General features: G+C 60.1%; 42 protein-coding genes (2 of these 42 only partly in view). 21 read left to right on the forward strand and 21 right to left on the reverse strand.

The genetic code is table 11. The annotated features are described in order from the left end of the window. Nucleotides 1-5,449 carry the 5' portion of a hypothetical protein gene (locus ACFJIU_RS02940; RefSeq protein WP_379067348.1) on the reverse strand. The gene continues 4,727 nt to the left of window position 1, outside the view, so only the first 5,449 of its 10,176 coding nucleotides appear in the window; the start codon lies at nt 5,447-5,449; its stop codon lies off the left edge, out of view. Between the two features lie 719 nt (nt 5,450-6,168). Here ACFJIU_RS02940 and ACFJIU_RS02945 point away from each other — a divergent pair. The 8 genes from ACFJIU_RS02945 to ACFJIU_RS02980 all read left to right on the forward strand — a co-directional run bounded on the left by ACFJIU_RS02945 (nt 6,169) and on the right by ACFJIU_RS02980 (nt 15,173). After that, nucleotides 6,169-7,494, forward strand: coding sequence for an NAD(P)/FAD-dependent oxidoreductase (locus ACFJIU_RS02945; protein ID WP_379067349.1), 1,326 nt, complete (start codon nt 6,169-6,171; stop codon nt 7,492-7,494). A gap of 197 nt (nt 7,495-7,691) precedes the next feature. Continuing rightward, entirely contained in the window at nt 7,692-8,822 is a 1,131-nt protein-coding gene (locus tag ACFJIU_RS02950; RefSeq protein WP_379067351.1) for a transporter substrate-binding domain-containing protein, read from the forward strand. 4 nt (nt 8,823-8,826) lie between these two features. Further along, nucleotides 8,827-9,450 (forward strand): ANTAR domain-containing response regulator, encoded by a 624-nt coding sequence (locus tag ACFJIU_RS02955; RefSeq protein WP_379067353.1) that lies wholly within the window; start codon nt 8,827-8,829, stop codon nt 9,448-9,450. A gap of 205 nt (nt 9,451-9,655) precedes the next feature. Then, nucleotides 9,656-10,504 carry a nitrilase family protein gene (locus tag ACFJIU_RS02960; protein WP_379067355.1) on the forward strand — a complete coding sequence of 283 codons (849 nt, stop codon included), beginning with the start codon at nt 9,656-9,658 and terminating at the stop codon, nt 10,502-10,504. A 47-nt stretch (nt 10,505-10,551) separates the two neighbouring features. Continuing rightward, nucleotides 10,552-11,706: a substrate-binding protein gene (locus tag ACFJIU_RS02965; RefSeq protein ID WP_379067357.1), complete on the forward strand. Its 1,155-nt coding sequence runs from the start codon at nt 10,552-10,554 to the stop codon at nt 11,704-11,706. A gap of 156 nt (nt 11,707-11,862) precedes the next feature. After that, entirely contained in the window at nt 11,863-12,696 is an 834-nt protein-coding gene (locus ACFJIU_RS02970) for a branched-chain amino acid ABC transporter permease (protein ID WP_379067359.1), read from the forward strand. A 61-nt stretch (nt 12,697-12,757) separates the two neighbouring features. After that, on the forward strand, nt 12,758-14,461 hold the full coding sequence (locus ACFJIU_RS02975) for an ATP-binding cassette domain-containing protein (protein ID WP_379072937.1): 1,704 nt from the start codon (nt 12,758-12,760) through the stop codon (nt 14,459-14,461). Continuing rightward, nucleotides 14,454-15,173, forward strand: coding sequence for an ABC transporter ATP-binding protein (locus tag ACFJIU_RS02980; protein WP_379072939.1), 720 nt, complete (start codon nt 14,454-14,456; stop codon nt 15,171-15,173). The genes ACFJIU_RS02975 and ACFJIU_RS02980 overlap by 8 nt, the downstream gene beginning before the upstream one ends. 260 nt (nt 15,174-15,433) lie before the next feature. Here ACFJIU_RS02980 and ACFJIU_RS02985 read toward each other — a convergent pair whose 3' ends face one another. The 4 genes from ACFJIU_RS02985 to ACFJIU_RS03000 all read right to left on the reverse strand — a co-directional run bounded on the left by ACFJIU_RS02985 (nt 15,434) and on the right by ACFJIU_RS03000 (nt 19,413). Next, nucleotides 15,434-16,429 (reverse strand): NAD-dependent epimerase/dehydratase family protein, encoded by a 996-nt coding sequence (locus ACFJIU_RS02985; RefSeq protein ID WP_379067361.1) that lies wholly within the window; start codon nt 16,427-16,429, stop codon nt 15,434-15,436. A 34-nt stretch (nt 16,430-16,463) separates the two neighbouring features. Then, nucleotides 16,464-17,603, reverse strand: coding sequence for a DegT/DnrJ/EryC1/StrS family aminotransferase (locus tag ACFJIU_RS02990; protein WP_379067363.1), 1,140 nt, complete (start codon nt 17,601-17,603; stop codon nt 16,464-16,466). A gap of 1 nt (nt 17,604) precedes the next feature. Further along, nucleotides 17,605-18,630 (reverse strand): Gfo/Idh/MocA family protein, encoded by a 1,026-nt coding sequence (locus ACFJIU_RS02995; RefSeq protein WP_379072941.1) that lies wholly within the window; start codon nt 18,628-18,630, stop codon nt 17,605-17,607. Nucleotides 18,631-18,927: 297 nt separating this feature from the next. Further along, nucleotides 18,928-19,413, reverse strand: coding sequence for an acyltransferase (locus tag ACFJIU_RS03000; protein ID WP_379067365.1), 486 nt, complete (start codon nt 19,411-19,413; stop codon nt 18,928-18,930). 149 nt (nt 19,414-19,562) lie between these two features. Here ACFJIU_RS03000 and ACFJIU_RS03005 point away from each other — a divergent pair, with 149 nt between their 5' ends. The 4 genes from ACFJIU_RS03005 (at nt 19,563) to ACFJIU_RS03020 (ending at nt 24,195) form a co-directional block, all read left to right on the forward strand. After that, complete coding sequence (locus tag ACFJIU_RS03005) at nt 19,563-21,149, forward strand: glycosyl transferase family 1 (RefSeq protein WP_379067367.1); 1,587 nt, start codon at nt 19,563-19,565, stop codon at nt 21,147-21,149. 296 nt (nt 21,150-21,445) lie between these two features. Further along, nucleotides 21,446-22,264 (forward strand): polysaccharide deacetylase family protein, encoded by an 819-nt coding sequence (locus tag ACFJIU_RS03010; protein ID WP_379067369.1) that lies wholly within the window; start codon nt 21,446-21,448, stop codon nt 22,262-22,264. After that, complete coding sequence (locus tag ACFJIU_RS03015; RefSeq protein WP_379067371.1) at nt 22,261-23,232, forward strand: glycosyltransferase family 2 protein; 972 nt, start codon at nt 22,261-22,263, stop codon at nt 23,230-23,232. The genes ACFJIU_RS03010 and ACFJIU_RS03015 overlap by 4 nt, the downstream gene beginning before the upstream one ends. Before the next feature lie 21 nt (nt 23,233-23,253). Further along, on the forward strand, nt 23,254-24,195 hold the full coding sequence (locus ACFJIU_RS03020) for a glycosyltransferase family 2 protein (RefSeq protein WP_379067373.1): 942 nt from the start codon (nt 23,254-23,256) through the stop codon (nt 24,193-24,195). A 6-nt stretch (nt 24,196-24,201) separates the two neighbouring features. On the opposite strand, the gene ACFJIU_RS03025 is transcribed toward ACFJIU_RS03020, so the two are convergent. The 8 genes from ACFJIU_RS03025 to ACFJIU_RS03060 all read right to left on the reverse strand — a co-directional run bounded on the left by ACFJIU_RS03025 (nt 24,202) and on the right by ACFJIU_RS03060 (nt 35,831). Then, the gene (locus ACFJIU_RS03025; RefSeq protein ID WP_379067375.1) at nt 24,202-25,290 is read right to left on the reverse strand and encodes an acyltransferase family protein; all 1,089 of its coding nucleotides are present in this window, start codon (nt 25,288-25,290) and stop codon (nt 24,202-24,204) included. Between the two features lie 15 nt (nt 25,291-25,305). Then, on the reverse strand, nt 25,306-26,493 hold the full coding sequence (locus ACFJIU_RS03030) for an acyltransferase family protein (RefSeq protein ID WP_379067377.1): 1,188 nt from the start codon (nt 26,491-26,493) through the stop codon (nt 25,306-25,308). 53 nt (nt 26,494-26,546) lie between these two features. Further along, nucleotides 26,547-27,587 carry a GNAT family N-acetyltransferase gene (locus ACFJIU_RS03035; RefSeq protein WP_379067379.1) on the reverse strand — a complete coding sequence of 347 codons (1,041 nt, stop codon included), beginning with the start codon at nt 27,585-27,587 and terminating at the stop codon, nt 26,547-26,549. Beyond that, nucleotides 27,587-29,245, reverse strand: a complete 1,659-nt coding sequence (locus ACFJIU_RS03040) for a lipopolysaccharide biosynthesis protein (protein ID WP_379067381.1) — start codon at nt 29,243-29,245, stop codon at nt 27,587-27,589. The genes ACFJIU_RS03035 and ACFJIU_RS03040 overlap by 1 nt, the downstream gene beginning before the upstream one ends. Nucleotides 29,246-29,254: 9 nt before the next feature. Continuing rightward, the gene (locus tag ACFJIU_RS03045) at nt 29,255-30,478 is read right to left on the reverse strand and encodes a DegT/DnrJ/EryC1/StrS family aminotransferase (RefSeq protein WP_379067383.1); all 1,224 of its coding nucleotides are present in this window, start codon (nt 30,476-30,478) and stop codon (nt 29,255-29,257) included. A gap of 319 nt (nt 30,479-30,797) precedes the next feature. Then, on the reverse strand, nt 30,798-31,514 hold the full coding sequence (locus ACFJIU_RS03050; protein WP_379067384.1) for a Crp/Fnr family transcriptional regulator: 717 nt from the start codon (nt 31,512-31,514) through the stop codon (nt 30,798-30,800). A 483-nt stretch (nt 31,515-31,997) separates the two neighbouring features. Next, nucleotides 31,998-34,298, reverse strand: coding sequence for a mannose-1-phosphate guanylyltransferase/mannose-6-phosphate isomerase (locus ACFJIU_RS03055; RefSeq protein WP_379067386.1), 2,301 nt, complete (start codon nt 34,296-34,298; stop codon nt 31,998-32,000). Between the two features lie 12 nt (nt 34,299-34,310). Beyond that, entirely contained in the window at nt 34,311-35,831 is a 1,521-nt protein-coding gene (locus tag ACFJIU_RS03060; protein ID WP_379067388.1) for a phosphomannomutase/phosphoglucomutase, read from the reverse strand. A 527-nt stretch (nt 35,832-36,358) separates the two neighbouring features. On the opposite strand from ACFJIU_RS03060, the gene ACFJIU_RS03065 reads away from it, so the two are divergent. Together ACFJIU_RS03065 and ACFJIU_RS03070 are read left to right on the forward strand one after the other, a co-directional pair. Continuing rightward, nucleotides 36,359-38,203: a polysaccharide biosynthesis tyrosine autokinase gene (locus tag ACFJIU_RS03065; protein ID WP_379067390.1), complete on the forward strand. Its 1,845-nt coding sequence runs from the start codon at nt 36,359-36,361 to the stop codon at nt 38,201-38,203. 105 nt (nt 38,204-38,308) lie between these two features. Then, on the forward strand, nt 38,309-39,103 hold the full coding sequence (locus ACFJIU_RS03070) for a sugar transferase (protein WP_379067391.1): 795 nt from the start codon (nt 38,309-38,311) through the stop codon (nt 39,101-39,103). A 7-nt stretch (nt 39,104-39,110) separates the two neighbouring features. Here ACFJIU_RS03070 and ACFJIU_RS03075 read toward each other — a convergent pair whose 3' ends face one another. The 3 genes from ACFJIU_RS03075 to ACFJIU_RS03085 all read right to left on the reverse strand — a co-directional run bounded on the left by ACFJIU_RS03075 (nt 39,111) and on the right by ACFJIU_RS03085 (nt 41,786). After that, a complete protein-coding gene (locus tag ACFJIU_RS03075) occupies nt 39,111-39,422 on the reverse strand; it encodes a hypothetical protein (RefSeq protein WP_379067393.1) in 312 nt (103 codons plus the stop codon). Between the two features lie 165 nt (nt 39,423-39,587). Next, nucleotides 39,588-40,865 carry a polysaccharide biosynthesis/export family protein gene (locus ACFJIU_RS03080; protein ID WP_379067395.1) on the reverse strand — a complete coding sequence of 426 codons (1,278 nt, stop codon included), beginning with the start codon at nt 40,863-40,865 and terminating at the stop codon, nt 39,588-39,590. Nucleotides 40,866-40,913: 48 nt separating this feature from the next. Then, nucleotides 40,914-41,786 (reverse strand): glycosyltransferase family 2 protein, encoded by an 873-nt coding sequence (locus ACFJIU_RS03085; RefSeq protein WP_379067396.1) that lies wholly within the window; start codon nt 41,784-41,786, stop codon nt 40,914-40,916. Nucleotides 41,787-42,031: 245 nt separating this feature from the next. On the opposite strand from ACFJIU_RS03085, the gene ACFJIU_RS03090 reads away from it, so the two are divergent. Then, nucleotides 42,032-43,264 carry a glycosyltransferase gene (locus ACFJIU_RS03090; protein WP_379067397.1) on the forward strand — a complete coding sequence of 411 codons (1,233 nt, stop codon included), beginning with the start codon at nt 42,032-42,034 and terminating at the stop codon, nt 43,262-43,264. 123 nt (nt 43,265-43,387) lie between these two features. On the opposite strand, the gene ACFJIU_RS03095 is transcribed toward ACFJIU_RS03090, so the two are convergent. Beyond that, a complete protein-coding gene (locus tag ACFJIU_RS03095; protein ID WP_379067398.1) occupies nt 43,388-44,386 on the reverse strand; it encodes a glycosyltransferase family 4 protein in 999 nt (332 codons plus the stop codon). A gap of 190 nt (nt 44,387-44,576) precedes the next feature. Here ACFJIU_RS03095 and ACFJIU_RS03100 point away from each other — a divergent pair, with 190 nt between their 5' ends. The 3 genes from ACFJIU_RS03100 (at nt 44,577) to ACFJIU_RS03110 (ending at nt 49,182) form a co-directional block, all read left to right on the forward strand. Next, entirely contained in the window at nt 44,577-45,845 is a 1,269-nt protein-coding gene (locus tag ACFJIU_RS03100) for a glycosyltransferase family 4 protein (protein ID WP_379067400.1), read from the forward strand. Between the two features lie 237 nt (nt 45,846-46,082). After that, entirely contained in the window at nt 46,083-47,522 is a 1,440-nt protein-coding gene (locus tag ACFJIU_RS03105) for a DUF4214 domain-containing protein (protein ID WP_379067402.1), read from the forward strand. Nucleotides 47,523-47,886: 364 nt separating this feature from the next. Then, nucleotides 47,887-49,182: a methyltransferase domain-containing protein gene (locus ACFJIU_RS03110; protein WP_379067403.1), complete on the forward strand. Its 1,296-nt coding sequence runs from the start codon at nt 47,887-47,889 to the stop codon at nt 49,180-49,182. Nucleotides 49,183-49,439: 257 nt separating this feature from the next. Here ACFJIU_RS03110 and ACFJIU_RS03115 read toward each other — a convergent pair whose 3' ends face one another. Together ACFJIU_RS03115 and ACFJIU_RS03120 are read right to left on the reverse strand one after the other, a co-directional pair. Further along, on the reverse strand, nt 49,440-50,189 hold the full coding sequence (locus tag ACFJIU_RS03115; RefSeq protein WP_379072942.1) for a LuxR C-terminal-related transcriptional regulator: 750 nt from the start codon (nt 50,187-50,189) through the stop codon (nt 49,440-49,442). Nucleotides 50,190-50,765: 576 nt separating this feature from the next. Beyond that, the gene (locus ACFJIU_RS03120) at nt 50,766-50,984 is read right to left on the reverse strand and encodes a hypothetical protein (RefSeq protein WP_379067405.1); all 219 of its coding nucleotides are present in this window, start codon (nt 50,982-50,984) and stop codon (nt 50,766-50,768) included. A 497-nt stretch (nt 50,985-51,481) separates the two neighbouring features. Here ACFJIU_RS03120 and ACFJIU_RS03125 point away from each other — a divergent pair, with 497 nt between their 5' ends. After that, nucleotides 51,482-52,921, forward strand: a complete 1,440-nt coding sequence (locus tag ACFJIU_RS03125) for a hypothetical protein (RefSeq protein ID WP_379067407.1) — start codon at nt 51,482-51,484, stop codon at nt 52,919-52,921. A 208-nt stretch (nt 52,922-53,129) separates the two neighbouring features. On the opposite strand, the gene ACFJIU_RS03130 is transcribed toward ACFJIU_RS03125, so the two are convergent. Continuing rightward, nucleotides 53,130-54,059 carry a glycosyltransferase gene (locus ACFJIU_RS03130; RefSeq protein WP_379067409.1) on the reverse strand — a complete coding sequence of 310 codons (930 nt, stop codon included), beginning with the start codon at nt 54,057-54,059 and terminating at the stop codon, nt 53,130-53,132. Between the two features lie 539 nt (nt 54,060-54,598). Then, the gene (locus ACFJIU_RS03135; RefSeq protein WP_379067411.1) at nt 54,599-54,814 is read right to left on the reverse strand and encodes a hypothetical protein; all 216 of its coding nucleotides are present in this window, start codon (nt 54,812-54,814) and stop codon (nt 54,599-54,601) included. A 760-nt stretch (nt 54,815-55,574) separates the two neighbouring features. On the opposite strand from ACFJIU_RS03135, the gene ACFJIU_RS03140 reads away from it, so the two are divergent. Further along, nucleotides 55,575-57,626: a hydantoinase/oxoprolinase family protein gene (locus tag ACFJIU_RS03140; protein ID WP_379067413.1), complete on the forward strand. Its 2,052-nt coding sequence runs from the start codon at nt 55,575-55,577 to the stop codon at nt 57,624-57,626. 12 nt (nt 57,627-57,638) lie between these two features. Further along, on the forward strand, nt 57,639-57,671 hold the beginning of the coding sequence (locus tag ACFJIU_RS03145) for a hydantoinase B/oxoprolinase family protein (protein ID WP_379067415.1). Its footprint extends 1,863 nt past the window's final position; the window shows 33 of its 1,896 coding nt (coding positions 1-33); the start codon lies at nt 57,639-57,641; the stop codon falls past the right edge of the window.

Genomic DNA, 57,671 nt, shown 5'->3' on the forward strand with positions numbered 1-57,671 from the left:
CAGTGAGGCCGGCGGTGTAGGGCAGGCGCACGCCGCCGCGCAGCGCGCTCGACATCTGTCCCGCCAGGCCTTGGAAACGCGTCTGCGCGCCCGGCGTGGGCGCGGCAACCGCTGCGATGAAAAGCTTGTCGAGCGGCGACGAAGTCAGCCCGGCATTCTGCATCGTCACCAGAAGCTCGTGGACCGCGCCGCGGATCAGGCCCTTGAAATAATCGAGGAATATCTCCTGCGACAGCGGCGTCGTGCCGCTGTCCGCATCGGCTTGAGGCGGATTTGATGTCTGGTTGACGAAGAGCTGGCTGAAATAGGCATCGACCGTCTGCAGATAGCTCTGCGAGACCGGGTTCTGCGACTGGAACTGGTAGGAGAGGTCCTGCGCGTTGCCGTTGCCGTCCGTACGCCCGCTGGTGGCGATGTTGAGGAATGGCGGCATCGGAAACACCGTTGCCTTGGCGCCGGCGGTCGGGGTGGCGATCGTGGCGTTGAAATTGGCCAGCTGGCCAAGCAATGTCGGATAGTCGATCCAGCCGGTCAGCGCAGCCGGGTCGCTGTCGATATCCTTCAACCCGAGCGTGCCGCTGGCCGGATCGAATTCGAGCAGGACTTCGGAGTTATAGGCGGCGAGATTCAGTGCGTGCATGACGGCGAAGGTGGCGAGCTGCGTCGTCACGGCCTCGAACGGCTTGAAGTCGGCATAGGTCGGGTTCTGCGGCGGGTTGTCGTCATACTGCACGCCGAGCGAGGTGACGAGCCAAGGCGCGCCGTTGCTCGTTGCGTCAGGGAACACCACCGTCAATTCCGGCAGGAGCAGGATCGGCAGAATCTTCGGCAGATTGGGCAGCAGCCCGACGTTTGGCGCGGCACTGGCAAGAAGTCTCTGTCTCAGTCCTGCGAAAGTCTCGATCCTGGCCTGCGGTGACGAGCCGGCCAACTGCCACTCGAAACGGAAAGAGGCATTGAAGCTGAAGCTGATCGAAATGGAGAACAGGAAGAGATTGATCTTGACCGTCACGCTGACGCTGACACTGGCCTCGATGTAGAGCAGGATCGAGCCACTGCCGCCGCCAGGCACACTGGGCGGTTCGAGCGCCAGGATGATGCCGATCGAAGCCTGCAGGCGGACATTGACGCTGGCCTTGATGATGACGAAATCGATCGAGCCGTAAAGCTCGCCGATGATGCCGAACTGGCCCTGCAACGAAAGCGCGTCGGGTTTCTTGGCGAGGTCACCGCCGCCGCTGGTAAGATAACCGGCGGCACCTTGGATGATGCCGAAGAAGGTGACGCTCACGCCGGCCTTCAGTGGTCCGGCGGTGAAGTCCTTTCCGACGCCAAGCCGTGCGGCGAAGCCGAAGGCAAGGATGCTCTGGTAGGTGCCCCTGAAGACGTCGGGGTCGGTGGCCGAGCTCAGGCTGGCGATGTAGAAGCCACCCGATCCGGTGACCGGAATTGGGCCTGCCTGCGCCTGCACCTGGAAGCACACACTCCAGTTGTCGCCGTCCGGGAAGCCAAGGTCGACCTTCCAGTCGCCATTGGTGTAGACATCGACGCTTAACGTCGGCAGCGTCAATGAGGCTGCACCGATCTGGAAGGTGCGCAGGCTGTCGGGCAGACTGAAGACCGTTGCGAACTTGCCGATCGTGTCGGATATCTTGGTGTAGACGACCTCGATCTCCGCGCCTTTGCCGGCGCCGCCGGTCAGCCGCAGCAGCAAGGCGTAGAATGGCGTCACGTCGTAGAAGACGAAGCCGATCTGGATCACTTTCAGCAGGTTGAAGTCGGTGACGATGATCCACTTGCCGTCGGGATGGTAGATGTCGGAGTATTTCTTGTTCTGCAGGGCATCCCAGAAATCGTCCTGCATGAATTTCAGGAAAGCGTCGAAATTCGCAGGCGGATTGGTCGGATCGGGACCGACCCGCTGGCCGACCCCGAGATAGACCAGATCCAGGACATCGCTCGCCGCCTCGGCCCTGACGAGCGCTCGTCCTGGCGCAAGCAGCTCCTGTGTGTCGCCGCCACCACCGCCGTCCTTGCCCTGGTTGTAGGCGCCGATCCAGCCGATCTGGTCAGCGCCCTCGGTCGGTGCGAACAGGCCGATGCTGATCGTGCCGTCCGGTGGCAGCCGGTTGCCCAGAACCTCGATGAAACAGTTGTGCATGCCGAGCACCAGCATCTTGGGATCGGCGTTGGCGGCGTATTCGAGGTTGAACTGCTCGATCGAGATGGTCAGCACGCCCTCGATCTTGATTTCGAGCTTGCCGTCGACCTGCGGCAGCTGGATGCCGAAGGCAAGTCCGCCGCCGTCCTCCGGGCTCAGCCAGCCGATCAGCACGCTGAACTTGAAGGCCGACAGCGAGCCGACCAACCCGCCCATCGAACCGAGATCGAGGTCGAAGATCAGCGCGTAGTTGAAATTGTCCTGCAGTGTGATGCCGTTTTCGGCGAGCCCGGGCAGCGAACCGAGCGAATAATAGTTCAGGCTCTCGATCGTCTCGTCGGCATCGCCCGAATAGAGGAATGACTGCAGCTTGAACGGGATCATATCGAGCAGGCTGTCGGCGCCGCTGCGCTTTTCAGTGGAGCCAAGATCCAGTCGCAAGTCGCCTGGTGCGAAGGAAAGCGACAGGTTGTCGGTCGACGGCTGCTGCTGCACCGAAGGATTGTAGATGGTCAGGTCGAAGCCGACGTCGATGCCGAGATTGGAGAAAACCAGTTTTTCGAACGAGAACAGGTCCAGCACCTGCAGTTCGTTGAATTCGATGTCGCCCCATATGCCGAAATGCGCCTTGATATGGGTGGTGGTGCCGTTGCTCGGCGAAGCTGCCGGCGTCTCCTCGTCGAACGAGAACTGCAGCTTGTTCAGCGTGATCTGCTTGAGGAACTTGTTGTCGGCAAAGTCGAAGACGAAATCGCCCTGGGCGACAAAGGAGTAGACCCCTTGTCCGGAGCTGCTGTCGTCGCCGCTGGTCGCGTGCGCCTGGTAGGAGCCCATGATGGCGATGACATTGGTTTCGTCCCCGGCAGCCGTGTTCTGGCTGGGGGGCAGGCTCACGCCGACCTTGAACAGCTTGTTGATGGTGAGATTGATCTCGCAGGCGAAACTGCGCAGCTCGGAATTGGTGAACAGCGCGCGCAGATATTCGACCTCGAAGCCGAAATCGATGTCGACCGCCGGCACGGCGCTGCTCGCCGCCTTTTCATAGTCGACCAGTGCGAAGGTTGCGCTCTGGGCCAGCGTCGGCAGGGATTGCGATGGATCGGTGTTGTTGATTTCGATGCCGACATGGTGGACGCGAAAGCCGGCAATGCCCGGATCCTGCATGCCGCCGAGCACAGCGCGCACCGCGGTCGGCAGTTCATCAAGCTGCATGTTGCAGTTGACGGCGAGGATGCCGTTGAAAGCAGGATTGGTAACGGTCTGATAGAAATTCCAGTAGAGCGAGGTCGTGTCCGGCTGGCCGCCCCCTTCGGGGAATACGCTGGCCTTGGCATCAGCGATCAGCTTCTGCAGATAGGCCTGTGTGGCGGCCGCGGTGAAGGTCTTGTTGAAGGTGTCGGGTTGCGACCACAGCCGCGTGTCGGCGACGAGCTGCTCGATCGTTTCGCCCGGATAGAACTTCATCATGAAGATCGGCGGCGTACCATCCGGCGCGGCCAACCCACCCGATGAGAGATCGAAGGTCCAGTCGCCGATTTCGAGCTTGTCGGCGGAGAAATCGAACAGGGCCTGTCCCTTGCCGAGGGGGTCGGCGCTGGCCGGATTCTCGCTGATCACCGTGAAGATCTGGTTCTGCTGGACTGCCTTGCAGATCGAAGGGCCCATGTCGGCGAATTCGAGGATGCCGGCGGCGCTGGTCGCCATCTGCAATCCCGTCCATGCCAGCGGCATGCCGGCGAGCTCGGCCAGCATGCCTTGCGGCGTCATGGCGAGCGTCGCGGCAGCTGTGTATGCCGCCTTTGTCGCCGCTTTTGGTGCTGGCGCGGGGATGAAACCGCCCGCCCGTCTCGGATTGAGTGCGCGCGACTCCATATCCAGGTATTTGGCCGCGTCCAGGTTTGGATCGGTCGAGAAATCGAGCCCCGCATAAGGCACCAGAGGCACCAAAGGGGCATTTCCCTGCGCGCTCCAGGACTCGACCGGGAAGTAGTCGAGCACATAGACCTCCAGGCCGGAGGCGGGCGCCGCATCTCCGAGCAGGGCAACTGAGTCGGTCGCCTGTTTATACAGCGGTGCGCGTTCGGGCTGAGAGACGTAGCTGCCTTGCTGGACGATCAACTGCACCCACGAGGTCGTGGCGGTGGCATCGAGAAAAGCCGGGCTGGTTGACGAATCCTGCGCTGGCGGGATGCGGTAGGCCGGCTGTGCCGGCACGAACTGCAATTTGTCGGGCGTTGCGCCCACGGTAACGCTCAGGAATTCCGTGCCGGTGACACCGCACAGCATCTGTACGGTTTCAGTGGCTGTAGGCGCGGCCTGGTTGCTGCCGGTTTCGAGCGCCAGCCCGAATTGGCCCGCCGGCGTCAGATAATAATAGCGCTCTTCACCGGGTGATTGCTGCGGCCGGCCGGCAAAGACGAGCCGGCTCGCCGTGCTGATATCGCCTGTATTGACGGTGCTGAGGGTAAACGCCTTGCCGTTGGCGGTGACGAAAGTCGAGCCAAGCAGCGGATCGGTGAACTGGAAGAAGCTGCGCGATGCGTCGAGTGGCCCAAGCACGTCCAGTGTGACGTTGAAGCCGAACGGCGTCGTCGCTCCACCGGCGCCGCGGAAGACTGGATAATTCAATGCGCCGACCAGCCCGCCGCCAGTTGGCGGGCTGAAATACATCAGGCCGGCCTCGAACTGAACAAGGTCCGTCGCAGCCAGTTCGAATGCCGCATTCACCGTGCCGGCATAGGGCCCTGTGAGTGCCAGGCTGGCATGCGGCGCCTGCGAGTAGAAGGTTACCGTGGCACCGGCAGGCGGCGTCGCCGTCAAAAGCAAAGCGGCCGGTGGCTGACTGTTGGCGATCTGCAGGCTGTTGGAGGCGTCGTCGAACAGGACCGTCGTCGACAACCCGAACAGATCCGGCTGTACCTGGAACGTCACGCTTTGCCTGAACGCCAGCGAGAAGGATTGCGAGACCGTGGGCGAGGAAGTGCCTTGTCCCATCACCGCGACCAGGATCGGCGCGACGGTCAACGGTTCCGGGAACCAGCCGATCTGTGTTCCGGTATTGGAAGCAAAGGCATCGCGGACGCCAGCTTCGAAAGCCTTCCAGTCGCGTGTGGCCGAAGGCGTGAAAAAGGCAACGTACCCAAGCTGCGCCGGATCGGTCCAGCTCTCCGCCGTCAGATCGAATGTCGGGTCAGTGCGTGTCGCATCCTGAAACAGGAAAGCTACTCGGGCATTCGCGGGGGTATCGGCTAGGTAAACGCCACTTGCGTCGCGTTTGAAAGCGATCATACCCATCCCCCAGAGGCCAGAGCAAACCACTCCATGCCCTGCATCCGGCGGATGAGAACTTGGGTATGGCTTCAATTCTACATAGACACGAAGTATAACGATAAGACGAATAAGTAGGCTTGTAAAAGACTTTATTTGGTGGATTCTCAAGCAGACATAAATTTTATCGAACGACCTTGCCGGCGAACTTTCCCTTTGGCATCTGACCTTGTTCTAAGTTTGGGAAAATGGCATACGAACTTGAATAGAATCAATGATTTAGATTGTTCTAATATTCCGACTTCGTTCCTCCGGGATTGATTTGCCGGGCATGCATCGGGCGTTCGTTTGCCTCGGGCGAATGCGATCACAACTGGCGATGGCTGATCAGGTGACAACCATCAGATCCTACCTGGTCAACAATGCCAGCGACGTCTATCTTCGTGCTCGCCAGGACATCAACCGCATACTCGTGCAACTTGGCTTGCCGAGTTAGCGGCGTTGACCGTCAGAGGCGGCTTCCTCAATTCGCGCGCTGGTCGATGTCTCCGGAGCGGACCGACATTCCAAGGCGGCTGAAGACGATGATGGTGTCGGGCAGGTGGGTGCGCCTGGTCCAACAAGAAAAATGACGGCGATCATTGCCGCGGGCATAATTAGCGTCCCTTTCTACAGCGGCTTACCGCAATCGTGCGGCACGCAGCCGCGAATGCGCAGCAGGACAAAGGGCATCGGCAGGGATGCAACCCCCGACAGAAACAGTCACTTCCAACGAGATCGTTCCGCGCCAGGCAGAAGTCGTGGTCATCGGCGGTGGCATCATCGGTGTCAGTACGGCCCTGTTTCTGGCGATGGCAGGGGTTCCGGTCGTCCTGTGTGAAAAGGGCGAAATCGCTGGCGAACAATCCAGCCGCAACTGGGGCTGGGTCCGCAGAATGGGACGTGACCCGCGTGAACTTCCGCTGATCGTTGAAGCGATCAAGATCTGGGAAGGCCTTTCCCAGATGCTTGGTGAGGACGTTGGCTTCCGGCAAACCGGTATCCTGTACGCCTGTGAAAATGCCGGAGATGAGGCGCAACGGGAGGCCTGGCTGAAGGCGGCAGGATCCTACAGCCTGGACACACACATGATGCGGGGGCCGGCGGTCGCTGAGCTGATGCCGGGTGCGGCGAAGCCGTGGCGAAGTGGTCTTTACACGCCAAGTGATGGACGCGCCGAACCACAGAAGGCGGCTCCCGCGATCGCGCGCGCAGCACAGCGACATGGTGCCATTATCCTGCAGCAATGTGCCGTGCGTGGCGTCGAAACCACAGCCGGCCAGGTGACGTCCGTGGTGACCGAGCGCGGTCCGATCGCATGCAAGACAGTGGTTCTCGCCGGTGGGATCTGGAGCACGCTTTTCTGCCGCTCCCTGGGTATTCGTCTGCCGCAGCTTGGCGTAAGGGCCTCCGTTCTGCGGACCAGCCCCCTTGACGGACCTCCCGGAGCTGCCTGGTCATCGCAGTTCGCTTATCGAAAGCGTCTCGACGGCGGCTACACAATCGCAAATGGTTCTGAAAACCGCGCCGAAATAACCCCGGACAGCTTTCGCTATTTCATGGATTTCCTGCCCCTTCTCAAAATCGAGGGGCGACACCTCCAATTGAGATTCGGTCGCGCCTTTTTCGACCGATGGCGATTGGAGCGCCCATGGGCTCTCGATGATGTTTCGCCATTCGAGCACATTCGTACCCTGGACCCTGACCCTGTCGAAACGACACTCGACAAGGCTTATCGAGCCTTGACGCGCGTCTTTCCCCGGTTCAGCGAGGCCGGGATCGTGCAGAAATGGGGTGGTATGATAGACGCCATGCCAGACACGATCCCGGTCATCTCGCCCGTCGATGCGGTTCCCGGCCTGATCGTCGGCACCGGCTTTTCCGGTCATGGCTTTGGAATTGGGCCGGGGGCAGGGCGCCTTCTTGCGGATCTGGCGCTCGGCCAGGAGCCGATTGTCGATCCGTCTCCATTCAGGCACTCAAGGTTCGAGGATGGTTCTCCGATCCGACCCTTCGGAGGCGTTTGATAGCCGGTTCGGGCGCTTTTCCGGCCGCCGCGAACGGGTTGAGCCCGGAAATCTGCGGGAGAAGGTCAGCGCTGGCGCGCCGGCGCAAGATGTCGCCTGCGAAACGCGCTGATCGTTCTCGCCGAGGGTGCCTGGCTCGGCTGATTGCATCAATCGGCGAAGTAAACTACGCCATGGTTGGATAAAGGGCTCGGAAGATGTCAGCGACGTGGCGTATTGGCATTCTGTTTTCTCGCAGTGGCATCACTGCGGTCACGGAATCCGAGCATTTCTTCGGAACGGCACTGGCCATCGAGGAGATCAACGCCGGCGGTGGCGTCCTGGGACGCCAGATCGAGCCGATAGCCTATGATCCGGCCGGTGACCCCGAGGGGTATCGTTCCCTGGCCCGCAAACTGCTCACCGAAGACGACGTCAACGTGATCTTCGGATGTTCGATGTCGGGAAGCCGAAAGGCTGCTTTGCCGATCGTTGAACGACATAACGGCCTGCTCTGGTACCCGTCGATCTATGAAGGTTTCGAATATTCCGAAAACGTCCTTTATACGGGCGCCACCCTCAACCAGAATACGTTCGCGCTCGCCGACTTCATCATGCAGAACTATGGGCCGCGCATCTTCATGGCCGGTTCCGACTACATCTATCCGCACGAGTCCAATCGGGTCATGCGCGATCTGCTGGAGTGCAAAGGCGGCGAGATCGTCGGCGAACAGTATGTGCCTCTGGATGCTGACGAGCGCACGATGCGCCGGCTCATGAAGGAGATCGAGAAAGCCGAGGCGGATGCAGTGTTTTCGACCGTCATCGGGCGCAGCGCCCAGAAACTCTACGGCATGTATGCCGATGCCGGTATCGATCGGGAAAAGCGTCCAATCGCGAGCCTGACACTCGCCGAAAGTGAAATCCGCGTCATCGGTCCCGAGCGATGCACCGGCCACGTCCTGTCTGCTCCTTATCTTGCCACGGTCGAAAATGACGAAAACCACCGCTTCATCCGAGCCCTGACGGCCCGGTTCGATGGCAATGCCATGGCGACGATGTGGTCACAGACCGCCTATGCCCAGATTCACCTGTTTGCGCGAGCTTTGGAACTTGCGGAAACCCTCGATACCCACCGGCTGGGGCAGGCGGCGCTGGCGGTCGACTACATGTCGCCGGAGGGTCGCTTGCACTTTGATCCGGAAAACCGGCATGTCTGGTCCACACCCCGCATCGGGGTGGCGAATGCGAGGGGGCAATTCGATATCGCCTGGAAATCCCAGGTACAGATACGACCCGACCCCTATCTCGCCTCCATTCGTTTCGAGGAGCCTTTGCTGCAGAGTTGATACGGTGTCGACATTGAAACGGATCCTCGACGATCTACGCCAGGCGCGGGTTCTGGTTTTGCACCCGCGGGACGAGGACGGATCGGCATTGGTCGATCATCTCAAGCGGTTGGGTTGCGACGTCAAGGCGATGTGGCCGCCACCGGCCACGCTGTCGGCCGATCTCGACGCCGTTTTCCTGCAAGTCGGCGATACGGCGATCGATCCCCTGGTCGCGCTGCTTGAGGGCAGCAAGGCCGCGGTCATAGCAATTGTCACCTACGAGAGCCCGACGTCGCTGAAAGCGATTGTCGATCTCAATGCGCATGGCGTCCTGACGAAGCCGCTCCGTCAGCTTGGCGTGCTGACCCAGTTTGCCCTGGCGCGCTATCGTGTCGGTTACGAAAGTCGGCTGGCCAACAAGGTTCGCAAGCTGGAGGATACGCTGAAAGGCCGCCGGGCGATCGAGAAGGCCGTCAAGATCCTCACCGAGCTGAATGGCATCGAGGAAGATGCTGCCTACAAGCTCATCCGAGATCAGGCGACCTCCAAGCGGATTGCGATCGTCGCCGTCGCCGATAGCATTATCTCGGCAAGCGAGGCGATGCGGGCTTTTGGCCTCACCGTATCGGGGCCGTTGAAAGTCTGACGGCTGTTGGCTTCGAATACGCATGCCTACGCTGATCCTGCGGTGCCTGCTTTTTTTGCCGCTTGACGACTTCCGCCAAACTGTGTTTGCTTCAGCGAGAGAGCAGGTTTGCTCGGCGGCTGGATAGCCGCGAAAATTTGGCTGTGCAGCCCTTGGCTAGCGGATTGAGTTCCGCGCCAGGGGTTTTTTGCGTTTGGAGATAGACTTGAGCATACCGACGGAAGCGCTTCGCCCCGATTTCAACATCGCCTGCATCCAGTACGAGCCGGTCATCGGCAGGGTCGACGCCAATCTGGCCGCCATGGAGGCCCGCATCCGGGAGGCCCACGCCAATGGTGCCAGCCTGGCTGTGCTGCCCGAACTGGCCGATACGGGCTACGTCTTTGAAAGCCGCGAGGAACTTGCGCGCCTGGCCGCGCCAATTCCGGACGGGTTGTCCGCGCAGCGTCTGATCGCATTGGCTCAAGAACTCGGCGTCCACATCGTCTGCGGACTCGCTGAGAGAGATGGCGACCTGTTCTACAACTCTGCCATCCTTTGCGGCCCATCCGGCTATATCGGCAAGTTTCGCAAGCTCCACCTGTGGAACCGCGAGAAGCTGTTCTTCGAGCCCGGCGACCTCGGTCTGCCGGTGTTTGATACGGCTCTAGGACCGATTGGACTGGCAATCTGTTACGACGGCTGGTTCCCGGAGACATTCCGCCAACTCGGGCTGAAGGGGGTCGAACTCGTCTGCGTGCCGACCAACTGGGTTCCCATCACCGGTCATGACGGGGGAGACATGCCGATGGCCAATATCCTTCATCAGGCAGCGGCTCATTCGAACGCCATATATATCGCCTGCGCCGACCGCATCGGAACGGAGCGCGGACAGCCGTTTATCGGCAGCAGCATCATCGTGGGGCCGAATGGCAGGCTGTTGGCAGGCCCCGCCAGCCGAACCGGCGACGCCATTCTCATGGCTACCGTTTCGCCTGGCATCGCAGTGCAAAGCCGCATCGTCAGCGAGCGCAACGATGTGATCAATGATCGACGGCCGGATGTCTACGGCTGACCGACGCGAGTCCAACAACGACAACCATGAAAAAAAGGGGAACCAACATGGATAGAACAACAGGAAAGCTGCTTTTCGCGATGGCCGGCGCGTTGCTGGCAACGGTGGCATGGGCCGAGGAGCCGATCAAGATCGGCATACCGGTTGGTCTGTCAGGCGCCAACAGCGTTGTCGCGCCGTCGGTGGTGCAATCGGCCGAGCTGGCGGTCGAAGAGATCAATGCGGCGGGCGGCGTGCTGGGGCGCAAGCTCCAGCTTGAGATCGCCGACGATGCCTCGGGCGCGGCAGGCGCGCAGAAGGCGTTCGACTCGCTCGTTTTCCAGAAGGAAGTCAACGCCATCATCTCGATGGAGACCAGCGCGGCCCGAAATGCCGGCCTGCCCATCGTCGCAAAGGGCGAGGTTCCCTTTATCTACACGTCCTTCTACGAAGGGCGTTCCTGCAGCCCTAACCTCTATGTGAACGGCTGGGTGCCCGAACAGCAGGTGCCACCTGTCGTCGACTATTTCGTCAAGAAGGAAGGCGCCAAGAAATTCTTCCTGGTGGGCAGCGACTATGCCTTCGGCCGGGGCATGCTTGAATTCGCCCGGACATATCTTGAGAAGGCTGGCGCGCAGGTCGTGGGCGAGGAGTATCTGCCTATCGAAGGCACCGACTGGACGGCCATCATTTCCAAGCTCAAAAGTTCCGGTGCCGATGCCCTGATCACATCGACTGCGGGAGGCGCTCCGAACGTCACGCTCACCAAACAGCTGCGAGGCGCGGGCGTGAAGCTGGCTTATGGCAATCTCGCCGTCGACGAGGGAACGGCCAAGAGCATGGGGCCTGACGCTGCAGGCATCTACATCGCGGCCTCCTACGTGACTTCCATCGACAGCCCGGCGAACAAGAAGTTCCTCGAGGCCATGCAGAAGAAGTTCAGCGGTGAACTGCGTACACCCAACGACCTTTCCGTACCGCAATACGAAGGCGTTTATCTCTACAAGGCAGCTGTCGAAAAGGCGGGCTCAACCGATACGTCCGCCGTGCTTTCGGCCCTGGGCGAAGTTTCCTTTGCCGGCCCCCGTGGTACGGTTTCGATGAACAAGCAGCATCATGCACCGCTGACGATGTATCTTGGTCAGGTTCAGGAAGACGGCTCGGTAAAAGTGGTCGAGACATTCCCGAACGTCGATCCTGGTACCCAGTGTCCCAACCTCTGACATCGAGCTGATCGAAAGGGGGGCGAGAGCAATTCCAGGAAAAGTGTGGAACGGTTTTCCGTCCGGAATTGCACAAAAACAAAGGGTTAGAGCGTTTCCGCGTTTCCGTAAAACGGAAACGCTCTGGCTCCGCTCCTTTCGACACTGGGAGAGATCATGACCATTCTGCTCGACGTTATCACGACCGCAGCCATCCTGTTTGTCGTCGCGGCCGGACTTCTGGCCATCTTTGGCGTGCTCAAGATCATCAATTTCGCCCACGGCGCCTGGCTGACGGTTGGCGGCTACTGCGCGGTCGCCACTGCCGGGATGGGTCTCAATCCATGGCTGGCGCTTCCGGTCGCGTTCGCCGTCGGCTCCGCTCTCGGTGGCATCACCGAAGTGCTCGTGGTGCGGCCACTCTACCGGCGGCCGCTCGATGCCATCCTCGCCACCTGGGGGCTCGGTATCGTGATCGGTCAATTGATCACACTCTGGTTTGGCCGTGACGTGCAATTCACGCCGAACCTGCTCTCGGGAACGATCAATGTGTTTGGTATCGATTACTCGTTCTATCGGCTCTTCATGGTCCTGGCGGCCCTGGTGGTCGGCCTTGGTTTCGCAATCCTGCTCGAGGGAACCCGTCTTGGCCTCTCCGCCCGCGCCGTCATCATGAACGAAACGCTGGCACGCGCCCTGGGCATCGACACGGCGAAAGTGCGTTTGACCACCTTCATGATCGGCACGGGACTGACAGCGCTGGCTGGAGTGCTCCTGACGCCGCTAACCAGCGTGGATCCCGACATGGGCCTGGCCTGGCTCATCGGCGCCTTCATGCTGGTCATGGTGGCCGGTTCCTCATTTGGTGCCCTGGCCGTGGCGTGTCTGGTTTTTGGCGGAGCGCAGACGCTGGTCAGCACATTCGTCAGCCCGGTTCTTGGCGGCATCACAGTCGCCGTCCTTTGCGCGCTCGTGCTGCGTATCAGCCCGAAAGGATTCGCACGTGCCTGAATCCAGATTGCCCAATATCCGGGTTTGGCTGCTCGGAGCGCTCGTCGTCGCTTCGCTGCTCATGATTGCATTCGGCCCGGCATTTCTCGACCGCTTTGCCCTCAACGTGCTCAGCCGTTCGATGATCTACGCCATGCTGGCGGTGACCGTCGATCTGCTGTGGGGGTACACGGGTGTCCTGACCTTCGGCCAAGCCGCTTTCTTCGGCATCGGCGCTTACGCAACCGCCATGGTTCTGACCCATCTGGGCAACAGTCCCGAACTGATGCTGCTGGCTTTCGTGCTCGCCATACTGGTTCCGCTTGCCCTGGGTGTCGTGGTCGGCTGGCTTTCATTCGGCTATGGCACCACGCCACTCTACGCCACCGTGATCTCGCTCGTTCTGCCGATCGTCGTCACGCAGGTCGCGTTCTCCGGAGGGCAGTGGACGGGATCCAGCAGTGGACTGGTGGGGTACGCCACCCTGCCGCTAAGCCTGGCGGGGTACTTCCGGCTTACAGGCTTCTGTCTTCTCGCCGTTGCCGCTGCAGCCTGGATTTTTGTGCGTTCAGACGCAGGCAAGGTGCTTGTCGCGATCCGCGACAACGAGGCGCGCTGCGCCTATCTTGGTCTCAACGCCGGCCGCATCAAGATCGCTCTTACCGCCATTCTGGCTGGCGTGACGGGTTTGGCGGGCTTTCTCTTTGCCAACGCGTCCGGTGTCGTTGCTCCCGAAAACACCGGTTTCGTGTTTGGCACCGAACTGGTCATCTGGACGGCACTCGGTGGTCGAGGCACCATTTTGGGCCCGGTGCTCGGCACCATCGGCATCGACTATCTTTCGGCGAGCCTTTCGGGCCAGTTGCCATTCCTGTGGAAGCTTGTCGTCGGCGCCCTCTTCGTGGCGATGATCATCCTGTTGCCGAACGGCCTGGCCGGCTTGATCGGGAAAATTCTGCCGCGCAGCAAAGCCCTTCGGAAAGGGAGCAATCCGTTGCGCCTGGCGCAAGCCATGCAGGTACGGCAGGACGTCGTCGACAAGCCATCGCTTTTGACGATCCGCGATCTGGGGAAATCCTACGGCAGTCTGAACGTCCTGCGAGGCATCAACCTGACGGTGCAGCCAGGCGAACTGGTCAGCCTCGTCGGACCCAACGGGGCAGGCAAGACGACGCTGATGCGTTGCCTCTCCGATGGCACTGAAACGATCGGCGGGTCGGTGTCAGTGCGTGGCGCCAACATTGCGGGTCTGGCTCCAGACGCCATCGTAGCCTTGGGTGTCGGTCGCAAATTCCAGGTCGCCAGCGTGTTCGACAGCCTGACTGTTGCCGAATGCCTGCGCATGGCTCGCGCGGCACGACACGCTCCCAGCCTTGTACACGGCTCGCAGGAACTGGATTTGCCTCCGGCCGCGGTGGAGATACTGAAACTGACGGCACTCGACGGAATGCTTGATCGACCGGTTTCCGCTCTGTCGCATGGCCTGAAACAAAGCCTTGAACTGACGATGGTCGTAGCGCTGGAGCCACAACTGATCCTGCTCGACGAGCCGACGGCAGGCTTGACCAAGACGGAGCGGATGACCATCGGGACGATCCTCAAGAAATTGACAGGTGAATTGGGATTGGCGGCCATTCTGGTCGAACACGACCTCGACTTTGTCCGGGACATATCGAGCCGCATCGTGGTGCTGCATCAGGGCCAGCTGGTGCTCGATGGAACCGTGCAGGATGTCGTCAATTCCGAACTCGTCAAGGCAATCTATTCAGGAGGCGCACATGACTGAGGCAGCCGCGCCCGTTCCAAAACTGTCTGTCACCGCGGTCTCCAGCGGATACGGCGCCATCAACATCATCGACACGTTGTCGATGACTGTCCCGCACGGTCAGATATTTGCCTTGATGGGCAAGAACGGCATGGGCAAGACGACGCTGCTGAAGACGATCCTCGGCTTTGTGGTGATGCGATCGGGCAGCATCGATCTCGATGGGCAACCCATAGCCGGCGCATCGCCTGCGTCGCTGATTGCTTCCGGCGTCGCCTATGCTCCGCAGGAACACGCGCTGTTCCAGGACCTGACGATCCGCGACAATCTTCGTCTGGCCCTGCACACGGACAAGGAGTTGAAGCAGGGGATCGAACGGGTCTGTCAGCACTTTCCTTTTCTCCGGGAGAGAGTGAACCAGAAGGCGGGAACGCTCTCGGGTGGGGAGCAGAAGATGCTGATCCTCGGCCGCGCCTTGATGCTTCAGCCGAAGCTCCTGCTGATCGACGAGATTTCGGAGGGTCTCCAGCCCTCTGTGGTCGAGCGGATTGGACGGGTGCTTGTCGAGGAATGTCGAGCTAGCAACACCACCGTGTTGATGGTCGAACAAAATCTCGACCTGGTGCTTGGCATCGCCAATCGCTGGGCCGTGTTGAAACTCGGCCGTATCGATGACTCCGGCGAAATGGACAGTGAGGCGCGTGCACGTATTCTTGCGCACCTCAAAATCTAGGATGCGTGCGCGAAAGGGCTCAGCGAAAACGCTGGCGGTTCGATCACTAGCCCAGATGAGGAATGCAGTGTCTGAGACTACGCTGGTAGCGGGAGACCGCTGCCGCCGATCCAGCCGATGCGCTTCGCAATCATTCGTTCGAGTGGCTTATACCGGTGTGCAAAGCTGCGCGAAATGCACAGCATCGTCGGCGCATCGGTATCCGATCGATCTTACGCGCCAACCCGCGTTCAGACTGCGCGCGAGGCCTGGCAGGAGTGCTACGCCGCCGCCCGGGCGGGTCCTGCGGTCACCTGCTCACGATTGGCACGCCACCATTCGACCAGGCGGGCGAGACCCTCGTCGAGGTCGATGGTTGCTTTGAAGCCCAGCATCTTCTCTGCCTTGGACGTGTCCGCGAGGCGCCGCGAGACGGGGTTCACCTTGCGCTCTGGCCCGTATTCCGGCTGGAGACTGGAGCCCATCACGCGCAGCAGCGAGGCGGCCAGGTCGTTCAGGCTGGTCTCCACGCCGCTGGCGACGTTGAACACGTCGTCCTCCACGTCCGACAGGAGCGACAGGATGTTGGCTCTGGCGATATCCTCGATATAGACGAAGTCCATGGTGGTCGACCCGTCGCCGAGGATCAGCGGCGGCTGGCCGGCGGCGATACGTTCCATCCAGCGGATCAAGACCTCGGTATACTTGCCATGCACGTCCATGCGCGGGCCGTACACGTTGAAATAGCGCAGGGCCACGTAAGGTAGGCCGTACATGTCGTTGAATGAGCGCAACAGACCTTCCAGCATGACCTTGCTGGCGCCGTACCAGGTGCGGTTGTTATACGGGTGGTGGCCCTCGTCGGTCGGGAAGTGCTCGGCCAGGCCGTAGACCGAGGCTGAGGAAGCCGCGCAGATCTTCCTCACGCCCTTGGCCTGGGCGGCCTCAAGGACGTTGTAGCTCCCGTCGCACATTACGCCGAGGGCTTCGCGAGGCTCAGCGGCGCAGGCGATGACCCTCAGGGTTGCCATGTGGATCACGGCGTCCATGCCGTCTGTGGCTTTGTGGACAGCCTCCACGTCGCGAATATCGCCTTCGACAAGTTCGACACGCGGATCCTGCAGGGCGTCCTTGACGTTGTGCAGGCTGCCGCGGACCAGGTTGTCGAGGATCACGATCTTTTCCGGCGCGTGATCCTTCAGCAGAAGGTCGATGGTGGTCGAGCCGATCAGACCGCAGCCACCGGTCACCAGGATGCGAGAGCCCTCAAGTTTCATCGTCTTTTCCTGTCATCGGTTGGAGGTGGCCACGTCAGGCCCATTTTCGGATCGAATGGGTGTCCGCCCGTCGAACGCCTGCTTGCAATTCCTTGATCGCGGCCACCACCACGTCCTGCTGCCGTTCCGTGAACTCCGGGAACATGGGTAGAGACAGGACCTCGTCGGCGGCTTTTTCAGCATGCGGGAACTGGCCTCGCCTGTAGCCGAGGTCTGCATAGGCGGGCAGCAGGTGCACCGGGATGGGATAGTGGATGCCCGATTGGATCCCCTGTGCGGTCAGTGCCTCCTGCCAACGGGCGCGGTCGGGCGTGCGCACGGCGTAGATATGGTAGACGTGGCGCACGTCGTCGCGGACGAAGGGGGTCGGCAGGTCGCTGTCAGCGAACATGGCATCATAGCGGGCAGCTATGGCGCGGCGTTGCTCGGTCCACCGGTCCAGGTACCTGAGCTTCACGCGCAGGACGGAGCCCTGAAGGCCTTCCAGGCGGTAGTTATAGCCCTTGAGTTCGTGATGGTATCTGCGCTCGGCGCCCCAGTCGCGCAGCATGCGGACCGTGCGGTTGTGGCCGGCATTGTCTGTGATCAGCATCCCGCCTTCGCCATAGGCGCCGAGGTTCTTGCCGGGATAGAAGCTGAAAGCAGCCATGTCGCCGATGGCGCCGACGCGCTTGCCCTTGTATTCCGCACCGTGCGCCTGGCAGGCATCTTCCAGCACCACGAGGCCGTACTTCCTGGCGATGGCCATGATCGGGTCCATGTCGGCAGGCTGGCCGTAGAGGTGGATCGGGATGATCGCCCTGGTAGCCGGCGTGACCGCGGCTTCGATCTGGGCTGGGTCGATGGTGTAGGTCGCAGGATCTATGTCGACGAGCACCGGGGTCGCGCCCGTGTAGTAGATGGCCGCCACCGTCGCCACGAAGGTGAAGGGGGAGGTGATCACCTCGTCGCCCGGCCCAATTCCCGCGGCCAGCAGACCCAGGTGCAGGGCGCTGGTGCCGGTGTTGACGCCGACGCCGAAGGTCGCTTGCGAATACGCGGCGAACTCCTTTTCGAATTCGGCGACTTCTGTACCCAGCGTAAACAGACAGGTCTCCAGGGTGCGCTGAATGGCTGCGTCTATTTCGGGTTTGATCGAGGCGTACTGGGTTTTCAGGTCAACGAACGGGATCATGTCACGCAGCCCCTTTTCGTCGCAGATGAATGGTTTCGCCACGCCCGCGCATGGAGCTTGTGGCGGCTTCGATGATCTCCACCACCCGCAGGCCGAGCTGGCCGTCGGCGGTCGGAACCTTCTTTTCGATGATGCAGTCGATCCACTCCTGGCCGGCGATACGCAGGGCCTCGGTAGAGTCGAGCTTGGGTGCCCACATGTCGCCCGTCCGGTAGCCAACGCGCATCTCGTGGATCTTGGCCGGGTCGTCGGTGAACGAGACGCCCTTGTCGTAGACCTTGACCTTCTCGGAGGGCTCCAGATCGTCGTAGGTGATCATCTTGTTGGAGCCACCGACCAGGATGTTGCGCACCTTCACCGGTGCCAGCCAGCTCACGTTGATGTGCGCAATCATGCCGGAGTCGTAAAACAGCGAGATGTAGGCCAGATTTTCCGGTGTGCCGGGGAAATGGTTGATACCGCTGGCCGAGACCGCGTTCGGATGCTCTTCGAACAGACGGTCGATGATCGCAAAGTCGTGGACCGCCAGGTCGGAGATGACGTTCACGTCTTTCTGGAAGAGACCCAGGTTTACCCGGGTGGCGTCGTAATAATAAATCTGGCCGAGGTCGCCGGCAGCGACGATCTCGCGCATCTTCCGGACTGCGCCGGTATAGATGAAGGTATGATCGACAATCAGGGTCAATCCGCGCTTGTCGGCCTCATTGACCAGCATCCTGGCCTGTAACGAGGTTTCGGTCATCGGCTTTTCGAGCCAGAGATGCTTGCCGGCCTTCAGCGCCGACATGCCGAGTTCGAAGTGGCTATTGACCGGCGTCGCAACGGCAATGGCGTCGATCTCGGGATCCTGGAACACGGCCTGAACGTCGCCAGTGGTCTGGACACCCGGATAGCGGCGCTCCACCAACTCGCGCTTCTTGGAGTCCAGGTCCGCGACTATGCGGACCCGGGCATGGGGAAGCTCCACGAAGTTGCGCAGGAGGTTCGGTCCCCAGTAGCCGTAACCGATGATGCCGATATTGATGATTTTGGCCTGCCCCTCATCCGCTCCCCGCTCGCTGGAGTCCTGGAGGTCTCGCTGGATGCCTGTCGTCGGCTGAGAGGGGAAGTGCCCGTGGATCGTCCAATGTCGTGCCATCTCGACCTCTTCAAGCCATCTCGACCTCTTCAAATTGTTGGTTTGAAGCCGCGAAGTCATCATGGCCGTTGGGTCATCGGGACCCAACAAGGGTCATCCAGGCAGACGAGGGCAGGGGTTGGAACTACCTCAAACGATCTACCCCAAGGATTGCAATTCGGCGTAGGAAACCATGCCGGCAGGGATTCAGCCAGCCTTTACGGTCCTTGCGTCTGCGACCACGCGGGCCGGTACGCCGGTAGCGATTGCGAAGTCGGGGATGTCACGGGTGACGACAGCGCCGGCGCCGATCAATGCTCGCTCGCCGATGGTCACACCCGGGGTGATCGTCACGTTGGAGCCGATGGAGGCGCCCTTCTTGACCAGAGTCGGCTCGACCTTCCAGTCGGCTTCACTTTGAGCGCTCCCGTCCAGGTTGGTGGCTCGAGGAAGGCGGTCATTGGTGAACATCACGCCGTGGCCGATGAAGACCTCGTCTTCGATGGTAACACCCTCGCAGATGAAAGTGTGCGACGAGATCTTGCAGCGCTCGCCGATATAGGAATTCTTCTGAATCTCAACGAAGGCGCCAATGCGCGAGCCGTCACCGACCTCGCAGCCGTAGAGGTTCACCAGATCAGGATGGTGGATGACGACCTCGCCACGCAACACCACACTATCCGAAATAGGCATCGCTTCCCCCTGGAGCTGTCTGGCGGTCGATGATGGTTTTTATGTAACCTGCCTTGTCGCTTGGCAAGTTGGGGCCATCCAAGATGGCAAATTCTAGGGCAGACTGCGAACCGTGGGGGCCAGAGACGATGCGATCTGAGGTGGCGCGGTTGCGTCACAACTACCAGGAATTTCGAAGCCTTCGAAGTGAGGCCGAGCGCTGCCTGAGGGCTGGCGACCTCAACTCCGCTGCGGCATATGTTGAGGCGGCAGTCACGCTTGCGCGCAAGCGGCACTGCGGCTTCTATCGGTCCGAACCTCTTGAGCAGATACTGACCGAGATCGCGCGACGGACGCTTGCCGCGAAGGTCGAAGCCGCGCGACCGGCGCGGACGAAGATCGACCGCGTGCTGCATGTAGCCACCGTTCTGAACGAGGTTGGTGGCCTGACACGGATGATGCGCCGCTGGATCGCCGCCGACGAGGGGCGCCATCACTCGCTGGCCCTGTTGCGGCATCCCGGGGCGCCGCCATCGTCGGTGCGCCAGGCTGTGGCGGCTCGCGGCGGCCAGATCCACATGATTGGCGCGACGCGCGGCGGACCGGTGGAATGGGCCAGTGCGCTCCGGAAGTTGTCGCTTGATTTCGACCTGGTCGTCTTGCACGTCAGCAACGAGGATCCGACGCCGAGCATGGCCTTCGCCGACGAGCGCAACCGGCCGCCCGTGGTGCTGGTCAACCACGCCGACCATGCCTTCTGGATCGGGCTCTCCGTATGCGACCTGATCGCCAGCTCGCGTGTGTCGGGCGAGCGGCTGGTGGTGGAGCGGCGGGGGATCCCGGCGCAGCGTCACGTCACCCTGCCGATCCAGATCGATCCGCCGATGCGCAGACACAGCCGGGCCGAGGCGCGAGCGAAACTCGGCCTCCCGGCTGGCGGGCCGCTTCTGGTCTCGGTAGCCCGTGGCGTGAAATACCGCTCGATGGGCGGGGTCTCGTTCGCCGACATGCATGTCGAGGCGCTCCTGGCCCACCCCGATGCTCGATTGCTGGTCGTAGGACCGGGAGAGCCGGCCGACTGGCAAGAGGCCATAGCGGCGACCGGCGGGCGGATCCTGGGGCGGCCGGAGACGCCCGATCCCTCACTCGCCTTCGAGGCGGCGGACGTCTATCTCGATTCCTACCCGTTCGTATCGATTACCTCGATGCTGGAAGCCGGCGGCCTGGGCACGCCCTGCCTAACGCTGTTTCCCTATCCGTCGGATGCGAACGTCATGAGCACCGATATGCCCGGCTTGGCACCGACCATTGGCTTCGCCACCTCGATGGGGGACTACAACCGCATTCTGGCGGATTGGCTGTCCGATCCTGAGGCCATGCGTCGCCGGGGCGATGAGACGGCGGCCAACGTCAGGCGGCTGCACACCACTCCGAATTGGCTGGAAAGCCTGGAAGCGCTCTATACCAAGGCGCTGGTGATCGCGCCGGTCACGCCGCTGCGCGAGACAGGAGCACCCGCAGACGAGGCGTTCTACGACGGCTATCCCGACATTCTGCTCAACGACGTGTTCGGCGAGTTCGACAATGTAGAGACCATCCTGAAGCGTTCCCTGCGCCTGATGTCGTTGCCGGAACGGCTTCGGGTTTGGCAAAACCTGGCACGGACCGGGACTTTCGACGGACCGCGCGATGCGGTCCGCAACCTGCTGCCCGAGTGGCTGCCCCGGTTCGTGAGCCGGCTGAGGGACGGCGGCTAGATATCAGGTTCCGTGGATGGTTTTCCCGGCTGGCACATCGTCAGCCGCGTCCGCGGTCGATTGATCTCAAGTACGACGCCACCTCTTCGGCTACCCCTATAGCCTGAAGCGGCTGCCTGCTCCCGCAGTCATCGCGATTTATACTTTTGATCTGGAGCCTTACTCCCGACGAGCGACCGTGTTCGAAAGGATAAGGCTACGGGACCGTCAGGTTCGATATGGTGGCGTTGGTGCCGGATGTCACAGCTGGTATGAGCTTACTTGTTCGATACCGGGAAAAAGATCAGAGGGCGAAAGTGGGTACGCTTGGGCGAGCACCGCAGCTTCTGAAACGAGCTGTCCGCGCGTTCGGTGTCGAAAGGCATCATCTGATCAGCCCACGCATGGTCGTCGAACGTGAAAGCATGTCCGTCCTTGGCAGACGCGCGCGCCGTTCGGGAGGTCGGATCCTGGCCTATCACTCGGTCGGCCAGCCGCTGATGGATCACAATGACGTGCCGCCAAAGCTGTTCCGTCGCCAGATGGAGTGGGCCGCGAGGCAAGGCTACCGGTTCGTCCCGGCGTCGGAGATTGCGCGGACGGGAGGCGACCCGATGGACCTCGCCATTACCTTCGACGACGGCCTGCGCAGCGTGATGAGCGAGGCCGCGCCGATCCTGAAGGACTTCGCGGCGCCGTGGAGCCTTTTCGTAGTCACTGACTGGAGCGAAGGCGCCTCGCCCTGGACGACCGACGAGGTCCTGGGCTGGCGCGATCTGGAGCGCCTTGCCGCCGACGGCGTCGAAATCGGCAGCCACTCAGCGACCCATCCTGATTTTGGACGGCTGGACGGCCCCGCTGCCCGCGAAGAACTGGACCGCTCGCGCGCTATGATCGAGGCCCGGCTCGGCTTCGCGCCGACGTCGTTCGCGATCCCGCTCGGTCAGTCGGCCAACTGGACGCCAGTCGCCATGCGGGAGGCCAAGGCGGCGGGCTATGATCTGGTCTACGCCCAGGCCGAAGAGACGCGTTCGGCTGGAACGGTCGCTCGCACCTTCATCACGCGCTTCGACAACAAGCGGGTGTTCTCAGCAGCCCTGTCGGGCGTCTTCGATCGGTGGGAGGAGTGGGGATGAGACAGGCGCGCATCGTTTCGGTCATCGTCCCGACACGCGACCGTCCGCAGTACCTGGACCAGGCGCTGGCGAGCATCCGCGCGCTGGAAGGCCCAGACCTGAGCTTCGAGATCCTGGTTGGCGACAATGGCTCTGACCACGATGCCACCGGCGTGGTGACGCAGGCTCACGGCGCACGACACCTGATCGTGACGACTGCGGGCGCCGGCGCCGCGCGCAACGCGTCGATGCGGGCGGCCACGGGGGAGTTCCTTGCCTTCCTGGACGACGATGACGTCTGGACTGGGCAACATGTCCGGCCGCACCTGTTGCTCTTCGATCGTCATCCGGAGGTCGAGGCAGTCTTCGGTCAGGTGGTAATGACCGACCCCGATCTGCGGCCGATCGCTCTTCCCATTCCTGACGACGTTCGTTCCGACGGCGACCATCTGAAGATGATGCTGGACGGGTATTTCCCACAGATCGGCGCAACGATTGCGCGTATCGCGGTACGCGACGCCTACGGTTATTTTGACGAGACCCTGCTGGCCGACCAGGACTGGGACTGGCAGTTGCGTGTCGCCGGCGGGGGGCACATGGAGCATTCGGCCGTACCCTGCGTCTTGTTTCGCCAGCGTCCGTCGGGATCCTATGATGCCTTGGTCTTGAGCCGGATTCCTTACACGCGCAAGGTGTTCATGCGGCATGCCATGCCCGCCTGGCGCAAATGGCACTCTCCGAAAGAGTGGCTGCACTCCTATTTCGCTGCGCTCTTGGGATTCTACATCTATTTCGCCGATGCGGCGGTGGAGCGGGCGGCCAAGGGAGATGCGAAGGGTGTCCGGTTCGCGGTGTGGCATGCGCTGCTGGTGTTTCCGTTTCGGGCACTAAGGCAGCTCGTGACGCCGACGCCCTTGCGCGCCGCCTTCTTCTGGTCGATCGGCCTGGGCGCCCGTCCGCCGGCCACCGAGAACGCGGCGCTGGACTGAATGGGCCTGGATCAAATGGGCATGCAGGATGCCAGGTTTGTGTTGAAGACCAACAGCGATGCTCCGGTTATCAGCGTCGTCATCGCCACGCACAACCGCAGCCGCGACGTTCTGGAAAATGTCGATGCCCTGCTGCCGCAATGCGCCGGCCAACCTGTGGAGGTCATCGTCATCGACAGCGCCTCGGTGCCTGCGCATGCCGCGGTGCTGGAGACCCTGAGCGCGCGCGGGGGGCTTGGCTTCATCCGGCTCGATGAGCCTGGCGTTGCCCTGGCCCGCAATGCGGGTTTCAAGTCCGGCAGGGGCGAGTGGATTGCACTGTTGGACGATGATGCCGTGCCGCGCCCCGGTTGGGTCGAGGCGGCGATTGCCCATGCGAGCCGCTGTGACGCCCGGACCGCCATCCTGGCCGGACGGGTGATCCCCCGCTGGCCAGATGCCGCCGGCAGCCTTGAAATACCCCCGAGCCAGCTCGGCCCGCGCGCGCGCCTGTTGTTGTCGGTGGTCGATGAGGACGGCTTCCGGGACACGACCGATCATCCCATCGGGGTCGGCGCCAACATGTTGTTCCGCCGCAGCGTGCTCGAGGAACATGGTGGGTTCGACGTCACGACCGGTCGGGTCGGCTCGAACCTGGCCAGCGGGGAAGAGGCCCAGATGATGGCCGACCTGATTGGGGCCGGCTATCGCTGCTGGTACTCGGACGCCTTCGTTGTAGACCACAAGGTCCATGCTGGCCGCCTGACGCGCGCATGGCTCACGGAACGTGCCCGCAAGGAAGGCGAGGTGGAGCTGAGGGGCATGAAGACGCGAGGCCAGAAGATCGCGCGCGCGATCAAGATGCTCGTCGCCATCCCGATGCTGGCCGCGTTCCAGATGCTCGACCGGCCCGAACACGAATATTACCTGCGCCTCAACCACAATCTTGGCCTGCTGCGAAAGTTGTTCGCCTCCGCAGGCTGAGTGGTCTCAGGCGACGGCCGGCGCGGCTTTCTGCGTCATCTGGTGAGCCCAGGCCATGATCGGTCGTTCGAAGAACCGCCAGGACACGGTCGCGAGGCCCACGGTCGCGACAAGCTCTATGGGGGCTGAGATCCAATCCGGCGGTGCGAGCGTGATGCCAAACTTCCGGACTGCCGCCTCGACGTCATAGAAGTGCACGAACTCGTGGAAGATGTAACAGCCATAGCTTATGCGCCCCAGGCTGCGCAGGGGCCACGTCTCCAGAAAGGCGACGAAGCGTGAGGCCTGGTTGCCCGCGATCTGAAGGACCAGGAGCGCGGCTGTCGCCGAGATTGCCGGCGCGTAGACGCGCCAGACGATCTCGTCCTTGAGGACGGTGAGGGGCACGATGAGAAGGGCGAGCGCGGCGATGGCCTGGGCCGGCGTGGAAACCAGCCATGCCGGCACCCGCCGGTCGAGGCTCAGTCCCGCCAGACCTCCCAAGGCGAGATAACCAAAGCCGGTCATGGGATTCAGGCCGACGACCTTGGCCGATACTCCGGCCCATTCGAGGCCCGCCTGAGTGACGAGACCCAGAACCACGAACGCAACGCAGATGTGTCTGGCGGCCTTGCTGGGGATGAACAGCAGCAAGGGGGCAAACAACAGATAGAATTGCTCTTCGATCGCCAGCGTCCAGAAGTGGTTGAAATGGCCCACCCAGTGGCCGGTCGTGAACACATAGATGTTTGTGGCGTAGAGCAGCATGGCCAGGGGCGCGCCGCCTTCGAAACCATCGAAGTGAACGAACAGCGAGGCAACCAGGAAGAAGCCTATCGTCGCGTAGTAGATGGGGAATATCCTGGCTGAGCGCCGAAGATAGAAGCGCCCCAGACCTGCGACCGTCGTCGTCTCGCCCGCCTCGATTGCCATCCGCGTGCGAGCCAGGATACGGGTGATCAACAGGCCGCTGAGTGCGAAGAAGAGCATTACCCCGTCGCCGCCGAGGGATGCGTATGTCCCCTGATGGAACTTGTGGCTGACGAATACGAAGATGAAGGCGATCGCACGCAGGCCGTCGAAACCCTTGATGCGGCGTTCGTCGTCGAGGCGCATCGTTCTTGCCCGCCTCTATCGCGGGGCCGTTTGCCAGCCCGGAGACAAGGCGGCGGTTGCGCTGCTGGCCTCGACGCCTTCCCGCGCGGTCAATCTGGCGCCAAGCCGCAGGAGTGGTCGCTCGAAGAAGCGCCAGGAGAGCGTCGCCAGCGCGACGGTGACGGAAAACTCGAAGGCCAATTGCACGATCACCGGCGGGTCGATGTCCATGTGCAGCCTATGGAACACCGCCTGGACGTCGTAGAAATGGACGAACTGATGCAGGACATAGAAGGCGTAGCTCACCCGGCCGAGCGAGCGCAGCGGCCACAGGTTGAGGAAAGCCACGACCGGCGTCTGCTGGTTCCGGGCGATCTGGAACAGGAAGAGGCCGGCGACCGTGCATGTCAGCGGTCCCCAGATGTTCCATGTGTCGCGGAAGTATCCGAAGACCAGCGGGATCGCGATCAGCGCCAGGCCAGCCGCCGCCTGGGCTTGCGCACTCACCAGCCACGCGGGCGACTTCAGGTTTTTCAATGAGGCGACGAAGCCGCCGACACTGAGCATGCCGAAGGCGATCAGCGGATCGACGTGGATGGCGTTCGGGTGGGCCTTCACCGACACCAGCCAAGCCAGCATGGCCGCGCCGGCGATCATGAAACAGATGCAGATCCAAGCCAGATATCTGCGCGGGATGAACAGCAGGACCGGTGCGAAGAGCAGGTAGAACTGTTCCTCCGCCGACAGAGACCAGAGGTGACCGAAATGGCCGTGGTCCGCGGTTGGCGTCATCCCGATATAGATGTTGGTGCCATAGAGGGCGTAGATCGTCGCTTCCATGCGCGAGAAGCCGACGAATGAGGTAAACAGCGAACCCAGCGCGAAAACGGCGAGACATGCGTAATAAAGCGGGAAGATACGCAGGCTGCGACGCAGATAGAAGTCCCCCATCGACCGCCAGCTCGACTGGCTTCCGGCTTCGACCTTTCCGCGCATCTCCGACAGGATCGAGGAAATGAGCATGCCGCTGAGCACGAAAAAGACCCAGACGCCGACAGAGCCATAGGAATCGTGATGCGGCAGGGTTGTCTTGTGGCTGATGAAGACCATCAGCACGGCGATAGCGCGCACGCCATCGAAGCCGGCTATACGATCCTCCGCCGGCCGGGCGACCGTCTTGGTGGGCTGGGCTACGAAGATGGCATTTTGATCAACCGTTGCCATGGATCAATACTCGAGCTGATGTTCCTCATGTCGGACAGTTTGATGCAGCGCAGTCATAGAAGTCCGAGCCGATAAAGCGCACTGACGGCGCGTGGGCGAAAGATCGCGCCATAACGCCCTGCCACGGGCTCACCCCAACTCTGCTTGTAGTCTTGCCCGGAGCCGAGATCGAATTGACGATGCCCAGCGCTTGCCGCCCATTTGATCGACGCCTCCATCATGCGGACACCAACCCAAAAGCGGTCGTACTCGGGATCGCGGACGATGCATTGGCCAAGCGCAATGTCGTCCTTTGACATTAGGACGAGCCCGGCCGCGCGACGACTACCATCGAGCAGGTGCAGGGTGTGGAATTGGATCGGGCTGTCGGCGCTCTGCTGTCTTAAGAAGGCAGGCCAAAACCGCAGTCGATCCTCAACGGCAACCGTCTCCCCAGCGTCTGCGCCTTCCCACATGCGTCCCCACTGGGCGCAGCACCATTCCAGATCGCCCACGTCGTCGATACGAAGTCGCATGAATTCATCGCAACGTTTGCGGGCCCTACGCACATTGCTGCGATGATTGCGGCTCCAGCGCGCCTCATAATCGCACCGCAGGTCGATGCGGTAGTTGTCCGGGGACCAATAGCATCGCGGATTGAGCTCCACGACGGCCTTGTCGAGCCCCGCCTCGACCCGCACCTCGACGCCCAAGGCATGCAGCGCCCGACCAAGGGCGGCTTGAGAGGACGCAGGCGCGATCACACCAGAAAGCGATTGATAGGCGACGGGCTCCCAATATCGGCGGCGGTGGCGCAGGGAGATGAGCGCGGTCGGCTGGCCGTTCTCCGTTGCAAGGGCGTGCCGCTTGCGGACGCTCGTGGGCTGGGTGAGTTCACGGTAGAGATCGCGGTCGCAACCGGGAATGGCAGGCAGGGCGTCCAGGGCCTGGTCGAGGGTCGTGTTCCAGGCATCGAACCAGGCAATATCGACACCCCGTGTCGTCAAGCGGGTAACGATGCGGGCAGTGGAGATCACGCTACGCGCGGTGACATGGCCCAGCGCATGCTTGAAGCTCGTGCCGGCGGCGTTGGGCGAACCTATCGCATGACTCATCACAGGTTCTCCCTGCCTTCCCCGCCCGTCGGCCAACCAGGCGATCGTTCGAAGAGGCGGCCGAACCGCCCTTTGACCACCGACCAAACGGGTTGCGTGCCATCCCGGCGACCCGTGATATTGATTTCGCTGTCCGCATCGCCTGGCACGGGCGCCAGTTCGGAGGCCTCGCCGAGGAAGCGTCGGATGGCGGCAAGGAGGGCATGCAGGCGCGCAGGCGCGCGGGCCTGTGCTCTACCCAGCAGATAGGCCAGTTCGGCCGCGAAGGGATGGCGGGTCCAACCTATGGCCAGGAACCAGAACGTTCCGCCAAGCCCGCCACCCAGGAGCGCCTGCAAGATCGAGATGTCCATGTCGAAGCTGTTCAGCCCAATGACGACAAGCGGGCCTAGCGCTGTGGCCAGGGTGACGGCCGCGCTGGGTACCAGCGCGCGCAAATACTCGGAGACGCTCAGTTTCAGCCGGCGCATCAGAAAGTAGAGGCCAACGCCTACCTGGATCGGTGTGGTGGCAAAGATCGAGAGCGCCAGGACGAGCGGGCCATGCTGGGCCGCGAGGATCATGATCAGGCTGGTGATCGGCAAGGAGATAATCCAGGCCTTGGCCGTATCGCGGATTCCGCCGGCGGCCACCAGGGCTGGGAACATCAAGGGGACGGGAAAATAGAGCATGGTGGCCGCCGCCATCACCTGCACCAGCGGGATGGAGGTGTCCCATTGCGGTCCCAGCATGGTGTGCACCAGGGGATGGGCGAAGAGGATGACCATCGCCAGGCCCGGCCAGTGGAATGCGGTGAGATTGGCGACAACTTTGAGATAGGGGTCTTTGAGAGGACGACCCGTGCGGGCATGGGCGGCGAAACCCGGCAGGGCTACGGCCGAGATGGCCGATATGACCAAACGACTGGGCATTTCGGTGACCTGTTGGCCCCGGCTGTAGAGACCGACATCGGTGCTGCCGCTGGCCCGCCCCAGCATGAAGGTCGGAATGACGCTCCCAAGGGAAGTTAGGATGCCTGTCGCGGTGTTGAGGCCGCCGAAGGCCAGGATCTCGCGCCATTTGGTGAATTCGATCCGGAAGATGGACAGATCCGGGCGTATGAGGATGGCGAAGACGAAGGTGGAGAGCGGATAGCTCAACGCGCCCCAGGCGAAGCTCATATAGCCAAAGCCCATCATCACGAGGCCGGTGGTGGTGATGTTGCCGACCAGGGCCGAGCCCAGGTTGATGGCCGCGATGTTCCAGAACTCCAGGTCGCGTCGAAGCAGAGCAACAATCGGCGAACCGATGCTGGCGAACAGATAGCCAAACGCGACGGTGCGGACGAAGTTCTCCAGGCGCGGTTCGTGTGCGAAGTCGGCATAGAGGCCCGCTGTCGCGACGAAGGCGGTCGTTAGGATGATGGCGACCAGCAGCATCATGGTGAAGGAGGTGTGAATTTCCTCCTTCGAGAGCTTTTCGGCGCTGACGATGTAGTTGGTGACGCCAAAGTCGCGCAGACCCTCGGCGAGAGCGACAAGGCTGGCGCCAAGGAACGCGGCTCCGATTTCGTCGGGGGTCAAAAGCCGCGACGAAACGTAGAGGGTCACGAAATTGAGGACGAGAGTAGCGTATTTCTCGAAATAGACCGCGACCACCGCTCGCCGAACGCTCGCCATCGCGATCGCTCACATTCGACGGGGTTGGCCCCACTGCGGGACCGTCACCACATCCCGCCCCGAATTCCAGAGCGGGAGCTTTGAGCTTCGGATTTTGGGCCGTGTGACCTCGATCAGGGTAGAGGCGACCTTCTGTTGATCTCCGTCCGTCATCTGGGGGTAGAGCGGAAGGACGATCGCATGATCCTGGGCTGCCTCGGACTCCGGCAGAGGCAGGCGCAAGGGATGGGAAGCATAAGCGTCCTCGCGGTGGGCGCACATGATACCGCGCCGGGTGGCGATACCGGCATCGAGCATGGCCTGCATCATGGTGCGCTGGTCGGCGTGATCCGGCAGGCGGACGCAGAAGCTCTGCCAATTGGTGCGCGCATAGGACGGTTCCTGAACCAGGTCCAGCCATTGTGCCCCGCCAAGCAATTCGGCGTAGCGGACGGCGAGCGAGCGGCGCTTGGCCACGATGCCGGGCAGACGCTTGAGTTGCTCGCGGCCGACAGCGGCCTGGATGTCCGTCATCCGATAGTTGTAGCCTAGAACCGGGTGGGTCTCGAAAATCACCTGGGCCGAGCCATGGCGGACTGTATCGGGCACGCTCATACCGTGCTGGCGCAGCAGCTTGAATTTACCGGCCCAGTCGGCGTGCCTGGTGGTCAACATACCCCCGTCGCCGGTGCTCATGATCTTGCGCGGATGGAACGAGAAACACGCCACGTCGCCGTGCACCTTGCCGATCTTCTCCCATTGCCCGTCCCAAAGAATCTCGCTGCCGCTGGCGCAGGCCGCATCCTCGATCACGGGCAAGCCTTTGGCTTTGGCGATGTCCATCACCGCGGCCATGTCGCAGGGCAGGCCCATCTGGTGGACGACCAGGATCGCGCTGGTCCTGGCTGAAAGCGCCTGCCGGATCAGGGCCGGGTCAATGTTGTAGGTGGCCGGGTCGATGTCGACGAAAACCGGGATCGCGCCGCAGTAGACCACCGAATTGGCCGTGGCGATGTAGGAGTGGCTGACCGTGACCACTTCGTCGCCAGGCTTCACCCCGGCCGCCAGCAAGGCCAGATGCAGGGCCGTTGTGCAATTCGAGACGGCCGTGGCGTACGGTGCGCCCGTGAAGGCTGCGAATTCCGTCTCGAAGGCCGCGACCTCTGGGCCCTGCGTAACCCAGCCGGACAGGATGACGCGGCGCGCCGCTTCGGCCTCGGCCTCATCCATCGTGGGCTTGATGATCGGAATCATGGCAGGGTCCTCAGCGGAACGAAAGTTCGACCTGGGCGCCGGAAATTCCGATTGTCGTATCACGATGGAGCCGGTCGCTCACCTTGTCCTAATGTGGAATGTTGGGGGTGGCCGGCGATACGGATACCGCTTTCGGTCAGCGGGCAGGTCACCTTAGCCTGAGGCTGGCGGCGTCGGCGGGGGCGATAACGGCGGTCGCTGTCCTGCAGAAGGTCGTGTGTCGCGGCAGCAAGCAAGCACGCTGTTGCGCATCGCCGCCTCGGGAGAGGCGCGAGATCGATACCGCGATGAAGTTGAAGAGAAGGCAGGGAAGTTGTGCTCAATTTTCGATGTAGTCGCCGTCGAAACCCGCGAGCTTCATCAGACCCGCATGATCGAGCAGGCGGACATAGCCTTGGCGAAACTCGAGGAATTTCCGCTCGCGCAGTTCCCGCAGCATTCGGTTTACATGGATTGGGGTAAGGCCCAGGGCGTCGGCCAGGTCGTACTGGGTCAGCGGGCATTCAAAGCCGTTACAGGTAACTGCGCCAACTCTTTGTAAACGCGCTGTCAGTTCAAGCAACAAATAGGCCGTCCGCTCCAGAGCGTTGCGCCGTCCTATGTTTGCCAGGTGCTGAGCGATCACCGCGCCGTTGTGCGTCAGAGCCTCGACAATGAAGGAGAAGAGGTGAGGTGATTTCATGGCAGCGACAGTAAAAGTCTTGGTCGGTGCCACCAGCAACGAAAGTTCAGTTTGAGCCAGGAAAGTTTCAAGCGCTCCACCGCCATATGATTGAGGCAGAACGACATCGCCAGTCAGGGCAAAATCCAGAATTTGGCGCTGGCCGGTTGGAAGCTCATGAGAAATGCAACCCCAACCAGCTTCGACGATGTATATGCGATCGTTGTTGTCGCCCTGACTGAAGATGATCGCGTTGGCCGGATATCGCTTCGATGTGAATCCCAGGGTCTTGATAAGCGCCGCGTCACCGTTACGTCCAACGTACGACGAAAGGGACCTATCCCACCTCAAACGAGAACGTGAAGCATCCGCCATCCTTACCGCCCGCGTGAATTAATTGTGACGCGTCCTTCAACAATTCCCTAGTCTCCGTTGGCGATAACAACACTGAGGCACCGAATTCGATGCGAACCAATTCACTTAAGTGCAACGCACCAAACGCAGCTGCTAGTGATCTTGTAGCCAACGGTTCGATGAGATCACCGCCATGCTCGTGCGTGTTTCTTTTGCCATAGTCCTGCAGGGGTTTCCCAAAACTCGGCGTCTCAGCGATTTCATGAAGCCTAGCATGCGCCGGGTTATTTGGCTTTCCTCTTTAAGTTTAATTGGAAATTTCCACGTTTGCTGTGATGATGCTGGCGTGAAGCGATGACGAATAAGTGATGAACGGATAATGCATCTATATTAGACTGTGCTAATATAGATGCATTATCCGCAAACGTCGAAGATAGTCTTGTATTTATAGCGGCGCCGATACCACTCTGGTGTTGGTGCGCATTCGATGGGGCAGTGGTTTGTTCAACCGTAATTCTGCCTCGGAGCAAGCCTGTCCTCGTAGCCGACTTGCCGCGGGAACGGTTCGATCTGTCCTTCGGTCTTGTCGAGATACTGCATCAACGCAGTCACGAGATGGTAGAATATGCTGGCTGGAACTTCGGTTGCCAGTGACCGTCCACGCTCGTCAATCCTGTCCACCCAGAGCCCGAGTGGCGCGGGATCGACATGCCATCTGAAGAGGCGCGCGACGCGCGCTTCGATCTCGGGTTTGAGATCGGGCCCGCCAATGTCGTCCAGGGCAATTGCCGCCTTGATGGCCTCGCATTGCGGCCAACTGCGTGAAAGCCTGTCGAAGGGCATTCCCTGTCGCGATACAGCTGCGTAAGCCAGACCTGTGGCCCGGTTCAATCCGCTGGCGATTGCCGACGAATAGAGTTTTCTCGCATATGCAGCCAGATCTTTCTGCCCGCTGGCCCTGGCAAAATCCACGAGAAGCGAAGCCCATTCGAAATGATGCCCCGGCTCGGTCCATTGCCCCTTTTCTCCGGGCATCGGAAGCCAATCGGCGTCGAAATATTCCCCAAGCGTCCAACTCTCCTGGTCAAAGAAATGGCACCGGAAGAGATCGATTATGCGAGCCGCCCGACGAAGGTAAGCGCGGTCGCCGGTAACGTCATACCAGGCCAGGAAGGATTCAAGCATGTGCATGTGCGGATTCGAGGAGCGCACTCCGTTCCAGCCAGGGGTTTCCACAAAACCATTCAGACAGCCGTCCTCCAGGTACGAGTCGATGAAGCCGAATGTCTCCTGTGCGAGCTGCAGTGCTGCCGGGTGACCGCATCGATGGGCATGCGCAAACGCCAGAAGCACACAGGAATGGTCGTATGTGTCCTCCGTCGGATCAGCCACACTGCCATTTGCATTCAGCGTTCGCACCCAGCTGCCGCGGTCGGTACGGCCGTGTCGTGCGATGAAGTCGATGCCGTGGTCGATGAGCCTGTCAGCCGGCCCGGTCCAGCCGCGTTCCTTCGCCACCGCGAAAGCATAAATCTGGCGAGCCATCGTTCGCATCCGCTTAGGCTTACCCAACGGTCTTGCATCGAAACCGAGAGCCTCGTGGAAGCCACCATGCACATCGTCGATGCCCGTAGTGGACCAAAGCGGCAGAGTTTCCTCGAAAAGCCAGTGCTTCACGCGCTTGCGCCACGATCCGCTGATGATGATCCTGTCTTCCGATGCCGTGATTTTCGTCTCGAGGCGACCGCTTTTCTCAAGCTGTTCAACAACCTTTTTCACGTTCTGGCTGTGGCTGACGGGAGCGACGAATATTGCATCCGGCGTCGCCACCACCGCGACGCCGTTCATTCCGACGACGGTCAGCAGCCTGCCCTGGCTTCTCAGGTAGGAGCCGTCGCAATTCATCGCGACCACATCACCCTTCACCACATTGCCGTTGCTGTCGGTCGGGCTGGCTTCGAGCAGCGACTGCCACGATCCAAGGTCGTTCCAACGGAAGGAGGCCGTCACCATTGCTATGCCGCGCGCCTGCTCCATCACGGCATAGTCAATCGACGTGGAGGGGATCTCCGAGTAGAGGCCCTGGGGCAGGTAGAGACCCGAGACATCGGCCCTGGCGGTGTTAAAGGCTCGTTCTGCCGTGTCCCAGATCTGCGGCTGAAATTCGAGCAAGGCCGTGCGCATGGTGTCGGCGCGAAACAGGAAGATGCCCGCATTCCAATAGAATCTTCCTGACGACAAATAGGTTTGGGCGGTCTCGATGTTCGGCTTTTCGACGAAGCGTGAAACCGCGGCCGCACCGTCGCCATTGGCAGCGACCTCAATGTACCCATATCCGGTTTCCGGATGAGTGGGCGGGATGCCGAACACGACTATGCTTCCGGAGTCGGCCGCGGGCATGCCCGCCTCAACAGTCTCCCAAAACTGTGTGTTCGTCGAAATCTCATGGTCGGAGGGAACGACAAGTACAAGCGCGTCGCTGCCGTGTTCGGCGATGGTCTGCAGCGTGGCGATGGCGACTGCCGCGGCCGTATTTCGACCCAGCGGCTCGAAGATCGGCTTTCCTCCATTCAAACCAAGCGGACTGATATCCGAGATGACGCGTTCAGCGTGTCTCGCGGATGCAATCAGATAGATCGGCGTTTCGGCGTGCGGCCACGCCTTGAGGCGCCGGACCGTTTTCGCGAGCATCGAGCCGTCCCCGGAGAGATCGTGGAATTGCTTGGGGTTGTCTTCCCGCGAGAGTGGCCACAGCCGTGACCCGACGCCACCGCTCATGACAAAACTGATGATCCGGCGTGCCATGCTTCAGCTCCCTCAGAATGTCTGGTTGTAGGCTCCAACCTCAGGATTACGGCGCAGGACGGAGTCGAGTGCCTCGAACATCTGTCGCCGCCGCTCCGAGGAGACAGGGCTTTCGACGACGACGACAATTTCGGGCTTGTTCGATGACGCTCTGACCAATCCCCAGGTGCCGTCCTGAGCCACGACACGCACCCCATTGACTGTGACCAGGTCAGCCAGCGGCTGCCCCGCAAACTCGATCCCGTCCCCTTTCATTTTCATGAAGTCATCGACAACCTTGTCGACCACGCCGTACTTGGCCTCGTCGGGACAGTGGGGCGACATCGTCGGGGTGCCGAAGGTCAAGGGCAGGGCACGGTACAGCTCGGCCATCGTCTTTCCGGGATTCCGGTCGAGCATCTCGCAGATGGCGATCGCCGTGACGAGGCCGTCGTCATAACCACGTCCGATCGGTGGGTTGAAGAAGAAGTGCCCCGACTTCTCGAAGCCAGCGATTGCGTCGAGTTCGGCAACGCGGCGCTTGATGTAGGAGTGCCCTGTCTTCCAGTAGTCGGTGTTTGCACCATTTTGCGCCAGAATGGGATCGGTCATGAACAGGCCAGTCGATTTCACGTCCACGACGAAAGTGCATGCTGCATGCCGGCTGGAGATGTCTCGCGCCAACATGACACCGACCTTGTCTGCGAAGATCTCGTTGCCTTCGTTGTCGACCACGCCACAGCGGTCACCGTCACCGTCGAAGCCCAGTCCCAGATCCGCACCGGTCTGCAGAACCTTGTCGCGGATCGCGTGCAGCATCTGCATGTCTTCAGGATTCGGATTGTAGTGCGGAAACGAGTGATCGAGCTCCACGTCGAGAGGGATCACGACACAGCCGATGCTCTCCAGCACCTGCGGCGCAAAGGCACCCGCCGTGCCGTTGCCGCAGGCAACAACGACGCGCGGCTTTCGGCGAATGCGCTTTCCGGCAATCAAATCTTCGACGTACTTCTCGCGAAGGTCGGCTACGAATTCATAGCTCCCGCCACCGACAAGATCGAAGTCGCCGTTCAGCACAAGCGTTTTCAGAGCGCTCATCTGATCGGGCCCGAATGTCAGCGGTCTTTGGGCACCCATTTTCACTCCGGTCCAACCGTTCTCATTGTGGGAGGCCGTGACCATGGCAACAGACGGAGCGTTGAGTGCAAATTGGGCGAAATAGGCGGTTGGGGAAAGCGCCAGGCCAATGTCCTTCACATGTGCGCCCACTGCCATGAGCCCTGACACCAAAGCCATCTTGATGGACATGGAATAGCTGCGAAAGTCGTGACCGGTGACGATTTCAGGACCCACGCCCTCCCGGCGGATCAGCGTGCCAAGCCCCATGCCCAATGCCTGGGCGCCCATCAGGTTGAGTTCAGGTTCTTTTTCCGAGTCCGGGTGGCCGAACCACCAGCGCGCATCATATTCACGGAAGCCGGTGGTTTTGATGAGTGCATTGTTTTCGAATGCGAAAGTATTCGGCTTGGCCTGGTCGACTATCTTTAGGGGCACAGCTACCGCTCCGATATTGCGGCAGTATTTCTAACATGCCGGCAGCCTCAGACCCCTTCATGAATTCGGGTAGCCTTACTCCTCGGTTCGGCCGTCTTCATCCAATAGGTGATGCCGGTCGGTGATCGAAAGGATGTTTTGCCAAGGTATGGCAATCGGCGATGGCGGAGGAACATCTGCGTCCAGCGCCACTTCGATGTGTCATGCAGCAGGGTAGACCGTGCGGTAATTTCCCCTCGATCCGGCGCAGGGAGAAAAGCAGCACCTGTCGGCGATGTCGGATATCCTGGCGGCAGTCCGCCGCGCCTTCTTCGCTCCCATAGGGGGTAGGCTTACGTCAATTGGAGGCGTTTACCTTCCCCTGTGCCGGAATAGTGTTTCTCGCAGATGCTTGGGATCGCGGGGCCTTGGGCGCACATCAGAACATCAATTGGATGTCATGGAACTCCTGTGTCCGGCCTGCGTGCACGCCTGTGCCAGACCTGAGTGTACGAGGGCGGGCCCTTCGTACCTGCCGGAGACGTTAGATGAATCGCTCGTTCGCCAGCCAGTGGCCTTTGGTAACCAATCAGCAGATCGGTGCCGAGCAGGATTTCATCAGCCTCTCGGACATAACCGGATTTCTGAAACATTATGTCGGAACAATTGCGGCCTGTCTTGCCGCGGCGCTTTTGGTGGCATGGTTTTACAATTCGACCACAGACCCGGTTTTTACGGCCAAGGCGCAGATACTCATTGAGCCGAGGCTGCCACAACATTTGCAGGAAGGCGCGGAAGTAAATCTATCGTTGGATACCGCGCAAGTGGAAAGCCAGATCGCTGTAATGCAGTCTGAAAAGATTGCTTCCATGGTCATCGACCGATTGAAATTGATTCAAAACACGAATTTCAACCGTCCCCAGGCGCCGATATTGGTCGAGAGGTTCAGGAAAATAAAGGACAACCTGGATGAGGCGCTAGGGTACCAGAAAAGCAACTGGGCCGTAGAGGCGATGGCCAAACTGACCGATTACCAGAAGTCCCGCCTCAGCATGCTGATTTTTCGCAACGGCCTGGATGTGCGAAGGGTAGGTGTTTCCTACGCAATCGACATATCTTTCACCACGGCCGATCCCGACGCCGCAGCAAAGATTGCGAATGCCACCGCCGACGCCTTCGTGCACGAACAGGTCGAAACCAAGGCCGATGCAGCGAGGGAAGGCGGAGCATGGTTGGAAAAACGCCTGCAACAACTGCGCACCCAGATGAACGAGGCGATGGCGAAGGCTCAGGGCTTCCGCTCCAGGCACGACTACAGCGTGGGTCGGGATGCCGACGGGAGCGTCAGTCTGGAACCTACGCTCGAAGAGCTTGAGGTGACCGCGGATACCTATCGGAAAATGTATGAGAGCTTTCTGCAGGCCTATACAAATTCAGTAAGCCAGCAATCCTATCCAGTTGCCGATGCCAGGGTGATTACCGCTGCAACGGCGCCGCTTTCTCCGAGCGCTCCGAAGCCGAAGCTGGTGTTGGCTTTCGCGACTATCGCAGGCCTCATTCTCGGCATTGGCATTTCTTTCGCGCGGCATTCGCTCGATTGGAGCATTCGGTCGCCACGTCATATCCGCGACAATCTGGGAATGGTGTGTGTGGGAGAACTGCCGCCACCCAGCAACCGGAGTGGATTCGGATACGTCGATGAAGCGGCAAGACATCCTTGGTCTCGATACAGCCAGAGCCTGAGGAAGGCGCGAACCGAAATCAGCCTTGCTGAAACGAACCACCCGGTGCGGGTCCTTGGACTGACCGCTGCTTCAAACAACAGCCTGAAGAGTATCGTCGCGACCAATCTTGCCACGCTTTACTCCATGTCAGGCCTCAAGACGCTGGTCATAGATGCCGATCTTCGGAAACCGACGATCACCACAAGGCTGCCCGACCATTCGGGTATGCCGGGTAGGGAGTGCGAGGACCTCCTTCGGCTCAATATCATTCGCACTCCTTGGCGGTTCGACGTGCTTTCGAGCTCCGTGGTGGACGCGAGAAAACTGCTCGTGCCAAGCAATATGCAGGCACTTCTCTCCGAACTGAATGCCGAAGGTGCGGCTGCCTACGACAAAATCATCATCGACCTGCCGACCCTTGAATCAGGGGCCGACGACCTGGCCGTTGGATCCGTCCTCGACGGCGTCGTCATCCTTGCGGAGTGGGGAAAGACGCACATCGACACCCTGCAGGAACTTGTCAGGACACTGCAAGCCTCCAGGACGCCGATACTTGGCGTGCTTCTAGCAAAGGCACGGGTAGTACCGTCCAGGCACCGGTGGGCGCAGCTAGGCGCGGCGTTTCCGCAAATCGCCAATGCATACAGGGCAATCATGCGTCGGGATTAGGGGGTACCCTCGGGAGTATCGCGCTACCTCCTTTGCATTCCTTGCCGCCGCGTTCCGTCCTTGGAAAACTGTCAGAGTGAAAAATCTGGAAACGGCGACCGTCACATGACAAACGCCTTTGAAAAGCATTCGCACCGGGGGGAGGCGATCTGGGGCCAGCCAGTTGTGTCGGCTGCGATAGAGAGCAGGGTGGTCCTGCATATCGTCGCCCCGGGCGGCTATGCCAATACCGGAACAATTTTGCATGGCCCATCCAGTGTCATCGACACGGAGATTACAAACCCTCCCGTTGGAGGCCTCCTCAAACGGATTATGGATATTGTCATAGCCTGCCCAGCGCTCATCCTGGCTGCGCCTGTCATGATCCTCGTGGGCTTGATCATCAAGATTACGGCCGGAGGCCCGGCAATATTCTCGCATAGTCGAGTTGGTTTCGGCGGAAAGCCGTTCGATTGCTACAAGTTTCGCTCGATGGTCGCGAATTCGGACGAAGTTCTGAAATCACACCTCGATGCAAACCCCGAGGCACTCAAGGAGTGGGGAGAGTGCCACAAGATCAGGAACGATCCCCGCGTTACGTTCTTTGGACGAATGCTGCGCAAGTCCAGCTTGGATGAGCTCCCCCAGCTCATCAACATACTGCGCGGTGACATGAGCTGCGTCGGTCCAAGACCGATCGTCGCGGACGAACTCAGCCGCTATGGCGAGCACCAGGCAGAGTACCTTGGAACGAGGCCGGGACTCACTGGCCTTTGGCAGGTGAGCGGAAGAAGCAGCCTAGACTACGAAAAACGCGTCGCTCTGGACAGCCAGTATGTGCGGAACTGGTCGATCTGGCTCGATTTCGCTATCTTGCTCAGGACCATCGTTGCGGTCATGAGGGTCGACAGGGCTTCCTGAAGCCGTATCACTCTTCGTTTCGCTTGCGGTAAAGCGACAGAGACAGGCCCACGAGGTAGCCGCAGGCCGAAAAAAACATCAGGATCAGGGATTTGCCCACGGTCACATGGCCCGGTAATCCCAGGCTGTTCCAGGCTAGGATACCAACGAGAAGCACCGCGGTCGCCGCCAGCAACGCTGCGGCCTTGAACCGTAAGCCGATGAGTATGCCTGCCACCGACACGGCCAGTATGCTCGTTAACACCGATGTCTCCAGTGACGCCCGCAGAACCAAGCGGCCTGCTGCAGCAGAGAGCCCGTCAAACTTCGCGTGCGCCAACTGTTATGCGGCCTCGGAGGGCATGGCAAGCGCTGGAAACACTGCTTGGAATGCCGTTCGAAAATCGATACCAGATTTGTCGAGCCGATGTTTTCCAGCCATGGTTGACGGCATCACCATGCGTGACTGCGTCAATCGGGCACCGCAACGATTTGGGGGATCAGGTCAGTTCGTATTCCGAACAGCGCCCGTCTCCGCCCGAATGTTCGCATTTGCCGGGGGTAAACCCTCCAGGCCCGCCTGCGGCAGTGGAATTTCGACCTTCACGGTATCGCCCGGCTCGACAAGTGTTGTTTCCTCGGCGGCGAGCTCTTCCATGCCGCTGTCTTTCGGCCTTACGATCTTGAAGATCGGCTCGGCCCTTTGAGCGCTTTCCCTGAGAGCCAGCAGAGCGGGGGCCGAAACCTGCGTTTCCTGCAGCAGCTGCGCTGCGGTATCGGATTTGCTGGTGACTTCGTTGAGCTGCCGCTGCGTCTCACGCAAGCTCTCGGCGATCTCGCTGGAGCGCTGGTTGCCGAGGTTGAGGATTTCAATGTCGGTCTTGCTCATTTCCTGCCTGACCCGCAGCATGGACGTCTCGGCCGCCAGTCTGTCGCTCTGCATCCGGGCGACGGCACCCTCCAGAGCAAATTCGCGTGGCGCAACGGCGAGGCCTTTCTGCACGAGGCTCGAGACGCCCGTGAGTTCCTTTTGGATGAGTTCGATCTGTTTGTTATGGAAAGTCAGCTGCTGCTCGAGCGAGGCCAGTTCTTTTTCCAGGAAATCCTTGAGTTCTCGCAGCGAACGAAGCTGAGTTGCGAGCGCATCCTTTCGGATAGCGAATATCTTGCGCTCCTGTTCCATTGCCAGTGCAACGGTTTCGTTCGATATCCGGCCCGTCAGCTCGGGAGGAAAGGTGATGTCGTCACTGCCGGCGAGCTCCGACTGCAACCGTGCTTTGCGGGCAATCAGGCTAACGCTGTTCAGAGCAAGAAGTCCTACATCGCCTTGGCCCGAGATGACCTCTCGTTCAAGCCGAGACATATTGTCTTCACGTATCGGCAATCCGCCGGCGATACCCAGAGCCTGCAGCACCGTAAGGCCGGGTCTATAAGGAAATTCGCCAGGTTGCCTGACGTTGCCGACAATATAGAACGGCCTGTACTGGGCAATCTCGACAGCCACATCTGGCTCGCGGCCGAGCCCCATCTGCTGCATCAGTCGGCGCCCTATGGCGCGGGCGAGGTCCCCGGGCGCGGTGCCCTGAGCACGAATCTGCCCAACAAACGGCAGGAAGAGCGTGCCGTCGGCTGCAATCACGAAACTGTCGTTGAGAGCAGTCCATTCAAAGATCACGTCTCGTGACGCGCGCCACTCGTAAACCTTGAGCCTGACTTTGTCCTGCGGTCCAAGGAGATATTCTGTGGCGGAGGCCGGCAGCGGCCAAACAGCCGTCGCCGCCAACGAGACGCCTACAATTGCTGAAAGCCAGTTCCGCATTGTCTCGAAATCTCACATTCTTAGGATGTATTCGGGTTCGATCCGACCCATGGCGACATGCAGGATCGCGAGCGCGTTGCCGCTGAGCCGGCCTCTCCTGTCGACATATGGCTCCGACCAAAAGCTCTTCAGGAGGTTGGCTGTGATGTTCCTGAACATCAGAGGAAGCGCGAATGAGGCTGGAACAGTGCCTTTCCTTATCAAGTAAATCGCATTGGCGACCTGCGAATAGCCGAACCGCTTTCCACTGACGCGCCCCGCTTTGATGCCAAGATGAACGCCTGTGATCGACGTCACGCATACAACGCGACCTCTGGATCTCAGTTGACTTGTGAAGTCGATGTCTTCCTGCCAGCCGTAGAGGACGAGGCGCTCGTCGAAGCGCAAATCGCCAACCAGCGAAGCGCGCACCGACATGTTGCATCCATAGGCTCCGACATGGTCGACTACCGGCGGCCCACTCGGTTTTCGTCCGTCGGCATCTCTCAACGCAGCTTCCGCATCGTCCCAGGTGAGACCGGCATTGTTGGCGCCATCCCTGACGACCCTGCCCATCACAACCGCCCATCCGTCGTTTCCAGCAAAAGCCTGCTCGATCTGCTCCAGGTATTGCGCGGATGGAACGAAATCGTCGTCGAAGAATGTGATGATGTCGAAACGATCCAGCGACGGTCCGAGAGCCGTGTTGCGCTGGGCAGCCGATCCTATGGGACCGAGAACACGCGACAGCGGGAACGGGCAGTTATCCGGGAGTTCGACATGTGTGGCGTCGGGTGCCGACAGTATGACCTCGTCAGGAAGTCTCGTCTGCCCACCCAGATATTCCAGCAGGCGAGCAACCTGCCCGCTGCGGCCGAGGGTTGGGATAATCACCGCAAGTTTCATTGCTCATCCAAGCGTGGCTCCTTCCAGCCTATGACGACGAGCGTGTTCAAACAGCCTGCATAAAAGTGGGTCTGACGGGCTCCACCTACCTCCGATCGCATTCTGTCGACGTATCTCCTGCGTGCGGCCCACAACCATTAGCAGTAGGCAGGCGTTCGAGGGGCGCAATCTCTGACCGATCGGACAACTTGCGGTGGGCGTGGGACGAAACGGAGACTGGAGCCTCGCGGAAGAAGGGGAGAATCATGCTCCATGAACGCTCTTCCGACCTGGCGACGGCCGCCAAGGTCGAAATGCCCATTGAGGAGTTTCCGGCTACTCCGGCAAAAGGTGTCGACAGACATGGCCGGATAGCGGTTGTTCACGACTGGTGTCCAAATTTCCGGGGTGGCGAGCGTGTTTTGGCGCAAATCTGCAAGCTGTTTCCCAATGCCGAGGTGTTCACGCTTTTCGATTTCCTCCCGGCCGAGGTGAAGGAGCAGTATTTCCGCGACGTGGAATTCCACACCTCTGCCGCCAATCGGATTCCAATGATCGAGAAATTCTACCGGTCCCTCTTTTTCCTTTGCCCCTTCCTCATCGAGCAGTTCGACGTAACAGGCTATGACGCGGTTATCTCTTCCTCGGCCGCATTTTCTCGAGGGGTGATCACAAGACCCGATCAGCCACATCTGTGCTATGTGCACAGCCCCGTGCGTTATGCCTGGGACGAGCAGTTCTCTTATCTTCAGCAGGGCAGACTGGGTTTCGGGCCGAAGGGAATGCTCTACCGCTATATGCTGCATCGTCTGAGGACGTGGGACACGAGAACCGCTCACGGGCCGGACCTGATGCTGGCGAATTCAAACTACGTGCGTTCCCGGATCCAGCATATCTATGGGCGTGACGCGCGTGTTGTCTTTCCGCCCGTCTGCCTGAACGAACTACCCTGCGTCGAGGACAAGGGTGATTATTACGTCTCTGCGTCTTTCCTCGCCCCCTACAAGCGCACCGACCTGGTGATCAAGGCCTTCAATGAGATGCCGTCGCGACGGCTGGTCATAGTCGGAGAAGGGCAGCAGTCAGCCACTCTCAGGTCACTGGCCGGTCCGAATATCTCTTTTTCAGGTTTCCTGCCCCGCAAGGAATACGTGGATACGCTTGCTCGGGCGAAGGCGATGGTCTTTGCGGGTTGCGAGGACTTCGGCATAGCGCTCGCTGAGGCGCAGGCCTGTGGTACGCCGCTGATCGCCTTCGGTCGAGGCGGCGCGGTCGATATTGTCCGGCGCCTGGGGACAGATCACGAGCCGACGGGCGTGCTGTTCAAGACCCAAACCATTGAGGATGTGAAGGAAGCCATCCTGCGGTTCGAGGAAAATAGTCACCTCATCACGCCGCAAGCGTGCGCCAGGAATGCACAGCGCTTCTCGGAAGAGAATTTCGATCGGGCTGTGCTGGAGTCGATCGGAGCCGTCCAGGCACTTCACGGTATCACATGAACTCACCTAACCGCTCGCCCCCGGTTTCGGTATCGATGCCGTCAGCTGCAGCCATCGCCTCCAGGTAGCGCAAAGCGCTTACCCTCCAGCTGAAGGCCAAGGCTCTGGCCTTTCCCTTGGCCGTCAGCTGCAGGCGTAGGGTCCTGAATTGCGAAGGCTCATGAAACGGTCGAACCATGCATGCGGGCTGTCGGCTGCAGCATACAGTGCCGCATTTCCGCAGACCTCCGGTAGGCTGGCGCGATCCGACACCACAACCGGGCAGCCGAGGGCCATCGCCTCGACAACCGGCAAACCAAAGCCTTCGGTCAGCGAAGGAAACGCCAGGCAAAGCGAGTCGTGCAGCAACGCGGCCAATTCGCTGTCGCGAATGCGTCCGAGCCAATGAATGTTTCGTGCGTCAGCCCTGGCTGATCCTGTGTTGAAAACACGCGGATCCGACATTCCGACAACCGCGATCTTCAGCCCTGCCTTTCCAAGGCGGTCGGCCAGCCCAAGAATGAGGCCTGCGTTCTTGTGGGGCGCGGCGCTGCCGATCATGACGACGGTATCGCGTGAGGCGACCAACCTTGTCGCTACCGAGTGTTCAGGTTTCCACATCAAGGCGTGTTCATGACCGTTCGGGGCAACGAAGGCCCGACACGGAGGGACAATGTTGCGCCGAACCAGCTCGTTCAGCGAAAAATTGGAAACTGTCGAAATATTGCATGCGGTTTTGCCAAGGCATGGGAGCAGCGCCTTGTAGGAGGCCCTGAAGCCGAGTGAATAGCTGTGAGGGGCATTCCAGACGTTTGCATCGTGAATGCAGACAATGTGCTTGCGCGACAGGAGTGGCCCCGTATTGCACAGGCTGAGCAGCCCACCGCCTTGCAACGAGGCGGCCAGCTTGGTCTGTTCCCAGAGATGTCCACCCGTGCTGCCGATCTTGCAACATTCGATGGAATCGAGCGGGAAATCCAAGCTATCCGGCGGGCAGTGAAGCCTGAGCTCAAGCCCACGGGTGAGGAGGGCCCGCTCGGCGATCAAAGTGTCCAGCGAGCGGACGATTTCTCTTGCATACCGCTGAACGCCGGTTGTCGGTTGGGAAAGAAAACGCCCGTTGATCGTCCAGTGCCGTGCCATGTCAGCCTCGCGATGTCGTTAGTTTGAAGCCGCAATCGCGAGCGGTCACTACGGCCATTGGGTCATCTGGTTGCGTCAAGGATCATCCAGCCAGGCGAGAACAGAGGGGGGAGTACCTCAAACGTTCGAGGGTCGCTGCGTTTCGCTGAGTGTTAGTCTTGCCGCCGGTCCTCCAAGGTGGAGCAGGGCGATGGCCAGATCTGAACTTTATTCGGCGCCGGTTGGACAAGATGGGCATTTGAACGGAAACGGCGTAGCCGCAGCAGCGGCACGGTCGCTTCCGGGTGTCTCGCGACATCTGCCGGGCCATCCCGATCGAACATCAATGGATATCGAGCCGCCCAGACGGCGCTGGACGATCAACGGAGACTTCACCCTCCTTCCGCGTAATGGGATAGCGCGTTACGCATGTGAGGTGACGATGGCACTCGATGCCCTCATCTCGGAGGGGCATCCTCTCAGCCATGACCTGGAAATTGATGTCGTGGTGCCACGTCCGCTGGCTGAGCCTCTCCCGCTGAAGGCGATACCGGTGCGGGTCGTTCCCGAGTTCAGCAGGCCACGAATACCTCAGTTCTGGGTTCAGGCACAGCTGCCCTGGCATGTGCCTGGAGGCCTGCTGAGCTTTTGCAATCTCGCACCGGTCGTGTTCAGACGTCAGATTGCATGCATCCATGACATGCATACAAGACTGATGCCCTCGAGCTACGCGCGGGGATTCCGTTGGGCGCATCGCATCGTCCTGCCGCTGCTTGGCAGGCGGGCCGCAAGGATCACGACGGTTTCGCAGCTCTCACGCAGGCATCTGGTCGAGTTCGGGATCGCACGCGAGGAAAACATCTTCGTTACCTACAACGGCAGCGATCATGCGAAGCGGTGGGACTCAACAAAGTCTTCCTTGGCTGTCAATCGGGGCAGACCCTATGTCGTTTGCCTGGGCCGAGGGGGGCAGGAATATAAGAACATGGGGCTTGTCGCCCGCCTTGCCCCGCTACTGGATGAAATGGGTCTCGACCTCTGGATGCCGGGCGATGTCGACGAGACCGCCATCCTGCGGCACGTCCCGGAAATGCCGGAGAACATCATCCTTCTTGGGCGCGTAACCGATGACGACTTCAAAAAGGCGCTCGAAAGCGCCCTTTGCTTCCTGCTTCCATCACGGATCGAAGGTTTCGGATTGCCAGCAGTTGAGGCGATGGCCTCGGGTTGCCCGGTGATAGTCTCGACTTCGCCCTGTCTGCCTGAAATCTGCGGAGATTCTGCCCTCTATGCGGGTCCTGACGACGTCTGTTCATGGCTCGAAAACGTTCGCCGGCTGGCAACCGATCCTGATCTGCGCAAACGAATGATTGACAAGGGGCATGCGAGGGCGAGCAGTTATTCCTGGCGCTGGATAGCATGGAGCTATCTCGAGCTTATGATCCAGGTCGATGCGGATTTCGGGGAATTCCACGAATAATCGCCTGCGCGGTTCAGTTGCCCTGTGACAGGGCCCTCATCAATTCGCTTGGTCTTGGGCAGTCCGGCTCATCGGGTACCAAATCAAGGCAATCGCGATCAAAAGGTCATGCCGTCTGATGGCCAAGTCTCCGCCTTCAAAAGAGGTAGGCCAAGATTTCATATGCCCATATAGGCAAATTGCTTCCGGCTCCCGCAGTTCCGACTATTCCAAATCTCGAGTGTCGTGCAGGGAGGCATGATCGCCATGTCGTTTCGTTTTGCAGTTGCCGCTGCTGCGTTGCTGACAACAGCCGCGCCCGCGTTCGCCGATTTGCTCTGGGGAGTGAATGGCCATCCGGTGATTTCCTACCCGGACGTTCCAATCGAGAAACAACTCGACTTCGTCAAAAACCTCGGCCTCAAATCATATCGGGTCAATGTTACCTCCGCAGATGAGGCGGATAAGCTTGCCAGCGTTGTGACGGCCGGGAAAGAAAGAGGCATCGATATCCTGCCCGTGATCACCCCCGGATTGGATCTGGAGCAGAACAGTCCGGATCAACTCTATGGCGAAGCGCGGAAATTGGCGTCCGTCCTTGGCTCCAGGTTCAAGAGCGATATCCGCGTTTGGGAGCTCGGCAACGAGATGGAGATCTACGCCCTGATAAAGCCCTGCGAGAAACGCGATGACGGATCGCAATATCCTTGTACGTGGGGGCCTGCGGCTGGGCGGGGAGTGCTCGACTACTATGGTCCGCGCTGGGTGAAGGTGAGCGCCGTCCTCAAAGGTCTGTCCGACGGAATGACGGCGATCGACCCGACCATAAGAAAGGCGATGGGAACGGCTGGATGGGGGCATACCGGCGCCTTTGCCCGTATGAAGCAGGACGGGATCGCCTGGGATATCTCGGTCTGGCATATGTATGGGGAAGATCCGGAATGGGCTTTCCGCGAGATTTCCTCATACGGCAAGCCCATCTGGGTCACCGAATTCAACAATCCCAACGGAAGTCAGCGCAGCGAGCGGCAGCAGGCTGAGGGCATCAAGCAAACAATGACGCGGCTTGCCGAACTCCAGGACAAATACAAAGTCGAAGCAGCTCACATCTATGAGTTGCTGGATGAGACCTATTGGGCCCCGAGCTTCGAAGCCAACATGGGGCTGGTCAGACTTGCCGCCAACAACCGCGGTAAATGGACCACCGGCGAACCGAAACCTGCCTACATGGCTGTTCGAGACATCACGCGGGGCCCGCAACCGCTGCCCAAGCCGCAGCGCTACTGCGATGCCGATGCCAGGTCTGCCGATGGCTCCAACCATGACCGCCAGGCGAGTTTTGCCTATTGCCTCGTCCTCGGCCAAGACGGCGATGCCGCCAGCTTGAACCGTTGGTCTCAAGCGCTCGAGAATGGCGATGCCGGGGTTGTCGACGTGGTCATGGACATGATCCGCTCCAAGGAATTCGAGACCAAATACGCCACCATCGGCCTCACGGACCGCGCCTATGTGAGCTTTCTTTACCTGTTGCTGCTGGATCGCCCGGCGGACAATTATGGGCTGGAGACCTATTCCCGCCAGTTGCGGAAAGGATCGATGACGCGAGACGCGGTGGCCCTGGGCATCATCAATTCAAGCGAATTCAGGTCTCGGCATGCTGCCATGCGGGAGACTACAGATATGCCGGCGCCCGGTTAAGTCAGAGGCGGTTGGCAGATCTGGCCATTTAGCGGCTCGTTCGGACGATGGCTGCGTATCACCCAGCTTGCTCAAGCAAAGACCGGGGATTTCTGACATCGCCGGCAAGGTGGAATAGCTATCCAAAGCCTTAGGTGGCTATTTCTATAGCGGTATGTCGGGTCAACGGCCTTAACCGTTCGAGCTTGCCAGATGTCGCCCTCGCCTCACTCGATTCCCTTTAAAGACTAAAGCGCCCGACACATAGGCAAATCGACCTCACAGGCGTCCCACCTTAGCCTCCCAATACATTTCACGGAGGACCCGGGGCATCACACACAAGGCCCTGCGGCTCGTTTTCCAAGCAGATGGAATGGAGCAGACAATGAACATCCAGGCGGTTGATGTTGTTCGCGATCACACCGCGAGAAGCCAGAAAACCGGCTGCAGGCTTTGCGGTTCGCGCCTGCAGCACACACTGGTCGATCTTGGCATGTCACCGCCTTGCGAGAGTTTCCTGCGGGCCGACCAACTCGATCAGATGGAACTCTACTATCCGCTGAACGTCCTTGTCTGCGACACCTGCTATCTGGTGCAGATGAGGGAGTACATAAGCCCTGAAACCCTCTTCAGCGAGTATGCGTGTTTTTCTTCCTTCTCGACCAGCAGCGTCGCCCATGCGAAGGTCTATTGTGAAGCGGTCACGAAACGCCTTGGCCTCGGCGCCGACAGCCTGGCGGTGGAACTCGCCAGCAACGATGGCTACCTGCTCCAGCACTTCCTGCCACTCGGCGTCCCGGTTCTTGGCATCGAACCAGCCGCCAACGTTGCGCACGCCGCGGTGGGCAAAGGCGTGCCGACCAGGGTCGATTTTTTCGGCGTTCGCCTGGCTCACCAGATGGTCGCCGAAGGCCTTCGTGCTGACCTCATCATAGGTAACAACGTTCTGGCTCGAGTGTCGGATCTCAACGACTTTGTCGCTGGAATGAGGATCCTTCTGACACCGCAAGGCGTGGTCACTCTCGAGTTCCCGCACATCGAGCGTTTGATGGCCGAAAACCAGTTTGACACCATCTACCACGAGCATCTTTCCTACTTTTCGTTGCTGACCGTCGATCTGCTGGCGAAACGTCACAGAATGCGCCTGATCGACGTCGAGGAGCTGTCCACGCGCGGGGGATCGCTTCGCGTCTACCTCGCCAACAAGGAAAGCACCTGGACCGCAAGCGACAGTGTTGGCCAACTCCTTGATCGAGAGAAACGGCATGGAATGACCGAAATGGCGACCTACGCCTCCTTCGGTGAAAAAGCGCGGCGCGCCAAGCGAGATCTCCTTGCGTTTCTGGTTTCGGCCAAGAACGAGGGCAAGAAGATTTGTGGCTATGGTGCGCCCGGCAAGGGCAACACGATGCTCAACTACTGCGGGGTCGGTCCCGATTTCCTTGATTTCACGGTCGACCGAAATCCCTACAAACATGGGTGTTTTACGCCGGGCATGCACATCCCGATCAAACCGGTCGATGCGATCGATCATACGAAGCCGGATTACATCTTGATCCTTTCCTGGAACCTGAAGGACGAGATCATCAAGCAGATGCATCACGTCGCCGGCTGGGGCGCGAAATTCGTCGTGTCGACTCCTTTCCTGACGGTGATCGATCCATCGGAGTTTCCTGGGTGAAAGGCGTGCTTCTCGCCGCCGCGATACCCGCATCCGGGACTGTTTCGACAGCATACCGAAACCGGTCGGCTGTCAGGGAGTACGTCAGGAATGAGGAGGGTGCTGGCTGGCTACCCTGAGGGCCTGGCCAATGTCGACCTCGACGAGGTGACCGCGAATTCATGCGCCATCTATGTCCTGGCGCGGCAGTCAAATGGCAGAGAGAAATCAAAAAGGTCCGTCGAGGCAAGCCCTCGGCGGACCACTGTGAAACATCATCACTCCTGCGCCGGCGCGCCTTCACCGAAAAGGTCGTTCACCTTATAGGCAACTTCTGTCCTGTTGGTGGCCTTCAGTTTCTTCATGATGTTTCGAATATGAACCTTCACAGTGCTTTCGCGCAGGTTCAGTTCGTGAGCGATGATCTTGTTCGCCTTGCCACGCCGAAGTGCCTGAGCCACTTCAGCTTGGCGGTGCGTGAACATCGTCGTCAGCGAACGCGTGTCGCGGCTGCCCGAGGCAAGCAGATGCCGCATCGGCAGCACACTGCAGGCTGGTACGAAGATGCCTCCGGCCGCTGCAAGATTGACGGCTTCGACACAAACATCAATGCCAACCGACGTCGGAATATAGCCGCGCGCACCGCATTCGAGGGCCGTTAGTATTTGCGCCAGGTCTTCCGTGTCAGCCAGTATTATCACCGGCACCGAGTTGAACTCCGATGAGATCAACTTGATCTCATTCGCAATGCTTTGTTCGGTGATTTTGCGCCCGCCAAGGTTGAAGAGAATGGCGGTTAGTGGAGGGTATTCATCTTGCCTTGTGCGCCAGTCTTCGATTGTACCCATGGCAGCAACTGTCATGCCAAGGTCATGGTCTTCGAGGGCACCAGCCAGGCACTCTCGGTCCAAAGCCCTTCCATCCAGAATAAGGAGGCACTCCTGTTCATTGCCTCCTTCAGTAACTCTCGACGAGATTTGTGATTGATTTGTCGAGGCCGAATTACGCAGTCCGATTGCAGAACCCATACTAACACCCCATTTTCGCCCATACGAGGCGCCCTCGCGACGCCTCAGTATAACCCACTGAAAAAACTGGATATTTTGTAAGTGATTCGTGAAGATGCAGCCGGACTTCTGCAGCCTGTAGTGCCCGCCCATTTCTTCCCACGCCACCTAGAATTGAATAGTTTATGCTTAACAAACGGTCGCTAACCTAAGTTAATTTTCTAAAAAAAAAAACTTTAGACCATCTTGGCCATGTCAAAACTGCTGCTGGTGGCAAGTTGAGAGGGGTCCGTTTGCAGGCCGGCACCCAAAGTGAGCCTTCACGTTCATCCGAAGGGTGGATGACGAGCCAAGCGTCCTTGTGGGGTCTTAGCCCAAAGGCTTCGTTGACGGCATACGCGGCCCGAGACGAACATCAGTGTGCCTGCGTCTGCCCGGGTGACGGGGTCTGTCTACGGATAATTCGAGACAGGATAGGGGGGCCACCCGCCCAGCCCCCAGTGGCTCCCCTATCGCCTGGGCGTGACCAGATCGAACGGAAAGCCGCCTGCGGCATGGCCGTCACGCAGCTAGACGTTGACAGAATTTGCAAGGATGTCAGGCGTTTCCCTGAGGGTCGATCTCACTTAGCCGGTACTCGCTTGTTTCTTCACTGCGAGTTGGAGCTTCGAAGGCATCGATCAACTTCCTGGCGGCTTTGTTCGCAACGTGGGAGTCGGGATACTGCGCGGTCACGGCTCGTGCCCGTTCGTAAATCTCTCTGATTTGCTCGACCTGCTTGGGGCCAAATGCGCGATGCGCAACTTGGGTGGTCATTTCGTTTAAACTCCTCATGTCGGAGTCTGGAGAACCCAGCCCATACCCAGAACTCGATCAGTCTCCAATTAAACGACATCAACGATTGTAGACAAAAACCTGCCTGCAACGGCTGTATAAGCGTGACACTTCTCGCCGTCGAGGCGTTCTTTAGTCTGCGCCCGCGCGAGTCTGGTATCAGCCGTTTGCAGGATGGGCCGGGGCCAGGGTCCGAAAAACCGCTATTCGGTTCATCGTAACTATTGGGCGGGCGAACGCTCGATCTCCGTTCTACACGGGGTCCTGCGCCGGTTCACCCGAATGGCCTACGACCCGAACTCTCGACGGGCACGCGGAACGCGGCGCTGATGGAATGATCTGCGCTACGGCTTCTTGTGGACGCAGGGCTACGCCGTTTGACTCCCTTGCCGGGGGCGCAGGCGTGTCGAAAATGCGTCATCGAGAAGCGCCTTACGTCAACAGCATCGGGATCAGCCGAGCGGGAGGCTCAACCAGCAATGCAGGTGTCTTTGCCGGGTCTGCTGGTGTGCGTGGTGATTCTGGCCATTGCCTATTATGCCCGAGGCATGTTGATGGTCGGACTGATCGCGTCCCAGGCATTTGGAGCGACGGCCGTCGTGACCCTCACCTTCCTGGGAGGGTCGTCTCCCCTGATCTACACCCTGTTCGAGACGCTGCTTATCGCCGCCGTCGCTGCGAGGCGCCGCATCTGGCTCGACCTCGGAAGCGTGTTTGGAAGCATTCGCCCCCTCTGGGTTCTGGCAAGCGTCATGGTTTACGCCATGATCGGAGCGTGGCTGTTTCCGCGGTTCTTTGCGGGGCAGACGGCGGTCTTTGTCCAGTCGAAAATCCGGGGCACCGTCGTGGAAGCGTCCTTGACCCCTATCTCGGGCAATATCTCCCAGACGGGTTATTTCATTCTCGGCGGGCTTACGACCATTGTGCTTTGCACCCTGCTGTTGCACGCCGAAAGGATCGACCAGATACGCCGTGGGTTCTTCTTATGGTGCGGCCTGCACGCTGGCATGGGGATAGTCGATTTTATCGGCAAGAATGCAGGGATAGGAGATATCCTCGCTCCGATCAGAACCGCCAACTATGCGATAATAAGCAATGCTTATGAGGCTGGTTTCGCGCGCATCACCGGAGCTTTTTCCGAGGCTTCTTCGTTCGCCGGCGCCTCCCTGACCTGCCTCGCATTCTCCTATACCTACTGGAGACGGACCAAGTCGCGTCTTTCGCAGTGGTTGTCGGTCATCCTGCTTTTCTTGACCATCCTGTCCACTTCTTCGACTGCCTATGTCGGCCTCGCTTTGCTGTGCATTCCAGTGGTACTTTCAATGTCGGCATCAATCTTCCGGGGTAGGGTCGAGCGCGAGGAGATATTGATTGCCCTCTTCATGGTGCTGGGGGTGATTAGCATCCTGGGCATCAGCCTTTACCGCGCTGACGCGCTCGATCCTTTTGTCAGGCTTATCAACAGCACCATCATCAACAAGGCCGATTCCGCCTCGGGACAGGAGCGTGCCTATTGGAACGTCAAAAGCCTGCAGTCCTTTGTTGACACAGGCGGCCTTGGAGTCGGTTTCGGCAGTTCGAGGGCATCAAGTTGGCCGATCGCAGTACTGTCTCAGCTTGGCCTCTTTGGATCGTTGATGATGGCGATGCTGCTCGGCGTCCTGGTTCGGGGATTGAGCGGCGTGCAGGACTGGGTGGCACCTGAGACGGTGGCTGTCGTATTGAGCATCAGGAATGCTTCCTTTGCCGGCATGATTGCGAGCTCGATCTCGGGCGGTAGCGCCGATCCCGGCGCCCTGTTTTTCATTGCAATCGCCGTTGTCGCCGCCACAAGGGTCAAGGCCCTGCGCACGGCGGCTGACTTTGAGCGGTACGGCAGGTATCGAACGGTACAATCCACCCCCGCTTTCGAGGCCTGAGTTCATTTCCAGGTCTTCGCAGACTCACACTGTATGGGACCAGCATCGAGGCATCGCCCGCAACGGCTCAATCCGTTTCTGGAGCTGCAAGCTGACGATCGGTCCGTCGAGAAGCGCGACAACATGCTCCGCCAGCATCTCTGTCCGCCCTGAGATTGATATGTAGGGGCGAGGCAGAGCGACAGCCAAACGTGTGTCCCGCGAGCAGTCACTCACCTGTCAGAAGCTCTCGCCACTTCTCCAAGAAGCGCTCTTTCGACGCGCGTGCGGCAACCTCGCGCAGTCGGAGGCTTGTCTCCGCCTTTTCGGCCGGTGTCCGTGAAAGGGCGTGCCGCATAGCTCGTCCGATTGCAGCCCTGTCCTTGGGCGGCACTTGCAAGCAAGCACCCTCAACTGCTTCCACCAATGCACTCTGTTCGGAGACAATGGGCAACAGGCCCATATAGGCAGCCTCCAACGCCGGCATGCCAAACCCTTCAAGCAGGCTTGGCAGAACGAACGCTTCTGCGTGCGCGTAGAGCCAGCGCAACTGGCTATCCGGCACATATCCCGGCATCACAACGCCAGGCACCGATTTCGCAAACTCGATGATCTTGTCGCGGCCTTCGCCGCGCGAACCGCACAACACGTATCTGACGCCATGCTGGTGGAAACCGCCATCCCGAAATGCCTCAAGCGCGGCGATCTGGTTCTTGCGGGTTTCGAAGGCGCCAACCGTCAGGAAGAAAACGCCATCGAGCCCGGGAAGCGCTTCAACGGGCCCCTCAAACAGTCCCGCGCGCACGTACAGCGGGATCGTGGTCAAGAACCGGAAGTTCACTCCATGGATTGAACTGAAACCGTTGCGCGACCAGTCACTGACAAAAACAATGGCCGGCCTATGCCTGCTAATTTTCTCGTATGCGGCACGATAATTCTCGACGGTCTTCGCATCGTAAAGGTAGCTGTGGCTCAATGGGCCGACGTCATGGCAAAGGACGATATCCTTTTCGGTCAGCTCCGATCTCAGTACAAAAAGTGGATCGAGGAAGATTCGCGTGCTTTCCTTGTTGGCCTTGGAGCCAATCAAGCATCGCCGACTGTCTCCAAGCCAGTTGATTTCCATCATCATCAACCGGGCGGCGATCTTGCGGGCCAAGCCTTCGGGAGCCCTGGAACCAAGTCGCCAGTACCGAACCTGCGCGTGTTGCGGCACGAACTCCTGACAAAGGTCCCTGGCGATATGCCAGGCCCCAGTTCTGTTCAATATTGACAACGAATTTTCAAAAAGCGGACGTTCAGCGGCTGAAGCCGCGAACAGATCCGAACGACCCGGTCGTGCTCTTGCCGGAGGACTTTGCCGTCTTTCGCTATCCAGCAAACCGTTCACCCGATTGCAGTTCTCGGACCGTCGACGGCTTTCATCCAATACCCAACTGTATCGGGAAATCGTCGTCTGAACGCCAAAAGCCTATCGATTGGTTGGTTTTCCTGTCAACGGAACTGCGGGGGAGGAGGATCGCCAAAAAGAACAGGTCGGCATTAAGCTTATTGGATGGTTCGGTTGCATTCGTCGACAAGCAGGACAAGACGGTTCTCCCGAATGAACGGCATTGGACAATGGACGGCGACCGCGCCAGTGGCAGCCGCGGCGATCAACGCGGGCAGACTGGGGACCGATTCAGCCACCAGCTCGGATCAGGACGTCGGGCCGTCCGCGAGCAAATCCAGCATCTCGCTGCGCGAAAATCGCATTGTGTAGCGGTAGAGTGATTTATTGTCGTAAAGACAGCCGGCGCAGAAGCGCAACTGGACGTCATCACCGTCGACGTCCACCTCGATCAGGTTAAGTGGCTGTTCAAGAATTGTCTTCTCGAGTCCCGGTCGCTTTGCCGGTCCAATCTTTATATTCATCACGAGTTGCCCCTGCCGACCCAAACAATGTGACTGGACGAATGGGGCCCAACGCACCCCACCTCTGACAAATGTTGCCATTTGCGTCCAACCCAGGCCGGATGAACTGCCTCGTTTTGAATGAGGCCCACGTACATCTGGGGCGATGTAAGAACAACAGGATAGCCATTCGTCGGCCTGATCTCCAGCCCCGTTGGGTTACTCCAAAAGAGGTAGTAGACGATCCGCTTGGCGCGCGATTGGGGCCAGGTTTCGAAGCGACGGCTTCATGCCCGAATTGCCTGGGAGATTGGCGCTCCGGATGGAAGCTCCAAAGGTCTACCCAAACATGCGAACAACTGCGTCGGGGACGATGGTAGCGGGAGACCTGAATTCTCTCTCGAATTGGAGCGTATTCAGATCTTTCGTTCGACTCAGCACCAATAGGTGTCAGCAAAATCAACCTCAATTTCGATGTCGCTCTTGCTAATCCGTCAAAGTCTCGCACCACCGGCCGGTGACTATGAGGTGCGAGCCAAATTTGGCAGCGAGGTAGCCGGCCATAGTCAGTTCAAGGCCGGGCCGTAATCGCAAGCATTCCTACCTTTGTCGACGATCATCTTTGTCTTGGCCGGCAGTTCCGTTCGTCGTTTCGTCTCCTTGATACGGCAATTCCCAAGGCGAACGCCCGCAGCGGACGGGCATTTTCCTGCTTGCTCAACCGGCTCGCGTGTGCAACATATGAATGCAGCATCCATTATTTGGATACGGGAGAGAGCGAATGGGAATACGAATAGCGATCGATACCGGCGGGACTTTCACCGACGTGGTTGCCATTGATGAGAGCTCCGGCACGATCACAGCGGTTAAAACACCTTCGACCCCTTCCGATCCCAGTGTTGGTCTCCTCAACGGTGTCGCCCGCGTGCTGAGCGAGGTCGGAGCTCAGGAGGTGGATGTGGGGATGCTGCTGCACGGCTCCACCGTCGCTACAAACGCCGTGCTTGAGCATAAGTTCGGCGGCCTTGGCCTGGTGGTCACGCGCGGCTTCCGCCACATCATCGAAATCGCGCGTCAGTCAGTTCCAGATGGTTACGGCAATTCATTCTTCTGGGTGAAGCCGCCGCGGCTCGTCCCACTGCATCTGGTTCGTGAGGTTGGCGGCCGCATGAACCATGCCGGCGAACAGCTGGAGCCCCTCGACGAGACGGCAACGATCGAAGCTGTGCGCGAACTCGTGGAGGACGGTGTCCGGTGCGTCGCTGTATGTCTGTTGCATGCCTACGCAAACGATGCGCACGAACAGCGTATAGGAGCTCTGATCAAAGAGCATTTCCCGGACGTCTTCGTCTCACTCTCGTCTGTCGTTTTGCCGGAGTATCGCGAATACGAACGAGCGATGACGACCTTGATCGATGTGCTCGTCAAGCCGTACTGCAAGACCTACCTGCAGAATGCCGCCGATCAGATACGCAAACAGTCCGGGGACATACCTTTTCTGATCATGCAGTCGAATGGCGGCGTGGTGAAGCATTCGACGGCCGGTGAAAAGCCGGTCACCATGCTGCTCTCGGGGCCGGCGGCGGGGATACTCGGTTCCATCCACATGGCGCGCCTGGCTGGCTACAAAGACATTCTCACCATTGATGTCGGCGGGACGTCGACCGACGTGGCCATCATCGAAAACTACACGCCGATGTATACGTCAGCCTCGATGATCGAGAACTATCCCGTCAAGACGCCGATGCTCGACATCGTCACGGTGGGGGCGGGTGGAGGTTCTATCGCCCGGATCGACCCTTATGGCCAATTGAAGGTCGGGCCGAAGAGCGCCGGCGCCGATCCGGGGCCCATCTGCTATGGCAAGGGCGGCACCAAACCGACCGTGACGGACGCCGCGATTTCGCTCGGCCGGTTGCCGGCGCAGTTAATTGGCGGCGCGATCAAGCTGGATGCAGCGGCGGCCAGCCAGGCGTATGAGGAGCTGGGCGCCGAGCTTGGCATGACGGCGGAAGAAGTCGCCGCCGGCGCGCTCGAAATCGCGGCAGTCAACCAGGTCTTCGGCATCCGCCAGGTAACCACGACAAGAGGGCGCGACCCGGGCGCTTACGCGATGGTTGCGTTTGGCGGCGCCGGCGGTCTGTTTGCGACCGAAGTGGCTGATCTGCTTGATATTCGCACCATCGTGTCTCCACCCAATCCGGGCAACCTTTGCGCGTTCGGGCTGCATGTCTCCGATGTGCGGCGCGACTACATCCGCACCCTTGTGCGCCGGCAGTCGACGGCAAATGCTTCCGAGATCCTGGACGCCTGGGACGAATTGGTCGGCAATGGCATCGCCGATATCGCTGCCGAAGGTATCGACAAGGACAAGATCGATGTCCGGCGCGTGGCGGATGTCCGCTACTTTGGCGAAGGACATGAAGTGCAGGTTGAAATCCCGGCCGACCTCGAGGGCGAGGCCGCGGTGCTGCACATGTTCCGGGATTTCCATCGCGTCCACGACCAGACCTTCGGTTTCCACTACGAGGGCGAGCAGGATGTGGAACTCGTGAACCTGCGCGTCCAGGCAATTGGCATCCAGCATCGACCGTCGCTGGTTCCCGACGGATCGAAGCGCTCCGCTGCCGGTCCGTTTGGCAGCCGCAAGGCGTTCTGGCGGGCCACCGGTTGGGTCGATTGCCCGCTCTACAACCGGTCCGAACTGGCTGTCGATCAGGTTTTGGCTGGACCAGCGATTGTCGAGGAGTACGGCTCCACCGTGGTGGTGCCGAAATCATGGAGCGTCAGCGCAGATGCTTATGGAAACCTGATTTTGACCAAGAAAGGCTGAGGGGAGGTCGACATGCTGGAAAAAACGAAGCGCACGACGCTAGGG

The sequence above is a fragment of the Mesorhizobium sp. UC74_2 genome (assembly GCF_042701485.1).
Taxonomy (GTDB): domain Bacteria; phylum Pseudomonadota; class Alphaproteobacteria; order Rhizobiales; family Rhizobiaceae; genus Mesorhizobium.

Excerpts from the sequence above, each read along its gene's own strand:
- ACFJIU_RS02945 (WP_379067349.1), top strand. The coding sequence starts at position 6,169 with ATGCAACCCCCGACAGAAACAGTCACTTCCAACGAGATCGTTCCGCGC.
- ACFJIU_RS02950 (WP_379067351.1), top strand. The coding sequence starts at position 7,692 with ATGTCAGCGACGTGGCGTATTGGCATTCTGTTTTCTCGCAGTGGCATC.
- ACFJIU_RS02965 (WP_379067357.1), top strand. The coding sequence starts at position 10,552 with ATGGATAGAACAACAGGAAAGCTGCTTTTCGCGATGGCCGGCGCGTTG.
- ACFJIU_RS02970 (WP_379067359.1), top strand. The coding sequence starts at position 11,863 with ATGACCATTCTGCTCGACGTTATCACGACCGCAGCCATCCTGTTTGTC.
- ACFJIU_RS02975 (WP_379072937.1), top strand. The coding sequence starts at position 12,758 with ATGATTGCATTCGGCCCGGCATTTCTCGACCGCTTTGCCCTCAACGTG.
- ACFJIU_RS02980 (WP_379072939.1), top strand. The coding sequence starts at position 14,454 with ATGACTGAGGCAGCCGCGCCCGTTCCAAAACTGTCTGTCACCGCGGTC.
- ACFJIU_RS02985 (WP_379067361.1), bottom strand. The coding sequence starts at position 16,429 with ATGAAACTTGAGGGCTCTCGCATCCTGGTGACCGGTGGCTGCGGTCTG.
- ACFJIU_RS02990 (WP_379067363.1), bottom strand. The coding sequence starts at position 17,603 with ATGATCCCGTTCGTTGACCTGAAAACCCAGTACGCCTCGATCAAACCC.
- ACFJIU_RS03000 (WP_379067365.1), bottom strand. The coding sequence starts at position 19,413 with ATGCCTATTTCGGATAGTGTGGTGTTGCGTGGCGAGGTCGTCATCCAC.
- ACFJIU_RS03015 (WP_379067371.1), top strand. The coding sequence starts at position 22,261 with ATGAGACAGGCGCGCATCGTTTCGGTCATCGTCCCGACACGCGACCGT.
- ACFJIU_RS03020 (WP_379067373.1), top strand. The coding sequence starts at position 23,254 with ATGCAGGATGCCAGGTTTGTGTTGAAGACCAACAGCGATGCTCCGGTT.
- ACFJIU_RS03025 (WP_379067375.1), bottom strand. The coding sequence starts at position 25,290 with ATGCGCCTCGACGACGAACGCCGCATCAAGGGTTTCGACGGCCTGCGT.
- ACFJIU_RS03030 (WP_379067377.1), bottom strand. The coding sequence starts at position 26,493 with ATGGCAACGGTTGATCAAAATGCCATCTTCGTAGCCCAGCCCACCAAG.
- ACFJIU_RS03035 (WP_379067379.1), bottom strand. The coding sequence starts at position 27,587 with ATGAGTCATGCGATAGGTTCGCCCAACGCCGCCGGCACGAGCTTCAAG.
- ACFJIU_RS03040 (WP_379067381.1), bottom strand. The coding sequence starts at position 29,245 with ATGGCGAGCGTTCGGCGAGCGGTGGTCGCGGTCTATTTCGAGAAATAC.
- ACFJIU_RS03045 (WP_379067383.1), bottom strand. The coding sequence starts at position 30,478 with ATGATTCCGATCATCAAGCCCACGATGGATGAGGCCGAGGCCGAAGCG.
- ACFJIU_RS03050 (WP_379067384.1), bottom strand. The coding sequence starts at position 31,514 with ATGGCGGATGCTTCACGTTCTCGTTTGAGGTGGGATAGGTCCCTTTCG.
- ACFJIU_RS03055 (WP_379067386.1), bottom strand. The coding sequence starts at position 34,298 with ATGGCACGCCGGATCATCAGTTTTGTCATGAGCGGTGGCGTCGGGTCA.
- ACFJIU_RS03065 (WP_379067390.1), top strand. The coding sequence starts at position 36,359 with ATGAATCGCTCGTTCGCCAGCCAGTGGCCTTTGGTAACCAATCAGCAG.
- ACFJIU_RS03070 (WP_379067391.1), top strand. The coding sequence starts at position 38,309 with ATGACAAACGCCTTTGAAAAGCATTCGCACCGGGGGGAGGCGATCTGG.
- ACFJIU_RS03085 (WP_379067396.1), bottom strand. The coding sequence starts at position 41,786 with ATGAAACTTGCGGTGATTATCCCAACCCTCGGCCGCAGCGGGCAGGTT.
- ACFJIU_RS03090 (WP_379067397.1), top strand. The coding sequence starts at position 42,032 with ATGCTCCATGAACGCTCTTCCGACCTGGCGACGGCCGCCAAGGTCGAA.
- ACFJIU_RS03095 (WP_379067398.1), bottom strand. The coding sequence starts at position 44,386 with ATGGCACGGCACTGGACGATCAACGGGCGTTTTCTTTCCCAACCGACA.
- ACFJIU_RS03100 (WP_379067400.1), top strand. The coding sequence starts at position 44,577 with ATGGCCAGATCTGAACTTTATTCGGCGCCGGTTGGACAAGATGGGCAT.
- ACFJIU_RS03105 (WP_379067402.1), top strand. The coding sequence starts at position 46,083 with ATGATCGCCATGTCGTTTCGTTTTGCAGTTGCCGCTGCTGCGTTGCTG.
- ACFJIU_RS03110 (WP_379067403.1), top strand. The coding sequence starts at position 47,887 with ATGAACATCCAGGCGGTTGATGTTGTTCGCGATCACACCGCGAGAAGC.
- ACFJIU_RS03115 (WP_379072942.1), bottom strand. The coding sequence starts at position 50,189 with ATGGGTTCTGCAATCGGACTGCGTAATTCGGCCTCGACAAATCAATCA.
- ACFJIU_RS03120 (WP_379067405.1), bottom strand. The coding sequence starts at position 50,984 with ATGACCACCCAAGTTGCGCATCGCGCATTTGGCCCCAAGCAGGTCGAG.
- ACFJIU_RS03125 (WP_379067407.1), top strand. The coding sequence starts at position 51,482 with ATGCAGGTGTCTTTGCCGGGTCTGCTGGTGTGCGTGGTGATTCTGGCC.
- ACFJIU_RS03135 (WP_379067411.1), bottom strand. The coding sequence starts at position 54,814 with ATGAATATAAAGATTGGACCGGCAAAGCGACCGGGACTCGAGAAGACA.
- ACFJIU_RS03140 (WP_379067413.1), top strand. The coding sequence starts at position 55,575 with ATGGGAATACGAATAGCGATCGATACCGGCGGGACTTTCACCGACGTG.